Origin of the sequence: Labrys sedimenti (assembly GCF_034424805.1) — a bacterium.
GTDB classification, from domain to species: domain Bacteria; phylum Pseudomonadota; class Alphaproteobacteria; order Rhizobiales; family Labraceae; genus Labrys; species Labrys sedimenti.
Genome location: NZ_JAXOUF010000010.1, coordinates 1 through 57,671, shown reverse-complemented (window position 1 = coordinate 57,671; position 57,671 = coordinate 1). Strand labels below are relative to the sequence as shown.

Annotated in this window: 39 protein-coding genes and 1 pseudogene (1 of these 40 running past the window's edge); 19 read left to right on the top strand and 21 right to left on the bottom strand. The window is 65.6% G+C overall.

The annotated features are described in order from the left end of the window. The 5 genes from U1R88_RS23940 to U1R88_RS23920 form a co-directional block, all read left to right on the top strand. Window positions 1-114 carry the 3' end of a YcaO-like family protein gene (locus U1R88_RS23940; protein ID WP_322433514.1) on the top strand. Its footprint begins 1,065 nt before the window's first position, so only the last 114 of its 1,179 coding nucleotides appear in the window; its start codon lies beyond the left edge, outside the window; its stop codon occupies window positions 112-114. Window positions 115-694: 580 nt separating this feature from the next. Continuing rightward, window positions 695-2,644 carry a BTAD domain-containing putative transcriptional regulator gene (locus U1R88_RS23935; RefSeq protein ID WP_322433513.1) on the top strand — a complete coding sequence of 650 codons (1,950 nt, stop codon included), beginning with the start codon at window positions 695-697 and terminating at the stop codon, window positions 2,642-2,644. Between the two features lie 171 nt (window positions 2,645-2,815). After that, the gene (locus U1R88_RS23930; RefSeq protein WP_068284067.1) at window positions 2,816-3,469 is read left to right on the top strand and encodes a hypothetical protein; all 654 of its coding nucleotides are present in this window, start codon (window positions 2,816-2,818) and stop codon (window positions 3,467-3,469) included. After that, window positions 3,469-4,740 carry a YcaO-like family protein gene (locus U1R88_RS23925; protein WP_322433512.1) on the top strand — a complete coding sequence of 424 codons (1,272 nt, stop codon included), beginning with the start codon at window positions 3,469-3,471 and terminating at the stop codon, window positions 4,738-4,740. Before U1R88_RS23930 ends, U1R88_RS23925 begins: the two co-directional genes overlap by 1 nt. Beyond that, the gene (locus U1R88_RS23920; protein WP_322433511.1) at window positions 4,737-5,474 is read left to right on the top strand and encodes a TfuA-like protein; all 738 of its coding nucleotides are present in this window, start codon (window positions 4,737-4,739) and stop codon (window positions 5,472-5,474) included. Before U1R88_RS23925 ends, U1R88_RS23920 begins: the two co-directional genes overlap by 4 nt. Here U1R88_RS23920 and U1R88_RS23915 read toward each other — a convergent pair. After that, entirely contained in the window at window positions 5,471-6,082 is a 612-nt protein-coding gene (locus U1R88_RS23915; RefSeq protein WP_322433510.1) for a hypothetical protein, read from the bottom strand. The two genes, U1R88_RS23920 and U1R88_RS23915, sit on opposite strands and share 4 nt — an antisense overlap. Beyond that, window positions 6,079-8,898 carry a preprotein translocase subunit SecA gene (gene secA / locus U1R88_RS23910; RefSeq protein ID WP_322433509.1) on the bottom strand — a complete coding sequence of 940 codons (2,820 nt, stop codon included), beginning with the start codon at window positions 8,896-8,898 and terminating at the stop codon, window positions 6,079-6,081. Before secA ends, U1R88_RS23915 begins: the two co-directional genes overlap by 4 nt. A 649-nt stretch (window positions 8,899-9,547) precedes the next feature. Here secA and U1R88_RS23905 point away from each other — a divergent pair. The 3 genes from U1R88_RS23905 (at window position 9,548) to mutT (ending at window position 12,304) form a co-directional block, all read left to right on the top strand. After that, on the top strand, window positions 9,548-10,543 hold the full coding sequence (locus U1R88_RS23905) for a peptidylprolyl isomerase (protein ID WP_068284057.1): 996 nt from the start codon (window positions 9,548-9,550) through the stop codon (window positions 10,541-10,543). A gap of 112 nt (window positions 10,544-10,655) precedes the next feature. Then, window positions 10,656-11,894 carry a bifunctional glutamate N-acetyltransferase/amino-acid acetyltransferase ArgJ gene (gene argJ / locus U1R88_RS23900; RefSeq protein WP_322433508.1) on the top strand — a complete coding sequence of 413 codons (1,239 nt, stop codon included), beginning with the start codon at window positions 10,656-10,658 and terminating at the stop codon, window positions 11,892-11,894. Next, window positions 11,891-12,304, top strand: coding sequence for an 8-oxo-dGTP diphosphatase MutT (mutT, locus tag U1R88_RS23895; RefSeq protein WP_068284052.1), 414 nt, complete (start codon window positions 11,891-11,893; stop codon window positions 12,302-12,304). The genes argJ and mutT overlap by 4 nt, the downstream gene beginning before the upstream one ends. A gap of 15 nt (window positions 12,305-12,319) precedes the next feature. On the opposite strand, the gene U1R88_RS23890 is transcribed toward mutT, so the two are convergent. Beyond that, window positions 12,320-12,889 carry a hypothetical protein gene (locus U1R88_RS23890; RefSeq protein WP_322433507.1) on the bottom strand — a complete coding sequence of 190 codons (570 nt, stop codon included), beginning with the start codon at window positions 12,887-12,889 and terminating at the stop codon, window positions 12,320-12,322. Window positions 12,890-12,971: 82 nt separating this feature from the next. Next, window positions 12,972-13,823, bottom strand: coding sequence for a methyltransferase domain-containing protein (locus U1R88_RS23885; RefSeq protein WP_322433506.1), 852 nt, complete (start codon window positions 13,821-13,823; stop codon window positions 12,972-12,974). 169 nt (window positions 13,824-13,992) lie between these two features. On the opposite strand from U1R88_RS23885, the gene U1R88_RS23880 reads away from it, so the two are divergent. Next, window positions 13,993-14,784: a TrmH family RNA methyltransferase gene (locus U1R88_RS23880; RefSeq protein WP_322433505.1), complete on the top strand. Its 792-nt coding sequence runs from the start codon at window positions 13,993-13,995 to the stop codon at window positions 14,782-14,784. A gap of 14 nt (window positions 14,785-14,798) precedes the next feature. Here the strand turns inward: U1R88_RS23880 and U1R88_RS23875 are convergent, their stop codons facing one another. Then, window positions 14,799-16,073, bottom strand: coding sequence for an arsenic transporter (locus U1R88_RS23875; protein ID WP_322433504.1), 1,275 nt, complete (start codon window positions 16,071-16,073; stop codon window positions 14,799-14,801). A gap of 168 nt (window positions 16,074-16,241) precedes the next feature. On the opposite strand from U1R88_RS23875, the gene U1R88_RS23870 reads away from it, so the two are divergent. Then, window positions 16,242-17,507, top strand: a complete 1,266-nt coding sequence (locus tag U1R88_RS23870) for an MFS transporter (RefSeq protein WP_322433503.1) — start codon at window positions 16,242-16,244, stop codon at window positions 17,505-17,507. Window positions 17,508-17,601: 94 nt separating this feature from the next. Here U1R88_RS23870 and U1R88_RS23865 read toward each other — a convergent pair whose 3' ends face one another. After that, window positions 17,602-22,422, bottom strand: coding sequence for an NAD-glutamate dehydrogenase (locus tag U1R88_RS23865; protein ID WP_425545479.1), 4,821 nt, complete (start codon window positions 22,420-22,422; stop codon window positions 17,602-17,604). A 456-nt stretch (window positions 22,423-22,878) separates the two neighbouring features. Here U1R88_RS23865 and ubiG point away from each other — a divergent pair, with 456 nt between their 5' ends. Continuing rightward, window positions 22,879-23,628 carry a bifunctional 2-polyprenyl-6-hydroxyphenol methylase/3-demethylubiquinol 3-O-methyltransferase UbiG gene (ubiG, locus tag U1R88_RS23860; RefSeq protein WP_322433501.1) on the top strand — a complete coding sequence of 250 codons (750 nt, stop codon included), beginning with the start codon at window positions 22,879-22,881 and terminating at the stop codon, window positions 23,626-23,628. A 6-nt stretch (window positions 23,629-23,634) separates the two neighbouring features. Here ubiG and U1R88_RS23855 read toward each other — a convergent pair whose 3' ends face one another. The 12 genes from U1R88_RS23855 to U1R88_RS23800 all read right to left on the bottom strand — a co-directional run bounded on the left by U1R88_RS23855 (window position 23,635) and on the right by U1R88_RS23800 (window position 36,318). Beyond that, complete coding sequence (locus U1R88_RS23855) at window positions 23,635-24,663, bottom strand: LacI family DNA-binding transcriptional regulator (RefSeq protein ID WP_322433500.1); 1,029 nt, start codon at window positions 24,661-24,663, stop codon at window positions 23,635-23,637. A gap of 274 nt (window positions 24,664-24,937) precedes the next feature. Next, window positions 24,938-25,606, bottom strand: a complete 669-nt coding sequence (locus U1R88_RS23850) for a TerC family protein (RefSeq protein WP_425545475.1) — start codon at window positions 25,604-25,606, stop codon at window positions 24,938-24,940. Between the two features lie 240 nt (window positions 25,607-25,846). Beyond that, complete coding sequence (locus U1R88_RS23845; RefSeq protein WP_322433499.1) at window positions 25,847-27,361, bottom strand: tripartite tricarboxylate transporter permease; 1,515 nt, start codon at window positions 27,359-27,361, stop codon at window positions 25,847-25,849. A gap of 303 nt (window positions 27,362-27,664) precedes the next feature. Continuing rightward, window positions 27,665-28,180: a tripartite tricarboxylate transporter TctB family protein gene (locus U1R88_RS23840; RefSeq protein ID WP_322433498.1), complete on the bottom strand. Its 516-nt coding sequence runs from the start codon at window positions 28,178-28,180 to the stop codon at window positions 27,665-27,667. Continuing rightward, on the bottom strand, window positions 28,177-29,136 hold the full coding sequence (locus U1R88_RS23835) for a Bug family tripartite tricarboxylate transporter substrate binding protein (protein ID WP_322433642.1): 960 nt from the start codon (window positions 29,134-29,136) through the stop codon (window positions 28,177-28,179). The genes U1R88_RS23840 and U1R88_RS23835 overlap by 4 nt, the downstream gene beginning before the upstream one ends. A 187-nt stretch (window positions 29,137-29,323) precedes the next feature. Beyond that, window positions 29,324-31,867: a sensor histidine kinase gene (locus U1R88_RS23830; RefSeq protein ID WP_322433497.1), complete on the bottom strand. Its 2,544-nt coding sequence runs from the start codon at window positions 31,865-31,867 to the stop codon at window positions 29,324-29,326. After that, window positions 31,854-32,528 carry a response regulator transcription factor gene (locus U1R88_RS23825; RefSeq protein ID WP_322433496.1) on the bottom strand — a complete coding sequence of 225 codons (675 nt, stop codon included), beginning with the start codon at window positions 32,526-32,528 and terminating at the stop codon, window positions 31,854-31,856. The genes U1R88_RS23830 and U1R88_RS23825 overlap by 14 nt, the downstream gene beginning before the upstream one ends. 180 nt (window positions 32,529-32,708) lie before the next feature. After that, window positions 32,709-33,179 carry a DUF1178 family protein gene (locus U1R88_RS23820; RefSeq protein ID WP_322433495.1) on the bottom strand — a complete coding sequence of 157 codons (471 nt, stop codon included), beginning with the start codon at window positions 33,177-33,179 and terminating at the stop codon, window positions 32,709-32,711. Then, entirely contained in the window at window positions 33,176-34,018 is an 843-nt protein-coding gene (locus U1R88_RS23815) for a carbon-nitrogen hydrolase family protein (protein WP_322433494.1), read from the bottom strand. The genes U1R88_RS23820 and U1R88_RS23815 overlap by 4 nt, the downstream gene beginning before the upstream one ends. Window positions 34,019-34,040: 22 nt before the next feature. Next, window positions 34,041-34,298, bottom strand: a complete 258-nt coding sequence (gene grxC, locus U1R88_RS23810; protein ID WP_322433493.1) for a glutaredoxin 3 — start codon at window positions 34,296-34,298, stop codon at window positions 34,041-34,043. Window positions 34,299-34,424: 126 nt separating this feature from the next. Beyond that, window positions 34,425-35,528 carry a DUF1963 domain-containing protein gene (locus U1R88_RS23805; RefSeq protein WP_322433492.1) on the bottom strand — a complete coding sequence of 368 codons (1,104 nt, stop codon included), beginning with the start codon at window positions 35,526-35,528 and terminating at the stop codon, window positions 34,425-34,427. Window positions 35,529-35,547: 19 nt separating this feature from the next. Continuing rightward, window positions 35,548-36,318 carry a ComF family protein gene (locus U1R88_RS23800; RefSeq protein WP_322433491.1) on the bottom strand — a complete coding sequence of 257 codons (771 nt, stop codon included), beginning with the start codon at window positions 36,316-36,318 and terminating at the stop codon, window positions 35,548-35,550. A 159-nt stretch (window positions 36,319-36,477) separates the two neighbouring features. Between U1R88_RS23800 and U1R88_RS23795 the strand changes: the two genes are divergently transcribed. The 4 genes from U1R88_RS23795 (at window position 36,478) to U1R88_RS23780 (ending at window position 51,367) form a co-directional block, all read left to right on the top strand. After that, window positions 36,478-37,221 carry a Crp/Fnr family transcriptional regulator gene (locus tag U1R88_RS23795; protein WP_322433490.1) on the top strand — a complete coding sequence of 248 codons (744 nt, stop codon included), beginning with the start codon at window positions 36,478-36,480 and terminating at the stop codon, window positions 37,219-37,221. After that, complete coding sequence (locus tag U1R88_RS23790) at window positions 37,214-39,307, top strand: CHASE2 domain-containing protein (protein ID WP_322433489.1); 2,094 nt, start codon at window positions 37,214-37,216, stop codon at window positions 39,305-39,307. The genes U1R88_RS23795 and U1R88_RS23790 overlap by 8 nt, the downstream gene beginning before the upstream one ends. Window positions 39,308-39,903: 596 nt before the next feature. After that, window positions 39,904-50,793: a hypothetical protein gene (locus U1R88_RS23785; RefSeq protein ID WP_322433488.1), complete on the top strand. Its 10,890-nt coding sequence runs from the start codon at window positions 39,904-39,906 to the stop codon at window positions 50,791-50,793. Between the two features lie 22 nt (window positions 50,794-50,815). Next, entirely contained in the window at window positions 50,816-51,367 is a 552-nt protein-coding gene (locus U1R88_RS23780; RefSeq protein ID WP_322433487.1) for an invasion associated locus B family protein, read from the top strand. A 9-nt stretch (window positions 51,368-51,376) separates the two neighbouring features. Here U1R88_RS23780 and htpX read toward each other — a convergent pair whose 3' ends face one another. From htpX to leuD, 3 genes are all read right to left on the bottom strand, one after another. Beyond that, complete coding sequence (gene htpX, locus U1R88_RS23775; RefSeq protein ID WP_425545478.1) at window positions 51,377-52,312, bottom strand: zinc metalloprotease HtpX; 936 nt, start codon at window positions 52,310-52,312, stop codon at window positions 51,377-51,379. Between the two features lie 217 nt (window positions 52,313-52,529). Continuing rightward, the gene (locus tag U1R88_RS23770; protein WP_322433486.1) at window positions 52,530-53,240 is read right to left on the bottom strand and encodes a L,D-transpeptidase; all 711 of its coding nucleotides are present in this window, start codon (window positions 53,238-53,240) and stop codon (window positions 52,530-52,532) included. A gap of 257 nt (window positions 53,241-53,497) precedes the next feature. Next, the gene (gene leuD / locus U1R88_RS23765) at window positions 53,498-54,103 is read right to left on the bottom strand and encodes a 3-isopropylmalate dehydratase small subunit (RefSeq protein ID WP_068299794.1); all 606 of its coding nucleotides are present in this window, start codon (window positions 54,101-54,103) and stop codon (window positions 53,498-53,500) included. 122 nt (window positions 54,104-54,225) lie between these two features. On the opposite strand from leuD, the gene U1R88_RS23760 reads away from it, so the two are divergent. The 4 genes and pseudogenes from U1R88_RS23760 to U1R88_RS23745 form a co-directional block, all read left to right on the top strand. Continuing rightward, complete coding sequence (locus U1R88_RS23760; RefSeq protein ID WP_322433485.1) at window positions 54,226-54,813, top strand: hypothetical protein; 588 nt, start codon at window positions 54,226-54,228, stop codon at window positions 54,811-54,813. Window positions 54,814-55,263: 450 nt separating this feature from the next. After that, entirely contained in the window at window positions 55,264-56,799 is a 1,536-nt protein-coding gene (locus U1R88_RS23755) for a trimethylamine methyltransferase family protein (RefSeq protein ID WP_322433484.1), read from the top strand. Window positions 56,800-56,898: 99 nt separating this feature from the next. Beyond that, window positions 56,899-57,186: an aa3-type cytochrome c oxidase subunit IV gene (locus tag U1R88_RS23750; RefSeq protein ID WP_082980274.1), complete on the top strand. Its 288-nt coding sequence runs from the start codon at window positions 56,899-56,901 to the stop codon at window positions 57,184-57,186. Between the two features lie 253 nt (window positions 57,187-57,439). After that, window positions 57,440-57,671 (top strand): annotated as a pseudogene (locus tag U1R88_RS23745) (NAD(P)(+) transhydrogenase (Re/Si-specific) subunit alpha); the annotation flags it as partial.

The following is a 57,671-nucleotide window of genomic DNA, read 5'->3' as shown; positions in this document are numbered from 1 at the left end:
GGGCCGGTCGAGGGCGTGCATGTGGTACGCGCCCTGGTGCCGGGCCTCAAGACTTTCGTGGAGGACGGCGTCTCCGATATCGGCCTGGAGGACCTGGTCGGAACGGTGGTGTGATCGTGCCGGCCGGAGAGCAATGACGGAAGTGGCAATGTAGAAGCAGGGTAAGCGCGTCTTTCCGGGAGTCCCGCTCATGGGGGTGAGGGAGATCCAAAAACCGAGAATCCCCGCTATTCTCTGGGAGATTGGCAGTATATTTTCGGAGAACCTCAACGCAGATTTGCCTTTTCCGTGTAAATTTTATGTATTAATATTATTTGTTTATGTTTATTTTTTGTATTATTTATCTGACAATGGTAATTGTTTCGATTTTGCGAGGGTGATTTTCAATATAATTACAGATTACCTAAAGATTTTTGAAAAAAATTCTTATTTTATGCTTTTATAATTTGATAGCTGGTGTGACGCCGGTGTGACTTGAGGCGAGGATTCCCGGTCAATTCATTGACTTGAATAGATTTTGTAACACAGTGTCGCCTCGGTTCACGAACTTGGCGGTGCTCGCGCGAGTTTCCCACGAGCGCGAGCCGGCGTTGTTCGGATCGATAGTGCCAGGCCTTATGGGGGAGCGGGCGCGGTTTTCGTCCGTCAACCATGCGAAGGGAGCTGGGATCGACGAATGAATGCTGAGCGGGACATGATCGTTCATCTGGTCGGCGTGCCTCACATGGCCAAGCCGACCGAGGGAGTATTTCCGGCCAAGGGTTACATTCTCATCGCCATGCTGCTGCTCGCCGGCAGCGGCCGGATGAGCCGTCAAGCGGTGGCGGCCTTGCTCTGGGATGATGCGCCCGAGGAGAAGGCGCTGACCAATCTGCGTCAGCTGCTGGTGCGCATTCACAGGTGCTGGCCTTATGAGGAGCCCCTGATCGAGACCAGCGGTTCCCATCTGATGGCTGGCTCCAGTGCGCATCGCTCCGATCTGGCGTGCATCCTTGCCCTGCAGAAATCGGCGGTGCTCGCCGAGCGGGTGGAGGCGGTGCTGCTGGCGCGAGGCGATCTCCTCGATACCGTCGACACCGGCGGCGGCGAACTGGCGCAGTGGTTCCGCGGTGAGCGCGAACGCTTCCGCCGTCTCGTGCTCGGCTTGGCCGCCGATGTGCTGTTGGAAATGACCCGCTTTGGGCGTGCGCCCGAGCGTGAGATCGATATCATCGGCGAACGCATGCTGGCCCTGGAGCCGGAGCGCGAGGAAAGCTATCGAGCTTTGCTCGAGGCCTATGGGCGAAACGGCAATTTCGATGCGGTGAACCGCACCTATGCCACGCTCGTTTCCGTTCTGAAGCAGGAATTGGACAGCGAGCCGCGTCCCGAGACGATGGCGGCGATGCGGCGCATCCTGGCGAACGCGCCGAGAGCGCGGCTGCATGTGGTGTCGGACCGGTCCAGCGAGATGCAGGGCGACGCCGACCGGGAGGTTTCGGCAACGCGCAGCCTAGTCGGCCTGCCGAGGGTTGCCTTGTTCCCTCCCAAGGCGTTGGCGGGCGACAATCTCCATTATCTGCATCGTGCTCTCATCGAGGACGTGGCCAATGATCTGTCGCGCCATCGAACCTTCGCGGTGATTGCACCCCATAGCAGCTTCGAGGTCGCCGATTCGCCGGACGCCGAACGGCTGGCCGCGCTGAGAAGCGGCTATCTCATTTCAGGCTTCATGCTCCCGGACGGCGAGCATATGGCTCTGAGACTGACGCGGCAGCCCGGCGCCGAGATCATCTGGGCGGCGGAATATCCGATCGGCCTGGACAAATTGCCTTCCACCTTCAGGCGCATTACCCGGCAGATCTCGTCGACGCTCGCGAGCGAGATCGAGCGCGACCAGCTTGACCGGATGCGAGCCGACCCGAAGCCGAACGCCTACCGGCACTATCTGGAAGGTCAGACCCGCCTGAAGAATTGCGACCTGCCGAAACTGCGTCGGGCCCGGGCGGAGTTCAAGCAGGCCATTGGCGAAGACCGGTACTTTGCGCCGGCCCATGCCCGCATCGCCCAGACCCTGCAGCTCGAATGGCTGATGCTCGGGGGGAATGATCCCTATCTCCTGCACCAGGCCCGCCATGAGGCCGAAACGGCGCTCGCCATCGATGGCGGCATCGGCGAGGGCCACTGGATGGCTGCGGTCGTTGCCCTCTATCAGCGTGACTTCGACTATGCGGCCGAGAAATTCCTGGTCGCAGAGGCGCTGAATCCGCATTCGGCTGACCTCTTGTCCCACCATGCCGATGCCTTGTCGCATCTCGGCTTCGCCGACACCGGCTGGGAGCGCTTCCAGCGGGCGCTGGAGCTCAATCCGTTCCCGCCGGACTATTACTGGTGGTTCGGCTGCACCATCGCGATCCGGCGCAGGGATTTCGCCACGGGAATTGAGCTTTGCAAGAACATGAGCAGCGAAGACGCGGTGCTGCGTGTCCTGGCCATGTGCCACGGCCTCATGGGCAATGTGGACGTGGCGCGCCAATATGGCAGGAAGCTCGCCGAAATGTATCCCGGCGCAACGGCGCTCGAGATGGCTCGTCTCGCACCGGATCGGCGCAGCGAAGACATCAATCTATGTGCGGAAGGATTAAGAATAGCCGGCTTGGATTGATTTTGTAATCTCCAAAAACTATCGAATTTGACTTTAAATATAGAGATTAAAGTCTTTCACTCGTGTATTGGGGTGGTGTTGGATAGCAATTATCGATTTGCGCGAAATAAAATTCCATAAGCTGGCGTGCATTCGAGGGTTGCTGTCTTTTTGAAAGGAGCAGGAGGGGATATGTCCACCGAGCGGATGTTCGTCATCGGAAACCGGGGCGCCGGGGTTGTACTCATCAAGATGAGTCCGTTGCGCGTTGTCGAAATCAGTCACGATGAGATCGTGAAATATAGCCAGGCAACCTCGAGTGACGGCTACGCGAAAGTCGTTGCGGCCCTGTGGCGGCTGATGGCGGACTGCCGTGCGCCGACCGCCTCGGGAAGCGGCATAGACCCCAGCAGTGCCCAGGGTATCGAAGCGCTCGTGGCTGCCGGCGTGCGGCTGTCCGAGGTCGATTTTGCGTTCGGAACCGATATTTTCACGGATGCCAACGGCCAGTTGCATGCGGGGATCCAGAGCCAGGCCGGCGTCCAAAGTCAAGCTGGCGTGCAGTCCCAGGCAGGGGTGCAGTCCCAAGCCGGCGTACAGTCCCAGGCCGGCGTTCAATCCCAGGCCGGCGTTCAATCCCAGGCCGGTATCACTAATCAAGCCGGCATCACCAATCAGGCTGGGATTACCAATCAGGCCGGTATCCAACCCCATGCCGGCATCCAGACGACCATTCAATCGAATGCGGGCATCTATTCTCCGGTCGAGGCCGCGCTGCGGCAGCTGATCGGTTCGGACGGTGATACGCTGCAAAATGCGGTCCTGTCGGATGATGCCGGCAAATAATGCCTGATCAACTGCACCATCCTCTCGAAAAAGGGGAGTTGCTCCCGGCGGATCCAGGGAAGACGGCGGATTGCGATTCGCCGTTTTCTCCACAGTCATTGGCGCCGTTCCGCATCACACGCTGCGGTGACATCACTGGGCTTGATATCATCGGCATTCCCGTCTGGTTTGCGACGCGGCCCAATTCCCGGGCCTTGTCGGTCAGCCAGGGCAAGGGCCTGACGCATGAGCAGGCGCGGATCGGTGCCATCATGGAATCGATCGAGGGAGCGGTTGCCGAGCAGACGAAAGAACTGGTCTGCGAATTCGCGACGGCGACGGAGATGGCAGCTCGCGGACGCAGGCTCGTGCCTCTCGAGAGATTGTCGCGCTGCAAATACGCTCTCTTCGATCCCCTGCGCCAGCGGGCCTGGGTCCGCGGGATCCATCAGCTGTCCGGGGCGGAGGTCTATGCGCCCTATGAGCTGATCGGGCTCGATACGCGCGTGGGATTCCCCTGGGACTACAGGGCCTTTACCGTGGCGTCCACCGGCCTTGCCGCCGGGCGGACATTCGAGTTCGCCGCCACCCGGGCCTTGTTCGAAGCCATTGAACGGGATGCCACACTGCCGGTGGAACTCTTCGGGCTTTCTAGCGCTTTCGCACGGCAGTTGCTGTGGCAGCCGGGCTTGCATGCCGGACTCGACGAAGCCATCGGGAAGGTGTCCGCCGCAGGCCTGGTTCCCCATTTCTACCATGTCAGGGGCAAGACGGACCTTCCCGTTGTCGGGGCTGTGATAAGCCGGCCCGTCTTGGACGAGCAAGGAGCCGGGGAGCGACTATCCGGGGGCTATGCCTGCCGTCTCGATGCAGGGGAGGCCATGCTGGCTGCGCTGCTGGAAGCGGTGCAGTCGCGCCTGACCAATATAGCCGGCGCTCGGGACGACATGGACCCTTCCCAATATTGCGTCGCGAGCAGCATCGTGCCCTTGCCAAGGGAAGAGGCGGTGACGCTGTCGTTCCTGGCCGAGCGCTATCCCAGCCGAAGCAGTCTTTCGGACGCCGAGCGCCTGGGTGTGACGCTGCAGGCGCTGGCCAATGCCGGCTGCGAGGATGTCTTCCTGTTCGACCTCGCCTCTCCCTCACCCCTTGCCCATGTGGTGAGGATCCTGACACCGGGGCTGGGCGCCTATATGGAAGGCGACGTCGCCTCCGTCGGCGTCAATGACCTCATTCCCAGACAGACGACGGTTGGTGGACCGGCCGGAGCCGCCAGAGAAACCTGCCCATGACCACTATCCTTTTCACCGGTCCCAGCCTTCACGGCATCGACCCGACTTTGCTCCAGGGTTTTGCGGTGCGCCCGCCCGCGGGGTGCGGCGATGTGCTGGCGGCGGCGATGACGGGGGCCGAAGCCATCGGCCTGATCGATGGTGTCTTCGATCACGCCCCCTCGGTCTGGCACAAGGAGATCCTCTACGCGCTCAGCGAAGGCATTCCGGTCTATGGCGCCGCCTCGATGGGAGCGCTGCGCGGCGCCGAATGCGCCGCCTTCGGCATGATCGGTGTCGGCCGGATCTTCGAGGACTATGCGAGCGGGCGCCGGGTGGCGGATGCCGATGTCGGCGTGGCGCATGCGCCGGCCGAGTTCGGCTATGCGCCGCTCAGCCTGGCCCTGGTGGATGTCGAGGCAACGCTGGAGGCCGTCGCCGAGGCCGGAGCGCTGCCGGCCGCGAACTGCGAGGCCTTGCTGGCGGCAGCGCGGCGCATGCATTTCAAGGAACGCACCTGGTCGGACGTCGTGGCCCTGTCCGGGCTTGCCGATGCCGTCCCGGTGGAAGCGGTGCTGGAGCGTCACGCCGTCAGCCAGAAGCAGGCAGACGCCCTGGCGCTGCTCGCCCGCATGCGGGCCGATGCCGGCAAGCCGTTCGCCAGGCCGAATTTCACTCTGTCGCAATCGGGCTTCTTCGCCGTGCTGCGACAGCGGGTGGAGGACAGGCTGGAAGAGCAGGGGGACGAACTCTAATCGCGGCCCGATATCGCGGCCGGTGAATTCGTTCCTGCCTCAGGTCGCTTGGAAGCGATGCCGGTGGCGAACTGCCGTCGCGCCGCCTCGTCCTCGAAGGCGCGATGGGGAATGGCGAGCGAGGAATCGAGTTCGTCCATCCACAGCACGACCAGACCCTTCAGATCGGAGACGTGACCGATGGTGCTGCGGGCGAAGGTCAGGCTGAGATCGGGAATGTTCGCACTGATCGAGTGCGTATCCCAGGCAATGCGATAGTCGCCTTCGAAAAAGCGACGTCGCGCGCCATGGCGAAGTGCCTTGCGAGCGTGCCATTTCGACAGGCTGAAGTCGCAGAGACGGGTGATGAGATAGCCTGCGAGCCCGAAGGCAAGTGCCAATTGCAGGTGCTCGATGCCGATGGCGCCGATCAGAGCCAGAAGGATGACAACGCCGGCGAGAAGCAGGACGGGCAGGTAATAATAGCTGCTCTGGTCCATGGGCTCCTGCCGCAGGGCGTTGCGACGCCCGGCGGCCAGTTCCCTCCAGAGCAACACTTCCTCGTGTGCGAGGCGATAGGTCAGCACCGTCGACCGGCCTTCGGCTGAATGCGACGGTGCGTCGCTCAAGCCAGCTGCCCGTGGCAGTGCTTGTACTTCTTGCCCGAGCCGCAGGGGCAGACCTCGTTGCGGCCGACACGGCCCCAGGTCGAAGGATCGTCGGGGTTGCGGTCTTCCGGCGCGACGATGCGCTGGGTCGGGCTGTCGGCCGCGGGGAAGGGCGAGCTCAGCTGGGCCGGTGGGAAGCCGGAGCCCATCTGGGCGAACTCATCCTCGCCGGTGAGCGGATCGATATGCTGGCCGAACATCTGCGGCAGAGAGGGTTCTTCCGGCTGCTGCATCACCTGCAGGCGGAACATGGTGCGGGTGACGTCCTCGCGCCAGCGGTTCATCAGGTCGGAGAAGAGCTGGTAGCCTTCCGACTTGTACTCGATCAGCGGATCGCGTTGGGCCATGGCGCGGAAGCCGATGACCTGGCGCAGATGGTCGAGCGTGACGATGTGGTCGCGCCACAGATTGTCGAGCGTCTGCAGGAGGACGGCCTTCTCGACCTGGCGCGTCACCTCGTCGCCGAAGCCGGCGGCGCGCTCGGCGGCGTGCTTGTCGGCTGCCTCGGTGATGCGGTGGGTCAACTCCTCGTCGGCGATGCCTTCTTCCTTGGCCCAGTCGGTGATCGGCAGGTCGAGGCTGAGCACGTCGTTCACCGACTTGTGCAGGCCTTCTGTATCCCACTGCTCAGGATAGGCATTCTCGGGCACATGGGCGCGCACCGTGTCGTCGATGACGAGATGGCGGAAATCGGTGATGGTCTCTCCGACGGAGTCCTGCGCCATCAGTTCGCGGCGATGCTCGAAGATCTCCTTGCGCTGGTCGTTCAGCACATTGTCGTATTTCAGGATGTTCTTGCGGATGTCGAAATTGCGCGCCTCGACCTTCTGCTGCGCCTTTTCGAGCGCGCGGTTGATCCAGGGATGCACGATCGCCTCGTCCTCCTTGAGGCCGAGCTTCTGCAGCATGCCGTCCATGCGCTCCGAGCCGAAGATGCGCATCAGATCGTCCTGCAGCGACAGGAAGAAGCGCGAATGGCCGGGATCGCCCTGGCGGCCGGAGCGTCCGCGCAGCTGGTTGTCGATGCGCCGGCTCTCATGGCGCTCGGTGCCGATGATGTAGAGGCCGCCGGCGGCGAGCGCCTTCTCCTTCAGCGTGGCGACCTGATCCTTGATGCGGGTCTCCGCCGCCTGGCGCTCATCCCCCTCGGGCAGGTCGGCGAGCTCGACCTTGATGCGCATGTCGGCATTGCCGCCGAGCTGGATGTCGGTGCCGCGGCCGGCCATGTTGGTGGCGATGGTGATGGCGCCGGGTACCCCGGCCTGGCTGACGATGAAGGCTTCCTGCTCGTGGTAGCGGGCGTTCAGCACGGCGAAAACCTTCTCCTCGGCCGTGCCCTGGTCGCCGTCATAGAGCGAGGCGAAAGCGTTCGGGTCGGAGAAGTCGCGCTGCTTGTAGCCCTGATTGGCGAGATAGGCGGCCAGCGTCTCGGATTTTTCGATCGAGGTGGTGCCGACCAGGAGCGGCTGGCCGCGCTGGCGGCAGTCCTCGATCAGGCGCACGATCGCCTTGTATTTCTCGTCGACCGTCCGATAGACCTCGTCGTCGTCGTCGATGCGCTGCACCGGCCGGTTGGTCGGGATCTCGATCACTTCGAGATTGTAGATGTCCATGAACTCGTCCGCCTCGGTGGCGGCGGTGCCGGTCATGCCGGCGAGCTTGCCGTAGAGGCGGAAATAGTTCTGGAAGGTGATCGAGGCCAGCGTCTGGTTCTCGGGCTGGATCTGCACCCGCTCCTTGGCTTCGAGCGCCTGGTGCAGACCTTCCGAATAGCGCCGGCCCGGCATCATGCGGCCGGTGAATTCGTCGATGATCACCACTTCATTGTTGCGGACGATGTAGTCCTTGTCGCGGGTGAACAGCTTGTGGGCGCGCAGGGCCTGGTTGACGTGGTGGACGATGGTGACGTTGGCCGCGTCATACATCGAGCCGTCACGCAGCATGCCGGAGCCCGCCAGCATCTGCTCGACGCGCTCATTGCCCTTCTCGGTGAGGCTGACGGTGCGCTGCTTCTCGTCAAGCTCATAGTCGTCCTTGTCGAGCTGCGGCATCAGCGCGTCGATGGTCTGGTAGAGCTCGGGGCGATCCTCCAGCGGGCCGGAGATGATCAGCGGCGTGCGGGCCTCGTCCACCAGGATGGAGTCCACTTCGTCGACGATGGCGAAGGCATGGCCGCGCTGCACCATCTGCGCCATGTCGTATTTCATGTTGTCGCGCAGATAGTCGAAGCCGAACTCGTTGTTGGTGCCGTAGGTGATGTCGCAGGCATAGGCCGCGTGGCGTTCCTCATCGGTGAGGCCGTGCACGATCACGCCGGTGGTGAGACCCAGGAAGGCATAGACGCGGCCCATCCATTCGGAGTCGCGGCTGGCGAGGTAGTCGTTGACGGTGACGACATGCACGCCCTTGCCGGCCAGGGCATTGAGGTAGACCGGGGCGGTCGCCACCAGGGTCTTGCCTTCGCCCGTCTTCATTTCGGCGATGGCGCCCTCATGCAACACCATGCCGCCGAGGAGCTGAGTGTCGAAATGGCGCTGGCCGAGCACGCGCTTGGCCGCCTCGCGCACGGTGGCGAAGGCCGGTACCAGGATGTCGTCGAGGGTCTTGCCGGCGGCGAGCTGGGCCTTGAACTCGTCGGTGCGGGCCCGCAGAGCCTCGTCGGACAGTGCCGCCACTTCCGGTTCGAGCGCCGCGATGGCGGCGATTTTGGGTTTGTAGGCTTTCAGCCGGCGATCATTGGAGGAGCCGAACAGTTTCTTGGCGAGCGAGCCGAACATAGAAGGCCTTCAAATCTTCGCGCCTCGCGGCGGCGTGATACCTGACCGGAGAGGGGCTCCGGTCATCGTGTCAACCCCGGCCGTGAAAGCCGGGGAACGGAAACCGGACATCGCCCGGGCGCTGTCCGATGTGAGGCAACCCGCTTCCAATCACCGTGCGCTATGGCACCAGCATGGCGGCATGCTCCCGATACGGCAAGTTGGGGGCATTCCGATGCAGCGGGAATCAGGCTGCCTTTGAAATTGTGTGAACCGACGGCCGTAATGCCGGCGCCCCGGTTCGAAGGACTTGCCGGCCGGACTCACTTAAGTATTGGGGTTTGGGGTGTCAATCGACCTTAGGGTCTACCACGCCGGTTGACCGGGGCATTTGGCTGAAAAATCCGTAATTTTTTGCCGTCACGTCGCCATGGCTCGATCATTCGTCGCAAAGCGCCGGCCTCGTCACAGTTTTGACGACAGGCCTTCCTAAAAGGCGGGCGAAGCGCTGGCCATTCGGCGACATTGACCTTGCTTTTCTCCTGTCCTATCAGCGCTGCGTAGGCGTTCGTCCCGGGATCAGGAGCAATGCGGGCCTGTTGCCGAAACAGCGTCCGTCCGGATGCCCCAATCGCTTCCGGGTCCGCCCCCGCTCTCGAGGAACCTGCCCATGATGTCACTTCGCCGCGCGCGTCCAGCCGCGACCCTGCTCGCCAGCGTTGCCTTCCTGGCCTTCGCTGCCGCGCCTTCCAACGCTGAAGACGCGGCGAAGCCTGCCGCTACCCCGGCTCCGGCAGCCCAGCCCGCTCCTGCGGCGCCCGCATCGCAGGCGACCCCGACCATCAGCGTGGACGGACAGCCCATCACCCAGGACGATCTCAATGCCGTGGAGCAGGAGATCGGGCCGAGCCTGTCGCCCCAGCTTTCGCCGGCCAAGCGGCAGGACATCATCATCAACGCCGCCATCAATCTGCGCGTGGCCGCCAATGCGGCCGAGCAGCAGAAGGTGCTTGATGAAGCCGAGGTGCAGAAGAAGCTCGCCTTCTACCGCCAGCGCATCCTGATCGATGCCCTGGTCGCCAAGTCCGTCAAGGAAGCCGTGACCGAGGACGCCATCAAGAAGGCCTATGACGACCAGGTCAAGCTGATCCCGGCCCAGGACGAGGTGCATGCCCGCCACATCCTGGTGGCGAGCGAGGACGACGCCAAGAAGGTCGAGGCCCGGTTGAAGGCGGGCGAGGATTTCGCCAAGGTCGCCAAGGAAGTTTCCAAGGATCCCGGCTCCGCCGAGCAGGGCGGGGACCTCGGCTGGTTCACCAAGGATCGCATGGTCAAGGAATTCGCCGAGGCCGCCTTCGGCATGAAGCCTGGCGAAGTCTCTCAGCCGGTGAAGAGCCAGTTCGGCTATCACATCATCAAGCTTGAAGAGCGCCGCCCGCAGGCTCCGCCGGCCCTCGACCGCGTCAAGCAGCAGATCTCGGACTATCTGACCCAGAAGACGCAGCAGGAAGTCTTCGCCAAGCTGCGTGCCGCCGCCAAGATCGTGCAGCCGCCGGCGGCGCCGGCCGATCCTGCGGATGGAAGCATGCAGCTTCCCGGCGGCGATGATCAGGCCCCGGCCACCCCGGCCCCTGTCACGCCGGCTCCGGCCGCTCCCGCCCAGTAAGATCGGGTGTGCCGGTCTTCGGACCGGCACTTTCTTCACCGACCGTGCCGATCCCATTCCATCGATAGGTCAATGGAACTGAGGAGATCGGCACACCCTATCGAGGAATACCATGGCCAAGGCCGCGCCGCTGTCCCCGCTCGCTCCCGCCCGCTTTCCCGATCTGCCGCCGGTGGCCGGCGTGCGGATGGCGACGGCCGAAGCCGGTATCCGCTACAAGGGCCGCACCGACGTGCTGCTCGTCCTGATGGACGAGGGCACGCAGGCGGCCGGCGTGTTCACCCGCTCCAAATGTCCCTCGGCACCGGTCGACTGGTGCCGCGCGGCGCTCGCCGACGGCAGCGCACGGGCCCTGGTGGTCAATTCCGGCAATGCCAATGCCTTCACCGGCAAGAAGGGCGCCGAGGCGGTGGCCCTGACGGCGGAACTCGCCGCCGAAGCCGCCGGCTGCCGGCCGAGCGAGGTCTACCTCGCCTCCACTGGCGTGATCGGCGAACCGCTCGATGCCGGCAAGTTCCGGGGCGTCCTGGTGGAGACCGCCGGCCGCGTCTCGCCGGGAGCTTTCGAGGATGCCGGCCGCGCCATCATGACCACCGACACCTTCCCCAAGGGGGCGACCGCCAGCGTTGATTTCGGCGGCACCACGGTGACGATCAACGGTATCGCCAAGGGAGCCGGCATGATCGCGCCCGACATGGCGACCATGCTCTCCTTCGTCTTCACCGATGCACCGATCGCCAAGGATGTGCTGCAGGGCCTGCTTTCCAGGGGCGTCGTCGACAGCTTCAACGCGGTCACCGTCGATAGCGACACCTCCACCTCCGACACGCTCCTGCTGTTCGCCACCGGCAAGGCAGGGGGCTCTCCGGTGACCGATGCCGCCGATCCGCGCCTGGCTGGTTTTGCCAAGGCGCTCGACGCTGTGCTGCTCGATCTCGCCCAGCAGGTGGCGCGGGATGGCGAGGGCGCCCGCAAATTCGTGACGGTCGAGGTGCGCGGCGCCACCTCCAAGCAGGCGGCCCGGCGCATCGGCCTATCGATCGCCAATTCGCCTCTGGTCAAGACGGCGGTGGCCGGCGAAGATGCGAATTGGGGCCGCGTGGTGATGGCCGTCGGCAAGGCCGGAGAGGAAGCCGACCGTGACCGGCTCGCCATCTGGTTCGGCGACATCCGTGTCGCCGTCGATGGCGAGCGGGATCCTTCCTATGACGAGGAAGCGGTCTCTACCTACATGAAGGGGCAGGCGATCACCATTGCCGTCGACATCGGCCTCGGCGAGGCAGGCGACCGGGTCTATACCTGCGACCTCACCAAGGAATATGTCGCCATCAACGGTGATTACCGCTCGTGACCAAACGCCTGCTTCTCGTCGCCGCCTGCGCCCTCGTCGATGCCGACGGGCGCGTGCTGATCTCCCAGCGTCCCGAGGGCAAGGCCCTGGCCGGCCTGTGGGAGTTTCCGGGGGGCAAGCTCGAGCCCGGCGAGCGGCCCGAGGAGACGCTCATCCGCGAACTGCACGAGGAACTCGGCATCGAGGTGGAGGAGCCCTGCCTGGCCCCGCTCACCTTCGCCAGCCATAGCTATGAGGATTTCACCCTGCTGATGCCGCTGTGGATCTGCCGGCGCTGGAAGGGCACGCCGCATGGGCGCGAGGGCCAGGCGGTGAAATGGGTGCTGCCCAGGAAGCTGCGCGACTATCCGATGCCGCCTGCGGACGAGCCGCTGATCCCGATGCTGATCGACATGATCCCGGCGCGGTAGGCAGGGAATGCAGGCTCAATTCCTGGAAGCAGCCAGGGACGCAGGGTCGGGCAGGCCGGGAAAGTCGGGATAGTCCCCATTGAAGGTGAAACAGCTCAGCAGGGTTGCCTTGCCGTCTTCGAGGGTAGCAACGCGTACCTGCCGCCATCGCCCGCCCTTGTAGGCGCCGAGGCCGGTTGACCAGCCATTGGCCTCGGCACGCAGGCCGAGCCCTTCGCTGGTGGCGCGAATCTTTCTCAGATAGGGATCGATGGCATAGGCGACCGCGCGAGGTTTCGCCTCGATCACCAGCCCCCACTGCCAGGCCCTGGAGGTGGGCTTGGAGTCCAGCGTCGACTGCAATTGCCGATAGGCCCTGATATCGAATCCATGTGCCCGAACCGGCTTGGCGAGAACGAGTTCGTCCCATGTGCCGGCTTTGGTGACGACGGAGTCGCGGGTTGCCGGTCCATTGTGCGCGATATAATCGCGCAGAGCCTCGAAGAATTCAGGCTCGCACCGAGCAAAGTGCTGCGCCATCGAGGGGGCAGCCTGCGCCTGTGTCGCGGCAGCCAGGAAGGCCATGAGGGCCACGATCGATCGCATGGTATGTCCCTTCTTCATGGGCGTTGCCGAACATGGCGGCTGGGCGCCTGGGATTGCGCGACCGCCCCGGGACGAGGCCTCGTCACTCCTGCCTGTATTCCTTCACGCCCAGGGCGTCGGCGAGACGGGTCTTGGCCGACCCAGGCTTCAGAGGCTTCTGCTGGCCGGCATGGGGCGCCCAGCCGGAGATCCAGACGATCTCGAAGGTGGCGCGGATGCGCCCGTCCGGATCGGAGAAGCGCTCGCCATAGATCTGCGCCATGCGAAGCATCGTCGCCCGGCGCGTGAAGGCCTTGCGACGCTGGACCAGCATGTTGGCGGCCCCCATCGCCCTGAGATCGGCCATCAGGGCAAAGGCATTGTCGTAGCGCACGGTGAGGACATCGCTGTCGGTGACGGGCAGGGCGAAGCCGGCCCGCTGCAGCAAGCCGCCCATGTCGCGCACATCGGCGAAAGGCGCCACTCGGGGCGAGACGCCGCCTTCCATTTCCAGCTCGGCCTCGGAAAAGGCGGCTCGCAGTTCGGTGAGCGTGGAACCGCCGATCAGCGCAGCCAGCAGCAATCCGTCCGGCCTGAGGGCGCGACGGATCTGGCTCAGCATGCCCGGCAGGTCGTTGACGAACTGCAAGGCGAGGGCGGACAGAGCAAGATCGATGCTTTCGGGCTGAAGAGGCAGCACCTCGTCGCCGATGGCGACTTCCAGCCAGTCTGCGGCGAGGCGAGGGCGCACCGCCTGCGCCAGCACGGGCGAAAGCGGGCCGATCTCTGCCGCCCGCTCGAACGGACGCAGTATCACGGCGAGGCGGTCGGCCATGTCCTCGGCGACGTGGCGCAGCAGGAAGTCGGCGGGAGCGGCCGCAGCACGCCGGCGGTGCAGGGCGAGCGCCTGAGGATCGAACAGGAAGGGCGTGGTCATGCGCGCTATGTAGGACATTCGGGCTTGCTTTTCATCAGCAGGATGCGCCTATCCGACTATGACGCCATGGCTGGGACCGCGGACGTCCCGTCCGCTCTGTTTTTCCTGCGAGCGTGATGGTTCCAAGAGCGGACGGGACGTCCGCGGTCCCAGCCGCGATGTTTCCTCGGCTCGATTTGAGATTTCCATGCTTCTGCCCATCGATGACCCCTTCGATCCACGCATCGAGCCGTATCGCGACATCCGCGAGCGTGACCTCAAGGGCCGGGGCGGGCGCTTCGTCATCGAGGGGGAGGTGGTGCTGCGCACGGCGCTGCTATCAGGGCGTTTCGCCATCGAATCACTCCTGATCGCCGAGAACAGGGTGGAGCCGCTTGCGGACTTTATCGGTACGGTGCCGGCCGGGATCCCCATCCATGTTGCCTCACGCGGCGTCCTGGACGGGATTGCCGGCTTTCCCATGCATCGCGGCATCCTGGCGATGGGGCTGAGGGGCGAGGGCCTCGCGGTGGAGAGGCTGTTGGCCGAGGCGCCGCAGAATGCCCTGTTCGTCGGCCTATCGGCCATCGCCAATCATGACAATATGGGCGGCATCTTCCGCAATGCCACCGCCTTCGGCCTCGACGGCGTGCTGATCGACGGTGCTTCCTGCGATCCGCTCTACCGCAAGGCGATCAGGGTTTCGGCCGGCGCGGTCCTGATGACGCCCTTTGCCCAAAGCGGAGATATCGGCGATCTCTGCGACGCCTTGCTCGCCGCCGGTTTCGAGGTGCTGGCCACCAGCCCCGCCGGCAAGGAGCGCCTCGCCGATATCGAGCCTGTGGGCCGGCAGGCCGTCTTGTTCGGTGCCGAGGGCCCTGGCCTGCCCGAACGCATCCTGAGGCGGCTGCGGACCATCCGAATCGACATGAGAGGCGGCTTCGATTCCCTCAATGTCGCCACGACGAGCGGCATCGTGCTGCATCATCTGGCGCGGTAACGCTTCCGGGCGGCTCAAGAATTCAGGATTGCGAGGCTGGCGATCGCGGCCAGGAGTGCAGGGAACATGACGACGGTCCCGATCTTGAGGAACTGCCAGAAACCAACCTTTATGCCCTCGCGCCGCAACGCGTTCAGCCAGAGGATCGTGGCCAGTGATCCGGTGATCGACAGGTTGGGGCCAAGGTCGATTCCAATCAGGATCGAGCCGGAGAGAGCGGGCGATGCGTGGATCGACTGAACGATGCTTCCCGCGACGAGCCCGGCCGGAAGGTTGTTGACGAGGTTGGCGACGATGGCGGTGAGGATGCCGGCGGCAGGTGCGCCGAGCTGGGGATGCATTGCCGTCAGGCGGCTGACGGACTCGGCCAGCATTTCGAGGACACCGCTCGTCCCGAGTGCTTCCACCACCACGAACAAGCCCGCCACCAGTGGAATGACGCTCCACGAAATGTCTTCGAGCGCCTGCGATGGGAATTGGCGCTTGATGATCGATACGATCGACAGGGTGACAATCCCGCCGGCAAAAGTGGGCCAGCCCAGGTCGACGTGGAGGGCCGAGGCGGTGATCAGGCCGATGGCTGTCACCGTCAGCCCCAGTCCCGCCACCTTTCCGGTAGGGGAAAGGCTTGTGCCCGGCACGCGAGCAGCCAGTGTTTCAGCTGCCAACGCCGCGCGCTGATTCCACAAAAGCGCGGCAAAGGTGATTGCGATGGCAAGCGCGGAGGGGAGTGCGAAGGTCGACAGCCAATCGACGAGGGCAGGCATATGACCGCCGTTGAATATCACCAGATTGGCAGGATTGGAGATCGGCAGCACGAAACTCGCTGCGTTCGCTGTAAACGCGCAGATCAGAAGATAGGGCAGAGGGTCCTTCACCCTGGCCGCTCGGCAGGCTGCATAGACGGCCGGGGTCAGAACGACGGCGGTCGCGTCGTTCGACATGAAGACCGTCACCAGAATGCCGACGAGATAGGTCAGGGTGAACAGCTTGAACGGGGAGCCTTTCGCATGGTTGGTGGCTATCAGGGCCAGCCAATCGAACAGGCCTTCCTGTCGTGCCAATTCGGCGATCAGCATCATGCCGATCAAGAACAGATAAACGTCCAGGCCCTTGGCGATGCCTGCCCAAGCGTCCAGCAGGGGGATGGCGCCCGCACCCGTCAGCAACGCCGCCGCGAGGACGGCCCAGACCGCCTCTGGCCACTTGAAGGGGCGGATCAGCAAAGTCAGCGCCGTGAGGGCTGCAACGGAAAGGCTGAGAATCGGGGCGGAAACTTGAAAGACCATGGGGACTGTATGGGGGCTCCGGGGAGCGCTCGAAAGCGATTGTATTTCGCGCGCCTCTCCGATCGTATATGTGCTGAACATCGAGGGGGCTAGCGGAAATCCCTGCGTCATTCCTGCCGGGTGCTCGGCATGGCGTGTCGTTGAAAAGACCTGATCGCGGGAGTAGTCGTGACGTCCTCTCCACCCTCCGAGTTTCGTCGCTCCCTCATCGCACTGTCGATCTTGAACTTCTTCCTTGCCGATGCCCGCGATGGTTTGGGGCCCTTTCTCGACGGTTTCCTTGCAACCCGCGGCTGGGAGCCGTTCACACTCGGCGTGATCGCGACGATCGGAGGGGTGTTGGGCATGCTGACCACGCCTGTGTTCGGCGCGCTCGTCGATGCCTCGCCCTACAAGCGGACACTGATCATCCTGCCCGTCACCTTTGTGACGATGATGGCTCTGTGGACGCTGGCGACCCCCAATGGCCTTTCCGTCTTCGGGGGACAGTCCGCGACGGCCATCGTCGGCGCCGTCATCGGTCCCGCGCTCATGGGCCTGACGCTTGGGCTCGTCGGCGAAGAGCGCTTTTCCCGCCAGGTATCCCGAAACGAATTCTGGAACCACACGGGGAACGTCGCCTCCCTGGCGGCGATCTATGCGGCAACGCTCCTGTTCGGCCTCCACGGTGTCGTCGGGCTCATGCTGTTTGCCGCCTTTGCCACGATTGCGGCGACGCTCGCCATCGAGCCGAAATTGATCGACCATCAAGTTGCACGCGGGCTGGCGCATCACGAGGGAGCGGAGGCCCCTTCCGGATTTTCAGTGTTGGCCGGCAGCAAGGGGCTGGTCTTGCTCAGCCTGGTGCTGATGATATTTCATTTTGGCAACGCTCCCATCAGCCGCCTGATCGCCCAGGCTTTCTCCATTCAGCTCGGCACTCCTTTCAGGACCACCGCGATCACGACGGGCGTTTCCCAGCTTTCGATGATCGGCATGGCGTTGATGGCGCCCTGGCTGATCAGACGGTTCGGCCTGGCCGCCATATTCATCGTTGCACTGGCAGCCTTGCCGATCCGCGGCGCGATCGCGGGGACCTTCACATCCTTTGCCTTCATCTTCCCCGTGCAATTTCTGGATGGTGTCGGAGCCGGCCTGATCGGTATCGTCACGCCCATCGCCGCCGAGCGCATTCTCTCGGGTACCGGCCGCTTCAATGTCGGGCTCGCCGCCGTCATGACCGTGCAAGGTATCGGAGCCTCGTTGAGCAATGTCGTCGCCGGCTGGCTCACCGATTTGGGCGGCTATGGTTTAGCCTATTGGGTTCACGGCAGCGTGGCGTTGGTGGCGCTGGCGCTGTTCGTGTGGGGACGCCACGACATCGCGCCACGCATGCCTTCCTCGGCTGCGGCGGCCGACCGGCAGCCGCAAAACGCCGAGGAAACGCCTGCCTGATACCGCTTGCCTCAAGCAGGAACTGAACTGGAGCCTTGCGAACAGGCCAGTCGGCAACATCGAGGTGCCAGCTGGCCGGCCATCCGCGACCTCGTCACTCCCTGACGAGATCGCCCAGCATGTTGGCCGCCACGGTGAGCTTGGCCAGGGTCAGGCCGCTGGCCGCGATTTCCTCCACCGAGCGGCGGATGCGCGCGGCTTCGGGATGGGCCTCGAGCCAGGCTTCCGTCGCTGCCTGGCCGGACGAACCGGTCGCCAGCATGTCGGCGACCAGGCGCCGCTCGGCAGCCGCGATCTGTTCGATCGCCCGGTCGATGGCAAGGCGTTCGAAATAGTCGCTGGCGGGCACGGAGCGGGCAGCCGTGACGATGCGGTCGAGCTGGAAATTGGCTTCCGCCGCGTAGAAGGTGGCCGCGGTGTCGCCAATGGCCCTGCCGGTGCGGCCCGCTACCAGCACGATGTCGGGCGCCGACACCAGCGGATCGAGGTTGCCCATCCTGCCGGCGAGGTCTTCAGGCACGCCGCCCTCGACCAGCTCGCGGGTGCGCTTGAGGCGTGCCGCCTGCATCGCCTCAGGCAAGGTGGCGTCGAGCCCGATGGCGATTTCATGGACGCCGGCGCCGAAGCGGGCGATCACCGCTTCCAACCCGGGCGAGAAGTCGACATTGCGCACGAACCACACGACGCGCGAGAGCAGGAGATCCTGCAGGAAGCCGTAAAGGCTGAGCTGGAGCTGTCCGTCGATGCGATTGTCGAGGGCGTCGATGGCATCGTAGAGGTAGCGTAGGCCATAGGATTCATCCACGGCGGCGAAGGCCATGGCGATGGTGGTGACATCGGCGTCGGTCTCGTCGCTGAGGCGCACTACGCAGGCGGGCCCGCCGCGGTTGATGATGCCGTTGGCCAGATTGGTAGCGATGATCTCGCGCCGCAGCCGATGGTTCTCGACGGCATCGGGGAAGCGGTTCTGGATCTCGGGCGGGAAATACACCGACAACTCGCGGGCCAGATAGGGATCGTCCGGCACGCTGGTGACCAGCAGGTCGTCATAGAGCGTCAGCTTGGCATAGGCGAGCAGCACGGCGAGTTCCGGCCGCGTCAGGGCCTGGCCGCGGCGGGTGCGCTCGGCGATGGCGACATCGTCGGGCAGGAATTCCACGCCGCGGTCGAGCAGGCCGCGCTGTTCGAGCGACTGCATCAGGCGGGTGAGGAAGCCGGTCTCGGCGACGCCCTTGCGCTCGGAGAGCGAGAGCGCCAGCGTCTGCAGGTAGTTGTTGCGCAGCACCAGCGAACCGACCTCGTCGGTCATAACAGCCAGCAGGATGTTGCGATCGGCCTGCGTCAGGCGCTGGTCACGCTCGGGCCGGGCCAGGGCGATCTTGATGTTCACCTCGACGTCGGAGGTGTTGACGCCGGCGGAGTTGTCGATGGCGTCGGTATTGAGCTTGATGCCCTTCTGTGCCGCCTCGATGCGGCCGCGCTGGGTGGCGCCGAGATTGGCACCCTCGCCGATCACCCGGGCCCTGACATCGGCGCCGGTGATGCGGATGGGGTCGTTGGCGCGGTCGCCGACCTGATCGTCGGTCTCGCTGGCGGCGCGGATATAGGTGCCGATGCCGCCGAACCACAGGAGATCGGCGCGGGCCTTGAGGATCGCCGTCATCACCTCGGTGGGCGTTGCCTCGGCCTTGTCGAGATCGAGCAGTGCGCGCATTTCGGCGGAAAGCGGGATGGCCTTGAGCGAACGCGAGAACACGCCGCCGCCCTTGGAGATCAGCGACTTGTCGTAATCCTGCCAACTGGATCGCGGCAGGTTGAACATGCGCAGGCGCTCGGCATGGCTGATGGCGGGATCGGGCGAAGGATCGATAAAGATGTCGCGATGGTCGAAGGCCGCGACCACCTTGGTCGCCGGCGACAGCAGCATGCCGTTGCCGAAGACGTCGCCCGACATGTCGCCGACGCCGACGGCGGTGAAGGGCTCGACCTGGATGTCGGTGCCGAGTTCGCGGAAATGTCGCTTCACCGCCTCCCAGGCGCCGCGGGCGGTGATACCCATCTTCTTGTGGTCGTAACCCTGGCTGCCGCCCGATGCGAAGGCGTCACCCAGCCAGTGATGCTTCTCGATGGAGATGGCATTGGCCGTGTCGGAGAAGGTGGCGGTGCCCTTGTCGGCCGCGACCACCAGATAAGGGTCGTCGCCGTCATGACGCACGGTGTTGTCGGGCGGCACGATGTTGTCGCCGTCGATATTGTCGGTGAGTTCGAGCAGCGAGCGGATGAAGATGCGGTAGGCTTCCGTTCCCTCGGCCAGCCAGGCATCGCGGTTGGACGGCGGCGGCAGGCGCTTGGGCACGAAGCCGCCCTTGGCGCCGACGGGCACGATCACCGCATTCTTGACCTGTTGCGCTTTGACAAGACCCAGGATCTCGGTGCGGAAATCCTGGGGGCGGTCGGACCAGCGCAGGCCGCCGCGCGCCACCTTGCCGAAGCGCAGGTGGATGCCCTCCACTCGCGGCGAATAGACGAAGATCTCGTAGAGCGGCTTGGGGGCGGGTAGGCCCTCGACCTTACGGCATTCGAACTTGAAGCTGATCACCGGCCGGGGCTGGCCGTCCGGGCCGACCTGCCAGAGATTGGTGCGCATGATCGCCTGCACCAGATTGGTGAAACGACGCAGGATGCGGTCCTCATCGAGCGAGGAGACCGATTGCAATTGCTCCTCGATCTCGGCCACGATCTCGGCTTCATGCGCGGCCCGCTCGGCATCGGTGGCCGTCAGCCTTGGGTCGTGGCGGGCGCGGAACAGGGCCACGATGCTGGCGGTGATCTGCGGATTCTTGCGCGCCGTTTCCCACATATAGTCCTGGCTGAAGGGCGCGCGGATCTGGCGCAGATAGCGCGACAAAGCCCGGATGGCGGAGATCTCGCGCCAGCCCAGCGAGGTGCGCAGGACGAGGGCGTTGTAGCCGTCGGATTCGGCATAGTCGCCAACCACAGCCATGATCGAGGCTTCGAGGCGATGCTGGAAGTCGATGCCGGGCGGGATGGGCTGGCCGTCGCTGGTCTCAACCGTCATGTCGTGCAGCCAGACAGGGGCCGGCGCCGGCTTGGCGGTGGGGGTGATCTCGTAGGTGCGCTCGTCGACCACGCGCAAGCCGTGATTCTCGATCACCGGCACACGATAGGACAGCGACATCGGCGCGCCTTGCGAGAAGACCTTGAGGCCGCAGCGCGAAGGCGTGTCGTCCTCCTCCAGGCGATAGACCAGGATCGCCACGGGGCGGGCGGGCGTCAGCTTCTCGATCACGCCGATGTCGGCGATGGCCTGGGCGGTGGAGAAGGTTTCGGGATAGCCGCCGGTGAAGGCATTGGCGTAGCGGTTGCCGAGCAGGCGCGCACGCATGCCGTCGGTGGTGCCGGTCAGGGCGGCCCGCAGTTTGTCGCCCCAATTGGTGGCGATGGCAGTGATGCCGGCTTCCAGCACCGAACGCTCGATGAAGGGCGTATCCCCCTCATAGCGGCCGATGATGTAGTGCACGCGTGCCAGCGGCCCTTCGGGGAAGGCCGCATAGGAGGCCGAAAGGCGGCCCTTATAGGCATTGGCCAGATAATTGCCGATGCCGATGCGCACGTCGGTGTCGTATTTCTCGCGCGGAATGAAGACGAGGATGGAGACGAAGCGGTCGAACTTGTCGGCCCTCACCAGCGCACGCAGGCGCGGGCGCTCATAGAGAAGCAGGATTTCCATGGCGAAGTTGTAGAGCGTCTCGGAATCGACCTGCACGAGTTCGTCGCGCGGATATTCTTCGAGGATGTGCAGGATCGCCTTGCCCGAATGGCTCTGCGGATCGAGCCCGGCGCGCTGCAGCACCTGGGCGACCTTGTGGCGGACATAGGGAATCTGGCGCACCGAGCGCGTATAGGCTGCCGAGGTGAACAGGCCGACGACGCGCAATTCGCCCTCGACCTGGCCATCGGGCGTGTAGAGCTTGACGCCGATATAGTCCATGCGCACGCGGCGATGGACGCGGCTGTTCACATTCGCCTTGGTGACGATCAGGATCGTCGGCTCGCGCATGAATTCGCGGATTTCCGGCGTCATCACCACCAATTCGGTGCCGCGGCGCAGGATCTTGACCTCGGGATCCCTGAGAATGCCGAGGCCCTCGCCCTCGTTGACCTCGTCGGAGGCGTCGCTGTCGGTAGAGAAGCGATATTCGCGCAGGCCCAGGAAGGTGAAATTGTCGGAGCAGATCCATTGCAGGAGCTGGTTGGCCTCGGCGATCTCGTCGACCGGCAATGGCGGTGGATTGGTACGGAAGGACTCGATCGCCTGCTCGACCCGGTCACGCATGGCGCGCCAATCCGTCACGCAGGCCCTGACGTCGTTGAAGACCAGCGTCAGCCCGTCGATCAGGCTCTGCCGGTCGGCGTCCGAATCGATGCGGGCGATATGGATGTGGATGAGGCTCTCGCGCACGCCCTTGCTGCCTTCCGGCACGGCATCGCCGAAGAATTGCACGAGCTTGCCCTGGGCGTCGCGCTCCAGTGCGATGATGGGGTGGGCGACCAATTGTGCCTCGATCCCGCGTTCCGACAGCTCGGCCATGGTGGAATCGAACAGGAAGGGCATGTTGTCGTTGAGGATCTCGATGACCGAGATCTCGCGGCCGTCGGGCATGTCGGGATTGACGACGCGGATATCGGCATGGCCGGGCGTGCGGCGCTGCACATGGTCCCAGGCCTGCTCGGCCAGGAAGGCGAGCGAAGCGGCGTCGTGGGTGGCGAGGTCTTCGAGGGTGGTTCGGCCGAAGAGTACTTCGGCGAAGGTGGGAGGGGTCTTGCCTGGCTGGAGGCTCCTTGCCGCCTTGTGGATCAGGGCCGCCCGGGCTTCGTCGTCGCGCCACGCCATCTCGTTCATCCCTTCTTGCTACGCCGCCTTGTGGCGGCGCTCTGTGGAATTTCCGAACCCGCCCAGCGACGGGCTCGGAAATTCCACATTGGCCGAATACCGTGCAGTCCTACCCGGGACGAGGATTCCTCGCCTTGGGAAGGCCGGCATTGCCCGGTCGATGCGGCTCGGGTGACCATAGCTGAAATTAAGGCCGCTCAAAGTCCAGGCGCGACGGAAATTGCCAAATTGCGATGACAATATCGAGAAAGAGAGCGGGGCATTGTTAATGAGGTTGCCTTAGGGGTAGATCGGGGCCACACAGGCGGCTGAAAACGGTAATTTTCTGCTCCGTACCACGCGATTTTTGCGTTTTGCGATTTGACGGAATCGGCAAGAATCGCAAGAGGCACCGAAACAGGGAGCTGGGGCAAGCAAGCGTTTCCGTCGGAACGCGCCTTTCTCCAGGACGCAGGCATGAGCGCAGCAGGCAAGGGTTCGTCGGTCGATCCCAAGGAGATCGAACGCTTCGAGGCGATGGCGGCCGATTGGTGGAACCCGCGCGGCACCATGCGGGCGCTGCACCGGCTGAACCCGGTGCGACTGCGCTATGTCAGGGACCAGATCGCCGGGCATTTCGGCCGCTCCTCCGTCGCCCTCGACGGGCTGAAGGGCCTCAGGCTCGCCGATATCGGCTGCGGCGCCGGCCTGCTCAGCGAGCCGCTGGCCAAGCTCGGAGGCGAGGTCGTCGGCATCGACATGGCCGCGACCAATGTCGAGATGGCCAAGGCCCATGCTGCCCGTTCGGGCCTCGCCATCGACTATCGCGTCCTGCCTGCCGAGGATCTCGAAACGGCCGGCGAGCGCTTCGACGTGGTGCTGGCGATGGAGATCGTCGAGCATGTCACCGATCCCGCCGCTTTCCTGAAGACATGCGCTGATATGGTGAAGCCCGGCGGCCTCCTCTTCGTCGCCACCCTCAACCGTACCATGAAGGCCTATGCGCTGGCGATCGTGGCGGCCGAGAAGGTGCTGGGCTGGGTGCCACGTGGCACGCATGACTGGAACAAGTTCGTCACGCCGGCGGAGATCGAGGAGGCGGTGACGCCGCAAGGCTTGGCCGAGCTCGACCGCTGTGGCGTGATCTACAATCCTCTGCTGGACGAATGGCGTCTCAGCCGCGATACCGACGTCAATTACATGATGGTGTTTTCGCGGGCGGCGTGAGGAGCCTCAGGGCAGATTGTCCCTGAGATAGATGTCGATGCGGATGCGTTCCTGGCCATGGTCGATCGGCTGGCCGTCGGTGAGGGCACGCAGCACGCGCATGGCGCTGCGGGCTTCATGGCCGGGGTCCTGGTTGAGGATGGCATCGAAGGTGCCGTCGACCAGGGCTTCGCGGCAATGGGTGGTCAACTCATGCGCGATCACGCAGATACGGGCGCCGGCTTGGCGCTTGTTCAAGGCGGCGATCACGCCGCGATTGCCGCCGCCGAGGCTGTAGAGGCCGATGATATCGGGATGATTGTCGAGCAGGGCGCCGAGCACTTCCTCGACGACGGCGCCATTGTCGCGGCCTTCGATCACCGGCAGGGTGACGAGATCGGGATATTCGGTGCGCAGCACGCGTTCGAAGCCGAAATGACGCTCGACATGGTCGCGCAGCAGCATCGAGCCGGCGAGCACGGCAATGCGGCCGGAACGCCCGCGCAGGAAGCGCCCCATCAGCGAACCGGCGGTGCGGCCGGCCGCGCTGTTGTCGATGCCGACGAAATGAGCGCGGCGTGAAGCCGGCACATCGGACACCAGCGTCACCACCGGGATGCCCCGCTCGGCCAGCCGGTCGATGGCCTGGCGTATCTGGGCGTTCTCGGTCGCGACCACAGCCACGCCCGAGATATCGGCGCTGTCGAGCCCGTTGAGGATCCCGGCGAGTTTGTCGTCGTCGAAGGGCGGGATCTCCACGACACGGATGCTGATCCGGTCGGCGGCGTTGAGATCGGACAACCGCGTGGCTTCGTTCGCCAGGTTGCGCATGAAGGTGTTCACGCCGACCGGAACGAGAAAGACGAAGCGATATTCCTGCTGCTTGGCCAGCATGGCGGCCGCCATGTCGCGGCGATAGTTCAGCCGGGCCATGGCCTGCTCGACCTTCTCGATCGTCGCCGGCCGCACGCCGCCGCGGCGATTGAGCACGCGGTCGATGGTAGCGAGGCTCACGCCTGCCGCACGCGCCAGATCGTGCACCGTTGCCCGCGCCATGGTTCCACCTGTCCCGATCTTTCGGGAACGTACCTCAGAAGATTCGACGAGGCAAACGGCAATGGGCGATCGGCCTTTTCCTCGAAAACGTTGCTATCTCGTTCATATCAGGCGGCTATTGCCAGCGTCTCCCAGCCACTGTGCGACAGGGAAGAGCGCCTTGAAACAGGGAGCGATTCCTGAGGGACGCTCATCATCCGTGAGCAACATGGATGCCGATCCAGAAAAAAGGCCGGCATTGCTGCCGGCCTGGATGATGCTCAGGTCAACCGTGTTAGAACATCAGCGGCCAGACTTCCTTGGCGCCGCGATAGATCATGTCGCCGGCGACATAGAGGATGGCGATGAGGCCGACATAGGCAATCCAGCGATAGCGGTTGAGCAGGCGGGCGATCAGGCTCGCCGCGATACCCATCAGTGCGATCGAGACGACCAGGCCGAAGATCAACACCCACAGATGGTCGCGCGCCGCGCCGGCGACGGCGAGGACGTTGTCGAGCGACATCGAGACGTCGGCGACCACGATCTGCCAGGCGGCCTGGGCGAAAGTCTTGCGCGGGGTGCCGTTGCTCGAGCCGTTGCCGTTTTCCCCGTCGCCGTCGAGGGCGTGCTGGGCGGCGGCTTCCTCACTATGGCTGGTGCTCAGCTCGCGCCACATCTTCCAGCACACCCACAAGAGCAGGATGCCGCCGGCGAGCAGAAGCCCGACAATGGCGAGAAGCTGGGTGGTGATGGCGGCGAAGAAGATGCGCAAGACGGTGGCGGCGGCGATGCCGATCAGGATGGCGCGGGTCCGCTGCTCCTTGGGAAGGCCGGCGGCGGCGAGGCCGATGACGATGGCGTTGTCGCCGGCCAGGACCAGGTCGATCAGGATGACCTGGCCGAGCGCGACCAGGGAGGAGACAGAAATGGCTTCCGACAGGGTGGCAAGGATATCGGGCATGGAGGTAGGCTCTCTCGTTCCGGTGCGGGAGAGCGGTGCCGATTCGAGCCAGGAAGGAAGCCTGGGGCGCTAGGGGACGCCGACGCGCCGGGACCGCTCTGTTTGCTCCAGTCCGACATCACAGGTCCCGGAACGCTACGCATCGGGAACTGCCAGAGGGGCCCGGCCTGGTGCGGGTGGTGTACTGCAAGTCGAGATGAAAGAAAAGTAACGTTCCGGCATGGCTGCCGGAACGTTGCATCAATCCTCGGAAGCGGCGAGCTGGGTGAGAACCTTGCCGCGTCCGCGCCAGCGCATATAGGCCGGAACGACGAGAGCCAGGGCGGCGATGCTGAAGAGGATCACCGCGGGTACCGAGCTGAAGAAGCCCTGGTGCAGCTGGAGCGCCTTGCGAAGTTGCTCTTCGGCGAGCGGCCCCAGGATCAGCCCCACCACCACCGGCGCGATCGGATAGTCGTAGAGCCTGAGGCCGTAGCCCATCAGGCCGAAGGCGAGCAGCATGGCGAGCTGGGCCGGCGAGGGATTGGACGCCAGCGTGCCGAGCGTGGCGAACAGCAGGATGCCGGCATAGAGCCAGGGACGCGGAATGGTGAGCAGCTTCACCCACAGGCCGACCAGCGGTAGGTTCAACGCCAGCAGCATGAAATTGGCGACCAGCAGGCTGGCGATCAGGCCCCAGACCAGCTCGGGATTGGAGGTGAAGAGCTGGGCGCCGGGCTGCAGGCCGAATTGCTGGAAGCCGGCAAGCATGACGGCGGCGGTCGCCGAGGTCGGCAGGCCGAGCGTGAGCAGCGGCACCAGCGTGCCGGCGGCCGAGGCGTTGTTGGCCGCTTCCGGCCCGGCGACCCCTTCGATGGCACCGTGGCCGAACTCTTCGGGTTTTTCGGCCAGGCGCTTCTCCGCGGCATAGGAGAGGAAGGTGCCGATCTCCGCACCGCCCGCCGGCATCGCCCCGATCGGGAAGCCGAACAAAGTGCCGCGCAGCCAAGGCTTCCAGGAACGCCGCCAGTCCTCTCGGCCCATCCAGATCGAGCCCTTGATCGCCTCCACCGTGCCGGTGCTGAGCTGATGGGTGGCCGCGACGGCCAGCGCTTCGCCGATGGCGAACAGGGCGACGGCGAGGATGGTGACCTCGATGCCGCCGCGCAGATCGACAAGGCCCATGGTCAGGCGCCCGTTCTGGCCGCTGACGATGTCCTTGCCGATCAGGCCGATGACGAGGCCGATGAACAGCGAGGTCAGGCCCCTGAGGGCCGAGTTGCCGAAAGCCGCCGACACCGTGACGAAGGCGAGCACCATCAGCGCGAATTTATCGATGAACTTGAAGGACAGCGCAAACTTGACCACCCAGGGCGCGATGAAGGCCAGGGCCAGCGTCGCCAAGAGGCCGGCAACGAAGGAGCCGATGGCCGCCGTCGCCAAAGCGGGGCCGCCTCGCCCGGCCTTGGCCATCTTGTTGCCCTCGACGGCCGTGACCATCGAGGAGCTCTCGCCCGGCGTATTGAGCAGGATCGAGGTGGTCGAGCCGCCATACATGCCGCCATAATAGATGCCGGCGAACATGATGAGTGCGCCGGTGCCCGAAGGGTCGAGCTGGAAGGTCACCGGCAGGAGCAGGGCGATGGTCAGCGCCGGGCCGATGCCGGGCAGCACGCCGATCAGCGTGCCCAGCGTGACGCCGATGAAGGCGCAGATGAGGTTGAACGGTTGCAGGGCGACCGCCAATCCGTCGACCAGATGACCGAATGTCTGCATCGAAGGGTCCTATGAGCGTTTTTCAGAAAAACCGGTAGGGAGTTGCTTAACCCGCCTATCGCAAGGTGCCGCTGCCCCTCACCCTTACCCTCTCCCCGTAAGGACGGGGGGAGGGAGGCTTCTGCCGCGCGCTTCATACGAAATGGCCCTATCTCGTCCAACCGTCGGGCGAGAGGAGAGGCTGGAGGATTCGTGCAACGCCTGCGCCTCCCTCGCCCCGTCCTTACGGGGAGAGGGTAAGGGTGAGGGGCGGCTGGACTTCAACAAGAATCAAAGGATGCGCGACTGCAGCCGATGAGCGTCTCAATCGCTCAGGAGCGCGGAGACGGCATGTTCCAGCGGTCCCTGCGGCAGCGACAATTGCAGGAGCTGCGAGAAGGCCAGCCAGGTCAGGAAGGAGAGCACCACGCCGATCAGGCAGGCCAGCCAGAGCGGCTTGCCGAAGCCGCGGGCGGCCAGTCCGAACAGCAGACCGCTGGCGAGCGAAAAGCCGGCATTGACGGCGATGAGCAGGATCTGCGCCAGCAGGCCGGCGATCACCCAGCCGACCGCCGTGAAATCCTGGCTCTCTTCCGGCGTCGGCGTCTTGCCGCGCAGGGCGGATATCACAGTGGCGACCGCGAGGACGAGCAGTCCCGCCGCAACGGCATAGGGGAAGGCGGCCGGCCCGAGCGGATCGCTGGCAACCTTGGTGTTGAGCATGGCCGCATCGATGCCGATGACGACGGCGAGGATCACCAGGCCGGCTGCGATCACCAGCCCGGCGACGGTGGAGCCGGGCGGACGCCCGGGCTCCGTCTTGCCCCCCACGCTGCTCATTTGACCAGGCCGATGTCTTTGAGCACCGTGCCGGTGGCTGCGATGTCGCTCTTCAAGGCGGCATCGAAGGCGTCACCGGACAGATAGGTATCGGTCCAGCCGCGCTTCTTGAGTGTGTCCTGCCAGGTCTTCGACTTCACCATCTTCTCGATGTCGGCGGTGATGGCAGCCTTCTGTTCGGGCGTGATGCCGGGCGCGGCGGCGACCATGCGCCAATTCTCCAGGGCAACGTCGACGCCGGCTTCCTTGAAGGTGGGGGCATCGACGCCTTCGATGCGCTTGGCGCCGGACACCGCCAGAAGGCGCAGCGCGCCGCCCTTGATCTGGCTCTCGAACTCACCATAGCCGGAAATGCCGGCCGTCACCTGCTCGCTGAGCACGGCCGCAACGGCCTCGCCGCCGCCGGCGAAGGCGACATAGTTGATCTTGGAGGGATCGACACCCACGGCCTTGGCGAACAGGCCCGCGGTGATGTGGTCGGTGCCGCCGGCCGAGCCGCCGGCCCAGGAGACCGCGCCCGGATCCTTCTTGAGGGCTTCGACCAGGTCGCCGAGTGTCTTGATCGGCGAGGAGGCCGGCACGACGATGGCTTCGCTCTCGCCGGTGAGGCGGGCGATCGGCGTGACGTCAGCAAGGCTGACAGCGGAGTTGTTGGTGAGGATGGCGCCGACCATGACATAGCCGCCGACGATCAGTGCGGAGGGGCTGCCTTTGGCCTGGTTGACGAACTGGGCGAGGCCGATGGTGCCGCCGGCACCGGCGACATTGTTGACCTGCACGTTGCGGGCGATCTTTTCGGTGCGCAGTGCCGTCTGCATGGTGCGGGCAGTCTGGTCCCAGCCGCCGCCCGGCGCGGCCGGGGCCATGATCTCGTAGCCCGCCGTCTGGGCGAGGGCAGCGAGGCTGGAAAAAGCCAGGGCGCCCGCGGTGGCGCAGGCAAGCAAGAGTTTCTTCATCATTTCCTCCCTGAGCAAAGCGTTCATGACCAAACGCCTGCGATCGTGCGGGTAGGGAAAGGAGGAAGGGACATGCACCTTTGAGGCTGCTCCACGGCAGCCGCTCCTCCCAGCACCCTACGTCTTGTTCCGGACCTTGCTAGGTCCGGTTGCAGGCACGATAGCAACTATTCCTGTCAGCGACCTGTCAGCGCGAGCCGTCGGTGACGAGTTGGCGCCAGGTCGCCAGGAAGCGGGCCTTGCGCTCCTGGTCGAGCGCGACAAGCAAAGCGGGGCCGAGCGTGATCGGCTGCAGCACACCGCGTGAGGCGGCGCTGATGCGCTCGGCTGTCCAGCCGCCCGGCGTGCCTGGCACGATCGAGCCCAGCGCCGCCTGGCCCGCCACAACCGCCTGGCCTCGGCGGGAGAGGGCATAGTCGATGAAGCTGCGGCCGAGATCGGGCTGGTTGGCCCAGCGCGGCACCAGCATCACGCGGGTTAGGATGAGGGCATAATCGTCGGGAATGACGATGCCGATGCGCTTGTCGAGGCGCTGGCGGGCATAGGCGTAGGAGCCGAGCACATTGTAGCCCAGCGCCAGGGAACCGGAGGCGATACCCTCCAGGATGGCCGGGCTGGAGCTGGAAAGCTTGACGTCGGCCCGACCGAGAGCGCGGGTCAGGCGCCAGAAGTTCGAGGAGATCTGCGCATCCTGCGCCGCCAGCAGATGGCCGACCCCGCTCTTGCCGATATCGTAGGTCGCCACCTTGCCGCGGAAGCGATCGGTTTCCTGCTCCAGGAGTTCGGTGAGAGCGAGGTGGGAATGCGGGGCCTGTGTGTCGGGTACAAGCGCGCGGTTATAGACGATGACGATCGGCTCGAAGGTGAAGCCGAAAATCTCCGAGCGCCAGCTCGCCCAGGCAGGAAGGGCCGGCAGCAAAGGCGAAGCATGGGCGAGGGCGTGGCCGTCATTGGCGAGCTTGACCTGCAGGTCGGCGGCCGAGGAAACCAGGAGATCGACGTCGGCATCTAGCCGCTTGTCCTGCGTGCGCTGATAGAGCGGCAGCGTATCGGTTTCCTCATAGGCGACATTGACGTCGGGGTGCAGTTCCTGGAAGTCGTGGACCAACAATTCGAATTGCGGTGTGTCGGTGGTGCCGAGGATCGAGAGCGTCGGTCCGCCCGCTACCGGTGCCGGATAGAGCTTGGGGGCGGCCTGGGCCGTCTCGTTCCAACCGCCGCTGATGGCGATGCTGAGGGCCAGAGCGAGCGCCACCATGCCGCGTCTGAGGACGGCGCGCCCTCTCGCCTGTACCGGTACCAGCGGCAATTCGAGATGGACCTCCAGCCCGCCGCCGGGCCGGTCGTGCAATGACAGGCTGCCGCCATGGGCCTGCACCACGGTGCGGGCGATCGGCAGACCGAGCCCCGAGCCCACGGTGCCGGCACCGCTCTTCCCTCGCTGAAAACGCTGGAGCACGATGTCCTTCTCGGTATCGGGAATGCCCGGGCCGTGGTCGCGGACCATGATGAGCAAGCGTTCGCCCGGCGCCGTATCAGCCACGATCTCCACCACGCTATCAGGGGCATAGAGCAGGGCATTGCCGGCGAGGTTGCGCAGCATTTCCTGCAAGGCGAGGCGGTCGCCCATGAGACGGGCGCCGGCCAGGGTGGGGGCGACGGTCACGGTGAGGCGCCCGGCCTCATCGGGGTCGAAACGGCGTGCGACATCCTCGACGAGGTCGGTGATGGCAATGAGGGCGGATTCGCGGCTCTCGAGCCGATGGGTCAGAGTCGCTTCCATCAGGAGCTGGCTCACCAGTTCGCTGGCATGCATGGCATTGCGGTGGATCTTGGCCACGCGCTCGTGCAGGGCCTGGTAGTCGCGTTCGTCCAGGGCCACTTCGGCCTGGGCGCGCAGGGAGGCGAGCGGGGTGCGCACTTGGTGGGCTGCATCGGCGACCACGCCCGACAGCGCGTTCATCACGCTGGCGAGGCGGCGCATGAAATCGTTGAGGGCGGCGACGAGCTGGCTGACTTCTATCGGTACCGGCACGGTGAGAGGGGAAAGATCCTGCGGCGCGCGATCGCGCAGCGCCGCCTCCACCGTGGTGAGCGGGGCGAAGGCCCGCTGCACGCCGAACCAGACCAGGGCCAAGGCGAGCACAAGGATGCCGATCAGCGGCAGCACCGCCCGCGAGACGATTTCGGAGGCGAGAGCGGTACGTGCCCCGCGGGTTTCGGCGACCCGGATGGTCACCCAGCCGGCGGCGCTGCTGGCCGAGATCAGGCGGCCGATGCTGGCGACGCGCACGGGCTCGCCGTGATAGCGCGCATCGGCGAAGGCGGTTTCAGCCGAGCGCACGGCCGGCAATTTCTCGGCGAGATCGCCATAGCCGGTGACCAGGGCGCCATCGGGAGCCTCGACCTGGTAATAGATGCGGTCGCCTCCCGAGCCGAGCATGGCGAGGGCCGCATAGGGCAGTTCGACGGTGACACGGCCTTCTTCGACCAACACGGCCCCGGCGATGGTGAGCGCGGAGGCGGTGAGGAGGCGGTCATAGGCCTGGTCGGCGGCACGGCGGGCATAGGAATGGATGAAGACGATGAAGGCGAGCGCGGCGATGGCGAGCACCAGCAGGGCTGCCGCCAGGACGCGGCGGCGGATCGAAGCGGTAGCGCGCGCTGCGGTCGTCAGGGAGACGGTCGCGGATGCGACGGTCACGGGCGTGACGGGATCAGGGACCGTCATGCCGCCGCGCCATATAGCCTGCGCCGCGCATCGTCACGATCTCGATGCCGGCACCCTGCAGCTTGCGGCGCAGCCGCGAGACCAGCAGTTCCAGGGCGTTGACCGTGACCTCGTCGTCCAGGCTGAACACCTGGTCCATCAGCCGTTCCTTCGGCGCCACCTGGCCGAGCTTGGCGACGAGAATTTCGAGCAGGCGGAATTCGCGTCGCCCGCAATCGATGGGCCTGCCCTGGATCGCGACCGTGCGCGTCGCGAGGTCGATCGTCAGGGCCTCGACCTCGATGGTGCTGGCGCGCATGCCGGCCGGCCGCCGCATCACCGCACGGAGCCTCGCCTCGAACTCGCGCAGATCGAAGGGTTTGACCAGATAGTCGTCGGCGCCGAGGTCGAGCAGGCTGATCTTGTCGTCGACCTCCGAGCGGGCGGTGACTACCAGCACCGGGGTGCCGTGGCCGGCCCGGCGCAGATCGGACAGGATGGCGAAGCCATCGCGGCCCGGAAGCATCACGTCGAGCACCACGGCGTCGAAGGTTTCATCGCGCAGGCGCTCGGAGGCGAGTGCGCCATCGCGCAGCCACTCCACCGCATGGCCGGAGCTGCGCAACCTGGCCACCATGGCATCGCCCAGATCCTCGGCGTCCTCGACCAGCAGGATACGCAATCGACCTCCCTTTTCGTTGGGGAGACTGTAGGGCCGAGCGGGCGGATAGGGAAGGCGGGATTGGGCGGCGGACCCAAGGAACGCCGGACCCACGATGATTGAGGCGCTACCTGCCTTCCCCACTGTCTGGAGAAGGCTTGCCGTGCTTGATTGAGAGCAGTCCGGTGCTGCGATCCGCGTCTAGTTCCGATCGTCCGGCAGCATGGGCAGAGGCAGGATGTCGATGCCATCCTCGAGCAGGCTGCGGACATCCTCGCCGGTCGCCTCGCCATGGATGGTGCGATGCTCGCTCTCGCCGTCATGCATCTTGCGCGCTTCGGCGGCGAACTTGTCGCCGACATAGTCGGATTTCGCCGTCAGCATGGCATGCAATTCGCGCACCTTGGCGCGCAAGGCCTGTTCCTCCGGAGAGGTCAGGGCCACCGGCTGTGGCAAGACCGGCAGGTTTTCGCGAATTTTGGTGTCGGGATTTCCGCTTTCGCGGTCCTTGCGAGCCACCTGCGGTGCCATGATGGCCTTGCCAACCTCGGTGGAGGCGCAATGGGCACAGCTCAGCAGTCCGTGCTCGGCCTGGTCGTCATAGGCGGCACTGTCGCGAAACCAGCTTTCGAACTCGTGACCCTGGTCGCAGACGAGCGAAAAACGAATCACTCTGCAGCCCTCAGCGCCGGTTCCGTCTTCACCGTGAAGGAGCGCGCATTCTTGAGATTGGGGATCTTGCCGCGCGTCGCCGCCACGGCGTGCACGTCGATCTCGCCATAAACAAGCCCGAGCGTGTCGCCGGCATCGGCGACCACGCGTCCCCAGGGATCGATGATGACGGAATGGCCATAGGTGTCGCGGCCGTCGTCATGATGGCCGACCTGGGCGGCCGAGATCATCCACGCGCCGTTTTCGATGGCGCGGGCGCGCTGCAGCACATGCCAATGGGCTTCGCCCGTCTGCTTGGTGAAGCAGGCCGGTGCGCTGATCACGTCGGCGCTGGCATCGCCATAGGCGCGGAAGAGCTGGGGAAAGCGGACGTCGTAGCAGATGCCCAGGCCCAGCCGCGCGAAGGGCAGGTCGACCGTAACCGCATGATCGCCGCCGACATAGGCATTGGATTCACGCCAGGATTCGCCGCCGGCAAGATCGACGTCGAACAGATGGATCTTGTCGTAGGAGGCGAGCACTTCGCCCTTGGGATCGATGACGAAGGCGCGGTTGGCAGCCTTGTCGCCGACACGCACGGCCATGGAGCCGATATGGAGATGCAGGCCGTTATCGCGCGCGATCGCACGAAAGGCGTCGAGCTCGGGATTGCTCTGCTCGTCGCCGATGGCGGCCATCATGGCCGCCCGGTCGCGGTTGACCACGGTGGTCATCTCGGGTGTCTGCAGATATTCGGCTCCGGCGGCCTTGGCCTCGCGGGCGGCGGCGGCGACGGTTGCGACATTGTCCGATGGCACCAAGCCCGAGCGCATCTGCAGAACGGCGGCTTTGAAACGCATGGATCCGTCTCCCTGGATAGCTTCAGGCTGCAATGAGTTTGTCGAGGCCGCCGGCAGCGTCGAGATCGTGGAGATCGTCGCTGCCGCCGACATGGGTGTCCCCGATGAAGATCTGCGGCACCGTGCGCCGTCCGTTGGCACGCAGGCTCATGGCCTCCTGCAGGTCGGGCTTGCCGTCGACGTCGATCTCCTCGAAGGGAATGCCCTTGCGGGTGAGCAGCGCCTTGGCCGCCTTGCAATAGGGGCACCAGGATTTCGAATACACGACGACGGGCGGCATTGCCTTCATTCCATCCACAAACGACCTTGCCCACAGATGGGAAGGCGAAGAACCAAAATCAATCGGTATTATAGGCAGTTGCCGCAGGCCGACAAGAAGGGGCGTCCCGGAGCCGCAGGCGGCGGCTCACGGCTTCTGGAAGACCATCCAGGCCCGGTCGAAGGCGCGGATGCGCATGTCGTGCTCGCGCATGAGGATGTAGAGAGCGCCGGTGGGCAGCAGGCCGAGGGCGTCGTCCCGGCCGATCTGCAGCAGCAGGCGCCAGCGATCCGCCGAGCGCAGCAGCCTGCGAGCCTCCGCGATGGCATAGGCCTCGCCCGTGCCGCAGAAAATGCCGTGCGATGCCAGTTGAGCCTGGGCCTGCATGCCGTTCTGCAACGGGCGCGGCCAGCCGCCGAGCTGGTGGTTGGCGCCGCCTTTACCGTCCGGCGTGCCGTAGCGGCCGAGCCAGGTCTCGTAGTGGATCTCCTCGCTGTCCTCGTCCCAGAAGGTGGACGCCTCCTCGCCATGCGGGAAGGCGTCGAATCCCTTGTCGCTCGGCGGGATGGCGGTGACGACGGGGCGCGCCGTCACGGCGGCCGGCTTGAAGCGGCTGCTCCAGCGTTCCTGCGCCAGGGCCGCCAGCGCGGCGGGTTCGGCCTTGCGTTCCAGGCGCTCGACCGGGGTCTTGTCCCAGATCAGGCGCAGCCCGGTCGCGGCATGCGGATCGTAGGATTTCGGCTTCACCCAATAGTCGCAGAACAGCAACAGGCGGCCGTGATGGGGCAGTGCCGCGGGAAAGCCCGGGGTCAGCGACAGCGAAGCCAGATCGAGCTGGGCGATGAAGGCGAGAGGAAACACCGCTGTCACCGCCCTGGCGAGGTCGCTCTGCTCGCGGCTGGCCTCCCGGGCGTGCTCCGGCGTCAGCCATGAGCCTGGCCGCGTGGCTTCGCTGGCCAGGCGATCGGCCTCGGTGAGATGGGTCTGGGTGCGTTCGGCCGCATCGCCATAGGGCGGGCGTTCCGGCCAGGTCATGGTGTCGGGCAGGTCGGGCAGGCCGCCGATCTTGCTGGCGCCGAGCGGAATCCGGCTTTCCTCGCAAGGCGTGGTTTCCAGCACCAGCGCCGGCCGGGCCTGCTCGACGAGCCGGGCGACGCTTTCGGGCGCGAGGCCGGCTTCGGTCAGGGAACTCTGCAGGGCCTCGCGGCTGTCGGGCCAGGCGAGAGGGGGCGATTGGTCTATCGGATCCAAGTTAGGTAGTCCCGTTCGGTTACTCGATCGGCGTCGCCACCCGGGCGAACACCAGCATGTCGACATTGGCGGCGCCGGCCCGCAGCAGGGCGCGCGCCGCCGCTTCGCCCGTGGCGCCGGAGGTCAGCACATCATCGATCAGCACGATGCGCTTGCCCTTGATCGCCGGCCTGGCGCCTGGCGGAACCACGAAGGCACCTTGCACGTTGCGGGCCCGTTCCTTGCGGCTGAGGCCGACCTGATGGGCCGTGCGCCTGGAGCGGCCGAGCAGCAGCGGCTCATGGATCACCCCGCTGCGATTGCCGATCTCGCGCGCCAGCAAGGCGGCCTGGTTGAAGCGCCGCCGCCACAGCCGCAGGCGATGCAGCGGTATCGGCACCAGCATGTCGGCGTCGGCCAGCACGTCCTGTCCGGCCTGGGTCATCAGCCGGCCCATGAAGGGCGCGATCTCGACGCGGTCGCCATATTTGAGCCGATGCACCAGCTCGATGGCGGCGCCTTCATAGCGGGCCGCAGCCCTGGCGCGGCCATAGGCGGGCGGATCGGCGATCGCCTGGGCCGAAACCATGCCCTCGCCATGGTCGTAGACGAAGGGAATGCCCAGTCTCTCGCAATAGGGCCGCTCGATCAGGGACAGTTGCTGCCAGCAGGCCACGCACAGATTGGCGTGGCTGGCCGTGGTTTCCCGGCAACTCAGGCAGCGCGGCGGCAGGATGATATCCGCCAGCCGGCTTCCCGCCTGCAGGAGCAGTCGCGGCAGCGAAGAGGGGGCTATGGCGGGGACGGACATGGCGGCAAAGTGGCAAAGATTACCGAGCCTGTCATCAGGACATTGCAGTGGAAGTTCCACCGGTAATATGAGAAGGCATTGGGGCTTAATTTGCCGAGCGAGCCCGACATCGCCATTATACCCGCCATATTTACGTTTGAGACTGGAATATTTGCGTCAATGTCCGTCCCGCTTCGCACTGCCATTGCCCGCCTCGATCTGTTTGCCGGCGCAAGCCCGGAGGATATCGACGCGGTTGCGAATCTTGCCATCGAACAACGTTTTCGCGACGGCGAATCGATCTTCTCGCGGGGAGCGCCGGGCGAGGGCATGCTGATCGTGCTCCAGGGTACGATCCGCCTTTCCATCGTTTCCGTCGAGGGGCGCGAGCTGATTCTGCGTGAAGCCGGGCCGGGAGACGTGATCGGCGAGATCGCGGTGCTGGATAGCGGCCGGCGCACCGCGGATGCCACCGCGGTCGGCCCGGTGGTTGCCGGGTTCATCGCGCAAGCCTCCTTCGTACGGCTGCTCGCCACCCGCCCGGCGCTGCAGATGCCGATCCTGCAGGTACTGTGCGCCCGGCTGCGCGACACCACCGACCAGCTCGAATCGATCGCGCTCTATCCGCTCGAGGCCAGGCTGGCCCGCTTCCTTCTCTGGCATGTCAAGCGGTACGGGCGCACCCGCGCCGACGGCGCCCGCAGTGCGCCGCTGACGATCTCGCAAAGCGCCATCGCCAGCTTCGTCGGCGCCAGCCGGCCCAAGGTCAACCGGCTGCTCGCCGCTTTCGAGGAACGGGGTGCGATCGAACGGCGCGGCGCCATCGTGCACTGCCATGTTGCCGCGCTCTCCCAACTGGCGCAGGCGGAGACGGTCCCCGGCGAGGCGCATGCCGGCGCCGGCCAGGACGCGGCGCGTGGCTGATCTTGCCTTCAAGCCCGCAATTGCCACCGGGCTGACGGCCTTCATCCTCGGTCTTTATTTTCTCGTCTACAATCCGGGTGGGGCCGCCAACACGCTACGCGAAGAGGCCTTCGACTTTCTCGAGAGCGTGATTCCGCCCAAGCGCCTGCCCGACGGCGTGGTGGTGGTGGATATCGATCGCCGGACCTTGTCGGCCAAGGGTGGTGGCTGGCCCTGGAGCCGGGAATGGCACGCCGATCTCATCGCGAAGCTGAAACAGTCCAATCCTGAAGTGATTGGGATTGATATTCTGTTCTCCGGTCCGGATCGTCGCTCACCCGCTTTGATCCTGAGCGAACTCGCCAGGACAACGGGGCGAACGGATCTCGAAAAGACTGCTGAGGGATTACCCGACGGTACCAAGCGCCTTGCCGAGGTTATTGATGGTTCCGAGGTGGTACTGGGGTTGCTGCTCGATGAGGCCGGCAAGGACACCGTGCCTTTTCCAAGCCCGATCCTCCAGATGGGATCCGCACGGCAACAATTGCGGCCGGTCCAGGTGGCCAGCGGTTTGGATGCACCCTTCGCCGGACTGAGCGATGGTGCCGCGGCGGTGGGAGCGTTGTCTTTTTCGGCCGGCACGGGCACGAAAGTACGCCAAGCCCCCGCTTTTGTTCTCGGCGGCGGAGAGATCTTCGCCGGCTTTGCAATGGAGGTGTTTCGCAATTCTCAGCAAGCCTCCGCCTTTGTCCTCGAGGAAAACGGTACCGGCGTCTCTGTCGGTGATCGTCGTATTCCTCTCGACGAGGGGGCTGCCATGCGATTGCATCTGTCTTCGCCTGCAACCTGGGGCGCGCGTACTGTCTCTGCCATCGATGTGTTCGAGGGCAAGGTGCCGGCCGAACGCCTTGCCGGTCGCATCGTGCTGGTGGGTACCAGTGCGCCCGAAGGTGGAGCATTCCTTGCTACATCGGTGGGGCCGATCACGCCGACCGTGCAGGTCCAGGCCGAGGCCATCGAAGGCCTGCGTTCAGGGGACATTCCCCGCCGCATCCGCAACCCTCGGGTGCTTGAACCCCTCGCCGCTTCCGCCCTCGGCCTCGTGGCGCTGGCGGCCGCGCTATGGCTCGGCCCTCTGGCGGCGAGCTCGGTGCTGGCGATGCTGATGCTGGGCTGGATCGGCTTCAGTGCTGGCCTGTTCGCCAGCACGCGGCTGCTGATCGACCCCGCCGGCCCGCTGATCCCGGCCATCGCCGCCGCCAATTCGGCCCTGGTGGTGATGTTTGCCCACACCCGCAAGCTGCGTGGGGCGATCGAGCGCAAGTTCGGACGCTATCTCTCTCCGGAGATCGTGCGCCGGCTCACCGCCGCCCCGGAGGAATTGAAGATCGAGGGCGAACTGCGCGAAGTCTCGGCGCTGTTCTCGGATATCGAAGGCTTTACCACCATGTCCGAGAACGCCGAGCCGCGTACGCTGGTCGGCGCGCTCGACGCCTATTTCGACGGGGTCTGTGCCATCGTCATCCGCCATGGCGGCATGGTCGACAAGATCGTCGGCGATGCCGTGCATGGCCTGTTCAATGCGCCGCTGACGGTCGAGGGACATGCCAAGGCAGCGCTGGACTGCGCCATCGAGATCGGCCGCTTCACCACGGAGTTCCGCCAGCGCGAGGATGCCAGGCGCCTCGGCTTCGGCCGCACCCGTATCGGGCTCGATACCGGGCCGGTGATCGTGGGCGATGTCGGCGGTCTCGGTCATCTCGACTATACCGCCCATGGCGACGCGGTGAACTCGGCGGCGCGCCTGGAGGCGCTGAACAAGCAGTTCGGCACCACCGTTTGTCTGGGCGCCCGCGCGGCCGCCGCCATCGGCGAGCCGGAGAGGCTGCGGCCCCTCGGCAATGTCGTGCTGCGCGGCCGTACGGCGCAGACGGCCGTCTTCAGCCCCTGGCCCGACGATGCCACTCCCGAGCGCCGCCAGGCCTATATGGCGGCTTTCGACAGGATGGCCTCGGATCCGGCCGAGGCGCGGAGCCTGTTCCAGGCTCTTGCCACGACCTGGCCCGGGGATCCGGCAGTGGCCTACTGGGTCAAGACGCTCGCCTGAGATCGGGTGAAGCGCCGCCGCTGGTCCGGTCGGTGAGGAGTAATAAAATACCATCACGTGTGTTTTTCGAGATGAGCGGAATCTACTTTCCCCGATGTCTATTATTTGTTTTGTTTGAATTTAAAAACGAGGCATGAAAGGCAATCTTGTTTCGATTTATATCAAATAATCCTGTTGTATTATTTCAGTGCATTGGAGTGCGATGTATAGATGATTTTGATATCATTGTTTTAGAAAGATCATTCATTTTGGTAAGTATATATCTATACAATATAAAATCTAAATTATCTAATCGTGACTTGATCGTGAAACGTCAAGTAAAAACCAAAAAATACGGCAAGCGTCGTATGGAATGGTAAGGTTTGTTGAGATAGCTTTCGGCTGCGGGGACTACAAATCCAAGCCTGCGTCGATTCGGCCTTACCGGGGGGTAAGACGTGCCGGGTTTGGCGTGGGGTGGAGGCAGTATCCCCGCGGCGGGGTCCGTTGTCTCAACTTGTTGGAACCATCAGCCGGCATCGACGTCCTGCGTCGCTGCCAGGCGGTATCAGCATGCCGCAGATCCCTGCCGATGCCTGAGCGGGTGGGGATTCCAGATGACGTGCCATCGTCGTGACCAGAGTTGCGTTGCCAAGCAGAACCTTGTTTCCCGCCCGGCACTTTCGCGATTGAGCGCCAATCTCGGAGGCGGCTTGCTCGGCGCCTCCTTGCTGTCGATCGCCATGGCGGTCCCAGCCTTGGCCGATTGCTCGACGAGCGGGTCGATCCAGACCTGCACGGGCAGCCTGCCCACCGGTGTGCAGCTTAATGCCGGTCCCACCACGCTGAACGTCAACAGCCTGAGCGGTCCCGTGAACGGGCAGGTCCTGCTTCAGCAGAACGGCGGGGATGGCGGCAACGGCCACGACGGTGCCCTGTTCGTGCCGCCGGCGTCGGGCGGCGGCGGCGGTTCGGGCGGCGGCAGTGCGCCGACCGTCACGGGCCAGAGCTTCAACCAGACCACGGGCGTTGCCGTCATCAACTACAGCGACGGTTCCATCATCACGCTGACGCCGAAGGCGGGATCGAGCACGCTCTATACCAAGCAGACCCAGACCCCCAAAAGCGGCGGCGGCTACGATACGACCAGCGTCGATATTCCCGCCACCATCACGCCCAACGAGGCTGATGGCTCCATCACTATCTCCCTCGGCACCAATGGCGATGCCGGAACCATGACCATCAAGCCGGGCGCCGCTGGCGGCAGCCTTACGGGTGGCGGCCTCAACTTGAACTATGCCGGCACCGGCCAGACGCTGACAACCTCCGGACAGCCCGGAGTCATCGCCATCAGCCGGGGCGGCGACGGTGGCGATGGCGGCGACTATTACCTCGGCGGCGGTGGAGCGCGCGGCGGCAGCGGCGGTGCCGGTGGCAGCGCCACCGTGACCAGCAAGGGCGATATCACGGTCACCAACGGCTATGGCGTGGTGGCGCAGTCGATCGGCGGCAGCGGCGGCCATGGTGGCGGTTCCTATACGGTGGTCGGCAGCGGCGGCGAAGGTGGCAAGGGCGGCGCCGCCGGCGCGGCGAGCGTGACGGCGGGCGAAGGTACGATCACCACCTATGGCGACAATTCCGGTGGCCTGGCGGCCATCAGCCAAGGCGGCAAGGGCGGCGCCGGCGGCAGCGCCGGTGGCATCGTCGCCTCCAGCGGCGATGCATCGGGTGCAGGCCGGGGCGGCTCGGCCTCCGTCACGGCGCTGGAAGATCTGACCATCGTCACCAATGGCGCCAATTCCCATGGCCTGCTCGCGCAATCCATCGGCGGCAGCGGCGGCAGCAGCGGCAGCGCCGGCGGTCTCGGCGCGATTGGCGGCCAGGGCGGCACGGGCGGCGACGCCGGTACCGTCGATGCCCGCAATTTCGGCGATGTCACCACCAACGGCACCCACTCTTTCGGCATCCTGGCCCAGTCGATCGGCGGCGGTGGCGGTTCGGGTTCCGGCGGCGGCGGCCTGGTCGTGCTTGGGGCGGATGGCGCAGCCGGCGGCGCCGGCGGCAACGTCACCGCGGTCAATGGCGGCAGCATCACCACCAAGGGCTTCAATTCCACCGGCATCTTCGCCCAGTCGATCGGCGGCGGCGGTGGCGATGGCGGTTCCTCCGGCGGGCTCGTGGCGATCGGCGGCAAGGGCTCGACCACCAGCAATGCCGGAACGGTCAGCGTCACCAACGCGGCAGGCGGCTCGATCACCACCTACCAGTCCTTCTCGCAGGGCATCTTCGCGCAATCGGTTGGCGGCGGCGGCGGCAATGGCGGCTCCTCGGGCGGTCTCTTCACCGTAGGCGGCCAGGGCGGTTCGGGCGGCAATGGCGGAGCCGTCACGGTCACCAGCGCCGGATCCATCGAAACCGGCGTCAATGCCAAGAACAATCCCAGCGCCGTGACGGATTCCGCGGCCATCTTTGCCCAGTCGGTCGGCGGCGGCGGCGGCAATGGCGGCAATGCGCTTGCCGTGGGCACCGGCATTACGGTGGCCCTGGGTGGCAAGGGCGGTGTCGGCGGCACGGGCGCGAATGTCAGCGTTCTGCGTGACAATGTCGATCCTGCCCAGGCCAGCAGCGCCTCGATCGTCACCTGGGGTGATCGCTCGGCCGGCATCTTCGCCCAGTCCGTGGGCGGCGGCGGCGGCAATGGCGGTTTCGGTATCAGTGCCAATGGCGGGGTGATCAGCGCCAGCGTCGCCTTGGGCGGCAGTGGCGGCGATGGCGGCGGCGCCGGCAACGTCCAGGTCGATACCAAGGGCAGCATCCAGACGCATGGCAGCGGCTCGACGGGCATCTTCGCCCAGTCGGTGGGCGGCGGTGGCGGCAATGGCGGCCTGGCGGTGGCCGGCTCGGCAGGGCTCGTCCAGGCTTCGATCGCGCTCGGCGGGGGTGGCGGCAAGGGCGGTGATGCCGGCACGGTCAATGTCTCCAATCTCTCGGTGATCACTACGGCGGGCGACAATGCCAGCGGCATCCTGGCCCAGTCGGTTGGCGGCGGCGGCGGCAATGGCGGCGTGTCGGTTGCCGCCGGCCTCGGCCTGGCCAGCGCCAATGTCGGCCTCGGCGGTACTGGCGAGAAGGGCGGCTCGGGCAAGAGCGTCACTGTCGACAGCACCGGCGACATCGCCACCGGCGGCAAGAACTCATCCGCCATCCTGGCGCAGTCGATCGGCGGCGGTGGCGGCAATGGCGGCCTCGCTGTCGGTGCGGGGATCAGCGGCGTCGGCGCTTCGGTCACGCTCGGCGGCAGCGGTGCGCAGGCCGGGCATGGCGATATCGTATCGGTGACCTCGACCGGCAACCTCTTCACCAAGGAGGACAATTCGGCCGCCATCCTGGCGCAATCGGTCGGCGGCGGCGGCGGCAATGGCGGCTCCACCGTGGCAGGCCAGCTCTCGGTGGCCGGCAACGTCAATGTCGGCCTCGGCGGTACGGCCGGTGGTGGCGGCAATGGCGGCGCCGTAACGGTCAAGGCCTACAAGCCGGCGGGCGCCACGGGCAACACGGCAACGCTCGAGACCGACGGGAACAATTCAGCCGGCATCCTGGCCCAGTCGATCGGCGGCGGCGGCGGTAATGGCGGCTTTGCCGGCGCGCTCGCGCTTTCGGGCGGGGTTTCCGCGGGGATTTCCCTCGGCGGTGGCGGCGGCAGCGGCGGCAGCGGCGGGGGCGTCCTGGTCGACCAGAACCACAACATCCTGACCAAGGGCGACAATTCGGCCGGTGTGCTCGCGCAGTCGATCGGCGGCGGCGGCGGCAATGGCGGCTTTGCCGCCACCCTGAGCGGCAGTGCCCCCCTCGTCGGTGTTTCCGGTTCGGCGGCGGTGTCGCTGGGCGGCAAGGGCGGTGCGGGCAACAATGCCGGCACGGTTTCCGTCACCAGCAATGGCGCGATCCAGACCGAGGGTGACCGCTCCGACGCCGTGCTGGCGCAATCGATCGGCGGCGGTGGCGGCAATGGCGGCTTCGGCCTCTCCGGTTCCTTCAATGTCGGCGGCGTCGGGGCGGCTTCCGTCGCCATCGGCGGCAGTGGCGGCGCGGGGGCCGATGCCGCCCTCGTGACGGTGAAGAGCACTGGTCCTGTCGTCACCAAGGGCGACGCATCCAATGGCCTCGTCGCGCAGTCGATCGGCGGCGGCGGCGGCAATGGCGGCTTCTCGGGGTCGGCTTCGCTCTCCAGCAGCATTTCGATCGGTGTTGCCGTGGGCGGCACCGGCGGTGATGGCGGCAATGGCGGCGGCGTCGATCTGACCAACCAGGGGGCCGTCCAGGTCACAGGTGCCAATGCGGCCGGTGTGCTCGCCCAGTCGATCGGCGGTGGCGGTGGCAATGGCGGCTCCAGCATTGCCGCGAGCCTCGGCGGATCGGCCGGCCTGTCGGTCGCGGTCGGCCGTAGCGGCGGCAGCGGCGGTACCGCGTCGGCGGTCAGCGTCACCAGCAATGGCGACATCCTCAACGGTGCCGGTACGGGCAATGTCGCCGACGGCAGCTACAAGGCCACCACCGCCAATGGCGGCGGTATCCTCGCCCAGTCGATCGGTGGCGGCGGCGGCAATGGCGGCTTCAGCGGTTCCCTGGGCCTTGGCGGCGTCGGCGCCCTGTCGCTTTCGCTTGGCGGCAGCGGCGGCGATGGCGGTTCGGCCGGCACGGTGAATGTCCAGAACGGCACGCTGCAGGCCAGCAACATCACCACGCTCGGCGACCTCTCCGCCGGCATCACCGCACAGTCGATCGGCGGTGGCGGTGGCAATGGCGGCTTCGGCATCGGCGTGTCCGGTTCGGGCGTGGTTTCCCTCTCGGCGGCCGTCGGCGGCAAGGGCGGTTCGGGCAATACCGCCGGCGCGGTCACCGTGGGTAGCACCGGCGATATCGTCACATTCGGCAATTTCTCCGCCGGTATCGCCGCCCAGTCGATCGGTGGCGGTGGCGGCAATGGCGGCTTCGCCGTGTCCGGCAGCATCGCCCTGGCGCCCGAGGGAGGCGGCAGCGCGGCAGTCGCGGTTGGCGGTTCGGCGGGCGATGGTGCCACCGCCGGCAATGTCGGCGTGACCAACAAGGGCGTCGTGGCGACTTTCGGCACCTCGTCCACCGGCATCCTGGCGCAATCGCTGGGCGGCGGCGGCGGCAATGGCGGCTTTGCGGCTGCTGGCGCCATCACGGTGTCGCCCGAAGGCGGTGGCAGCATCGCGGTCGCAGTCGGCGGCGCCGGCGGCAATGGCGGCACGGCCGGCAAGGTCACGGTGTCCCAGACCGGGGCGGTGGCAACCGAGGGTGACCAGTCGACCGGCGTTTTGGCCCAGTCCATCGGTGGTGGCGGCGGTAATGGCGGCTTTGCCGGCACGCTTTCGGCCAATATCGGTAATGGCGTCGCTCTGGGCGCCAGCGTCGGCGGTTCGGGCGGCGACGGCGCCAAGGCCGATGCGGTCGAGGTCACCGTCAACGGCGATGTCTCGACCGACGGCACCCTGTCCAGTGGCGTCGTCGGCCAGTCGATCGGCGGCAGCGGTGGCAATGGCGGCTTCTCGGTGGCCGGTACCCTGCAGATCGGGCAGGGCGGCAGCCTGAATGCCAGCGTCGGCGGCTTCGGCGGCGATGGCGGCAAGGCCGGCAGCGTGGATGTCAGCCATACCGGCAATCTCCAGACCAAGGGTGACCTGTCGCTCGGCCTGCTGGCGCAGTCGATCGGCGGCGGCGGCGGCAATGGCGGTTTTGCCGGCAGCCTCGGCGCGACCATCGGCGAGGGCGTCGCTCTTGGCGTTTCGGTTGGCGGCTTCGGCGGTGGCGGTGCAACGGCCGGCAACGTCAAGGCCAGCAATATCGGTAATGTCGCAACCTTCGGCGCCGGCTCGACGGCAATCCTGGCCCAGTCGATCGGCGGCAATGGCGGTAATGGCGGCGCCAGCGTGGCGGGCGCCGTCGGTGTCGGCGAGCAGAATGTCAGTCTGGCGGTCTCCGTTGGCGGTTTCGGTGGCGATGGCGCCAAGGCCGGGTCGGCCGAGGTTGACAGCACCGGTCTGATCTACACCAAGGGGGCTCTCGCCCATGGCCTCGCCGCCCAGTCCATCGGCGGCGGTGGCGGCAATGGCGGCTTTTCGGTCGCCGGCAATCTCAATGTCAGCACCGGCACGGGCGGCAGCGCCTCGGTCAGCGTCGGCGGCGGCGGTGGTTCGGGCAGTACCGGCGGCGACGTCACCATCAAGTCGAATGTCGGCAAGGTCCTGCCGACCGACAACAGCGCCACCATCGAGACGGATGGGGATGGCTCCAATGCCATCTATGCCCAGTCGATCGGTGGCGGCGGCGGCTCGGGCGGCTTTTCCGGCGCCCTGTCGCTGACCTTCAGCGAAGGCGCGACCGCCGGCTTCGGCCTCTCCGTCGGTGGCTTCGGCGGCACGGGCAACAATGCCGGCACGGTCAACGTAACCAGCGTCGACAATATCCTGACCAAGGGCGAAGGTTCCAACGGCATCCTGGCCCAGTCGATCGGCGGTGGCGGCGGCGATGGCGGCTTTAGTGGTGCTGCGACCATCACCGGTGGCGCTTCCGAAAGCACGCAGGCCGGCGTTTCCGCTTCGCTTGGTGGCTTTGGCGGTGCCGCGGGCAATGCCGGTGCCGTCATCATCGACTCCACGGGTCTGATCACCACATTGGGTGACCATGCCGACGGCGTGCTGGCCCAATCGATCGGCGGCGGTGGCGGCAATGGCGGCATGAGCTTTGCCGGCGCGGTCGGCGTCAGCCAGAATGCGGTCGACGTCTCGCTGAGCATGGGTGGCTTTGGCGGTGCGGCGGGCACCGGTGGCAATGTCAGCGTCACGCGCAACGGCACGATCACCACGGCGGGCGACTATTCGGTCGGCCTGGCTGGCCAGTCGATCGGTGGCGGCGGTGGCAATGGCGGCCTGTCGATCACCGGCGCCTTCGGTGGCACCAATTCCAAGAACATCAGTGCCTCTCTCGGCGGCTTCGGCGGTGCCGGTACCGGTTCTGGCCTGGTCACCATCGGCAATACCGGGGACATCGGCACCAAGGGTGTGGGCTCGCAGGCGATCCTTGCCCAGTCGATCGGTGGCGGCGGCGGCAATGGCGGGCTTGCGGGCTCGGCCGTGTTCGGCGTCGGTGGAGAGAACACCAATCTGAACCTTGGGGCGGCGGTTGGCGGCAAGGGCGGCAGCGGCGGTACCGGCGGTGACGTCAAGGTCACCAGCAACGGCAATCTGCAGACGCAGGGCGATGCGGCGCAGGGCATCCTCGCCCAGTCGATCGGCGGCGGCGGCGGCAATGGCGGCTCGAGCCTCTCGGGTGTGCTCGGCGTCGGCGGCGCCAGCGAGGGCCGCACCATCAATGTCAGCTTCGCCGTGGGCGGCCTCGGCGGCGACGGCAACACCGCCGGCAATGTCACCGTCGACCAGTCGGGTTCGATCCAGACGGATGGCAGCGGCTCGCACGGCGTCCAGGCCCAGTCGATCGGCGGTGGCGGCGGCAATGGCGGCCAGGCCAACTCCCTCTCGCTGGTGCTGACCAAGGCCTGCACCCTGCCGGTGGTCTGCACGGCACCGGAAGAGACCAAGAAGAACTTCTCCTTCCAGGCGACGGTGGGCGGCTTCGGCGGCACCGGCAACGATGCCGGCACCGTCACCATCGGCAATGACGGCGTGATCATCACCAAGGGCGATGCCTCCAGCGGCATCTTCGCCCAGTCGATCGGCGGCGGCGGCGGCCAGGGCGGCAGCGGCATCATCGGCCTGCAGGACGTGGTGCCCAGTCCCTACAACTATGCCACACTGGCGGCCATGCCCTTCGGTGCCGTCGGCATCGCCAAGAACTATGTGGTTGCCGTCGGCGGCTATGGCGGCTCGGCCGGCAACGGCAACACGGTCTCGATCGACAATCAGGGGCAAATCCTCACCGAAGGCATCTATTCCTGGGGCATCTTCGCCCAGTCGGTCGGCGGCGGCGGCGGCAATAGCGGCAATGCCGTTGCGGGCCTGACCGGCACGATCGGCCTCGGCGGCGGCGCGCTCGCCAATCTCCTCGGCGTCGACAGCGGCTCGGCCGGTGACGGCGGCACCGTTACCGTGACCAACGGCAAATTGGGCGATGTCGAGATCGGCGCCATCCAGACCAACGGCACCATCTCCTCCGGCGCGATCCTGGCCCAGTCGATCGGCGGCGGCGGCGGCCAGGGCGGGGCGGGCTCCGGCTTGATCGACATCGGCGGCGATGGCGGGGCGGCCGGCAATGGCGGCGCCGTCACGGTCACCAATTTTGCCTATCTCGGCACCAAGGGCCTGTTCTCCACCGGCATCACCGCGCAATCGGTCGGCGGCGGTGGCGGCACTGGCGGCGGCGGTTCGCTCAGTGCCCTCGCCATTGGCGGCGCCGGCGGCGCCGCAGGCAATGGCGGTACGGTTTCTGTCGCCAATGCCGGCGAGATCTTCACGGAGGGTCGCGAGTCCAATGGCGTCACCGCTCAGTCGATCGGTGGCGGCGGCGGCACCGGCGGCGGCTTCCTCTATGACAAGCAGAGCATCGGCAGCCTGGTCGGCAGCGTCAATCTCGTGCAGGTCGGCGGCAGCGGCGGCGCTTCGGGCGACGGCGGCAGCGTCGGCATCGCCAATAGCGGCTTCGTGCAGACCGAGGGAGACTTCTCCAACGGCCTGTTCGCGCAGTCGGTCGGCGGTGGCGGCGGCATCGGCGGCGGCGGCCTCGGCGCGGTGGCGATCGGCGGCAAGTCCGGCGCCGGCGGCAAGGGCGGCGACGTGACTGTCACCAACGCCGCGGGCGGCAAGCAGGTCAAGCTTTCCAACGATCCCGATGCCAAGCCGATCACCGTCAGCATCATCACCTCCGGCGACCAGTCCAATGCCATCATGGCCCAGTCGGTCGGCGGCGGTGGCGGCTCGTCCGGCGAGACCTACGGCCTCGTCTCCTTCGAGCGCGGGGCCGCGGCCGGCAGCGACGGCGGCGTGGTCAAGGTCACCAATGCCGGCTCGCTGCTGACCTTCGGCCAGAACTCCACCGCCATCTTCGCCCAATCGGTCGGCGGCGGCGGCGGCTATGCCGCTGCGGCGACCGGGCTCGGTGCCTGGGGTGCCGATGCGGGCGGTGGCGGCAATGGCGGCGCTGTCACCGTCATCAACACGGCCGAACTGATCGCGACCAACGGCACCAATGCGCACGGCATCTTTGCCCAGTCGATCGGCGGCGGCGGTGGTGTGGTCAACTCGCTGGGCGGCCTCACCGTGCCCAAGCCCTTCATCGATGCCTTGCCGGAAACCGCGCAGGGCGTGGTCACCAATCTCCTCGACGACAAGAGCGTCGGCATCGGCTTTGCCGGTTCCGCCGGCGGCGACGGCAAGGCCGGTGACGTCACCATCAACCAGACTGGCGATATCATCACGGCCGGCTCCGGCTCCTTCGCCATCCTGGCCCAGAGCGCCGGCAAGACCAATGGCAATATCGCTATCACCGTCAACGCTAACAGCACCATCATCGGCGGCACCGGCATGGGCGCCGGCGTCGGCTTCCTCGACGGAGCGACCAATACGCTCGCCAATGCCGGCCTGATCACCGATTACGGCAAGACCGTCGGCCTTGCCCTCGACAAGGACAAGAAGCTGATCGGCACCGGTTGGATCGATGGCCTCGCCGTCTATGGCTCGGCCGGCAACGAGGCGGTGACCAACACCAACCTCGTCACCGGTTCGGTCAAGCTCGGCGCCGGCCTCAACAGCTTCGACAACCAGAACGGCGCCTGGTTCGTTACCGGCGACACCATCCAGCTCGGCGATACCGCGGCGCATCTGTTCAGCAATTCCGGCTTCATGGCGGTGGGCGGCATCAACCGGGTCTTCACCACCAACGAGACCGGCTATTTCGACCAGAAGGCCGACGGCACCTACATGCTGGACTTCGACCTCGACCGGAACGCCGATTGGAGCGCGCCAACCACGTCGGCAACGATGCTGGCGGCGGCGCTGCCTGATCTGAGCAATCCCGGCTTCACCGACCTGCTCAACGTCTCGGGCGCGGCCGATCTGGCGGGCAAGGTCTCGATCAACCTGCTCAATCCCGGCAAGGCGACGCCGGGCACCACCGATCATGTCATCGTGCACACCGAAAAGGGCGTGACCGACAAGGGCCTGACCATCGACGCCATCCCAACCGCGGTGGCGAATTACAGCCTGGTCTTCACCGACTATGACGCGATCCTGCGCACCAAGATCGACTTCTCGGCCGATGGCCTGACCGAGAACGGACATGCCGTTGGCAATGCCATCAACGCGATCCAGACCGACCAGACCTCGCCGAAATTCGTGCCGCTGGCGGCTGCGATCTTCTTCCAGCCGAACGTTGCCGCCTTGCAGAAGACCTATGATTCCATCGACGGCGAAGGCACGGCCGGTGTGCAGCAGACGCTGTTCTCCGACAGTGGCGCGTTCATGCGCTCGGTGATGCAGCAGGCCGACTTCTGGCGCAACGGCAATGCCGTCGATCTCACCGGCAAGGCCGTCGGCGGCTGCAGCGCCGATGTCGGCGGCAAGACCGAGAAGGGCTCTTCCTTCTGCGATACCCGCCTGTGGCGCGCCTGGATCACCGGTTATGGCGGCGGCTCCTCCTTCGACGGCAACACCGTCGTCGGCTCGGGCAATCTGAAGACCCACAACCAGGGCCTCGCGGCCGGCCTCGACTACCAGTTCGATCCGAACTATCTGATCGGTCTGTCGGTGGGAGGCGGACATTCCGCCTTCGGGGTGGAGCAGCGGGCCACCACGGGCAAGGTGGATGCCGGCCATATCGCGCTGTACGGGGCGGCCAAATACGGCAATTTCTATGCCAACGGCCTGCTCGGCTTCGACTTCCTGCACGCCACCACCCAGCGCTACGCCATGATCCAGGGCACGGATTCCCCGGTCAATCCGGTGGCGGGTGCCTATGACGCGCTCGGCAACAGCTTCGACGGCCGCGCGATCAGCGGGCGCCTGGAGGGAGGCTACAAGGCCAATTTCTCCGGGGTGAACGTCACGCCCTTCGCGGCACTGCAATTCTCCTCGCTACACCTGGACGGCTCGACCGAGCATGCCCAGGGCACCACTGGCGGCCTTGCCCTCAATTATGCCGGTCGGACCATCAACTCGTTCCCATCCTTCCTAGGGGCGCAGATCGATACCCGGTTCTATTTCGGCGAGACGACCTATCTCGAACCCTTCCTGCGTGCCTCCTGGGTGCATGAGTTCGCGAACCGGCGCTCGGTCGAAGCCGGCTTCACCGCGGCGCCCGGCTATAATTTCGTGGTCTACGGCGCTTCGGCGCCGCGGGACTCGGCCTTGGTGGAAGCGGGCGTGAACCTGGTCTCGGCCTCGGGCCTGTCGATCTACGGCAAGTTCAGCGGCAATTTCTCCAAATCCTCGCACGACCTCACCGGGTCGGGCGGGCTTCGCTACAGCTGGTAAATTGAAGGACGGATAGGCGACGATGCATCGTATGGTTGAATTGACGGCGGCGGCGGGCCTGGCTTGCCTGCTGGTGGGCAGTGCGCAGGCGCAGGCCAAGAAGCCGGCCGCCCCCGAGGCTCCCAAGGCGGCGGCCCCGGCACCTGCCGCGGCCCCGGCTCCCGCGGCTCCCGGCTGGGTGACGCGCTGCACCACGGACGCCCGGCAGGGACCGCTCGACTGCGTGGTCGAGGAAAACGCGGTGATGAACAATACCGGTCAGCTCGTGGTCGGCTTCTCGGTTCGCGTTCCCAGCGACACCCGGGCGCCCGTGGTACTGGTGCGCCTGCCGCTCGGGCTCTATCTGCCGGCCGGCCTCAAGCTGCAGGTCGATGACGGCCAGGTGGCGAGCTATCCCCTGCAGACCTGCGACGGCGCCGGCTGCTATGTCGGCACGCCGCTCGATGCCGGGTTGCTGGCCCGGATGAAGACCGGCAAGCAGCTCAAGACCACCTTCCAGAACCTTCAGCGCAACGATGTCAGCGTGCAGCTGCCGCTCGCGGGCTTTGCGGAAAGCTACGCCAAGATCCAGTGAGATTTCGTCTTACCCCCACGGCCCCTTTGGACCGCGTGGGCCGAGATCGTCGAGGTTGACGCCCTCGACGAAACCGCCCTGCCGGGGCGGCTGCCGGCTTGCGCCCATGCGGCGGGCCAGCTCCTCCAGCGCCGCAATGCGGTTCTGGGTGTCGGGATGGGTCGAGAACAGATTGTCCATCGGCCGGCCCGACAGCGGATTGATGATGAACATATGCGCCGTGGCGGGATGAGCCTCGGCCTGCTCGTTAGGAATGGCGTGGGCGGCATTGTGGATGCGCGCCAGGGCGGAAGCGAGTGCCAGCGGATTGCCGCTGATCTCGGCGCCCAGGCGGTCGGCTTCATATTCGCGCGAGCGCGAGATCGCCATCTGCACCACCATGGCGGCAAGCGGCGCCAGCACGGCGAGCAGGATGCTGCCGATGGGGCCGAGCGAGTTGCGCTCGCGATTGCCGGAGAAGAACATGCCGAAATTGGCCACCATCGAGATGGCGCCGGCCAGGGTGGCGGTGATGGTCATCAACAGCGTGTCGCGATGCTTGATATGGGCAAGCTCATGGGCGATCACGCCCGCAACCTCGTCGCGCGACAGCGATTGCAGCAGGCCGGTATTGATGGCGACGGCGGCATTGGCCGGATCGCGCCCGGTGGCGAAGGCATTGGGCTGCGCATCGTCGATGAGATAGAGCTTGGGCATCGGCAGGCCGGCATTGCGGGCAAGGCCGGCCGTGAGCTTGTAGAGCCCCGGCTCGCTGGCGGGGCTGACCTCGCGGGCCCCGTACATCGACAGCACCATGTCGCCCGAACGCCAATAGGCGAACAGATTGGTGCCGATGGCCACCAGGAGGGCGATCATCATGCCGCCCTTGCCGCCCAGCATCAGCCCGATCACCATGAACAGGGCCGTCATGCCGGCAAGGAGCAAGGCAGTGCGCGCGTAATGCATCGGAAGGAACCCGTTCGTCATGGCCTGAAAATCGGGTCTGCCATGGTTCATGCGCAAGAGGGTTGCGCATGAAAATTTCGTCACGTGGAGGCTGCAGCGCCAATCAACAGGGGATCGACTGAGGACAGCACGGTTGCGGGCGCGCCAAGGCCGTCCCCGCAATCGCTATATTCCGCACTATACTGGACGGCCTCCGGGCGTTCGCCGGACGCGGCTATCACATCGCCGCTTCCTGGTCGTCGTAGCTACCGTCGCCGCCGTCGCCGCCATTGCCCAGTACCACAACGCGCGTGCCGACGGGCGTGTTGTTGTAGAGGTGGATGATGTCCTGGTTGAGCAGGCGGATGCAGCCCGACGACATCGACTTGCCGATCGAGGAGGGGTCGATGGTGCCGTGCAGGCGGTAGAGCGTGTCGCGGTCGCCCTGGAACAGATACATGGCGCGGGCGCCCAGCGGGTTGCCGGGGCCGCCGGGCATGCCGCCCGCCCATTTGGCCGCTTCGCTGTCGCGCTTCACCATGTCGGAGGGCGGGGTCCAGCGCGGCCACACCGCCTTGCGCTTGATCGTGGCCCGGCCGTTCCAGGCAAAGCCCTCGCGGCCGACGCCGACGCCGTAACGCGTGGCGTTGCCGCCCTCATGCACGTGATAGAGATAGTGGTTGGGCGGGTCGACGACGATGGTGCCGGGCGCCTCGCCGGTCGGGTCGGAAACCTCCCGGCGCAGGAAGGCACCGTCGATCCGCCTCAGGTCGATCGCCGGGACCGGATTGCCGTTGTCGTCGAAGCCCGCATAGATTTCGCCGTAGTCGTAATCGCTGCCACCCCAGCCGTCGAAGATCGAGTCCGCGGAAAGCCGCTTCGACGAGGCGCAGCCGGCCAAAAGGAGGGGAGCGCCGAGCACGAAGAGGCGGCGGGACAGTTGAGGCATCACAGACCTTCCAAACCGGGAATCAGAATGAGCATGCGAATCGCGCGCATACTACAAGCTGATCATCGTTAATTCTTCATTATCCGGTACAATAAGGGCGTTCAGAATTCCGACCTCAAAGGCGGTTTCCCAACGTCATCCGTGGTAATCGGCAAGAGTTCGTGGTGCCACAGGAAGTTGCATGCACGTCTCGCCATCGAGCGGGGCGCGCATTTGAAGTATCCTTGGGGGCGGTTGCCCGGCCGTCTGCGCTACGCTCAGATCCAGGGCCGCGCCGCGGCCGTCTTCTGCTCGAAGGACGCGATGGAGGGGGTCTTCTCCATGGTCACGCCGATATCGTCGAGGCCCTTGAGCAGCTTGTTCTTGCGGGCCGGATCGATGTCGAACTTGACGCTGCCGCCATCCGGGCCGTGGATTTCCTGGGCTTCCAGGTCCACCGTCAGCGTGGCATTGGCGCCGCGCCGGGCATCGTCGAACAATTTTTCGAGATCGGACTCGGAGACGACGATCGGCAGGATGCCGTTGTTGAAGCAGTTGTTGTAGAAGATGTCGGCGAAGGAGGTGGAGATCACGCAACGGATGCCGAAATCGAGCAGGGCCCAGGGGGCGTGCTCACGCGAGGAGCCGCAGCCGAAATTGTCGCCGGCGACCAGGATCTTGGCCTGGCGATAGGCGGGCTTGTTCAGCACGAAATCCGGATTCTCGCTGCCGTCATCGTTGAAGCGCATCTCGGAAAACAGGCCCGCGCCGAGGCCCGTGCGCTTGATGGTCTTGAGATATTGCTTGGGGATGATCATGTCCGTGTCTACGTTCATGATTTCCAGCGGCGCAGCGACGCCGGTGAGCGTGGTGAACTTGTCCATTGTGTTCAAACCGTGTGAGATGGGGCCCTGTTGCCCGGTCTTTTATGGCCAGATGGCCCAAGTGACAAGCTAATTGGATGACAAGCTAATTGGGTGGCAGGTAAATTGGACCGGAACGAACCATGTCTGGCTTGTTGAGCCTGAGCGAGGCGGCGCGACGCGCGGCCGTGAAGGCATTGGCGCCTGCCGAGCCGATTGTCTACGTCACTGCGCCTGACCCGCGCGAGGCCGCGCGCAATGCCTTGCCCACACTCGGGGCCGGGGTCCTGCTCGCCGTGCTCAGCCTGCCGATCGCCTGGGCCTGTCTCTCCGCCGTCTGGCAGGCCATCCACAATGGCGGCTCGCTGATCCTGCCGGCCTTGTTCAGCCTGCTGGCCGTGCCGGCCTTCCTGTTCGGTCTCTACCTCGTCTGCGCCCCCTGGGCGGCCTATCGGCGGGCCAAGGACCGTGTGGTGCTGATCACCGACCGGCGCCTGGTGCTGATCTCCATCCGCAGCGGCGTCGAGGAGGCCCTTTCCGGCAGGGCCATTCTGGGAGTCGAGCGCAAGAGCATCGAACGCGGCTTCGGCACCCTGGAAATCCGCCATGAGGCGAAGGGCGACGAAGCCGAGACGACCCTGACCGGTCTCGACAATGTCATGGCCGCCGAACTCGCCATCCGGCGGCTTTCGCTCGATCATTCCGTCACCATCATCTCCCCCGTGCACTGACTGCTGGAGCAAAGCGCGTTCACACGTGAACGCTTGCTTGCTCCAATTCTTCGGTTCGACGCGTCTTTGCGATTCCCGGTGATTCCGAGAAATCACAAAACGCTTTGGAAACTGTCGCCTGCAGAACAGGGAATGTCCGGTTTCAGTCTTTGACCTCCCGCCATCTCGCTAGCATCGACCTTGTCCAGTCAGGGCATGCACATGGCGAGACCATGCCGGAGAGGGCGCCACCGTCCCTCCCCGACTTCGGGGAGGGTGGGCCGGCAAAGCCGGCTCGGGTGGGGTAGGGTGACGCGACATCGCGGTTTTGCCGGCCCGTTCGGCGTCACTCTCCCCCTTCCGTCATTTCTGCGAAATGACACCTTCCCCGCAGTCGGGGAAGGATATCGGTGCTCCATCCGGAAACTTCGAGACGTGAGCATGCCCTGATATCAAGCAGGGAGCGGGGCTATGGTGGTGGAAGCAACAGTGGAAGCTCGGCGTCCTCGTTCCGGCCGGCGCGGCGCGCGCAGCGGGCCGACGGCGCCCGCTTACATCACGCGCCGGATTCCGCCCTATGAGATCCTGTCGGAGGAAGCCCTCGTTCGCATCGAGGAGCATGCCGACCGCATCCTCGAGGAAGTCGGCTTCGAGATCCGCGGTGACCAGGAAGCCGTCGACCTCTTCCGCGAGGCGGGCGCAGAGACCGATGGCTGGCGCATCCGCCCGCCGCGCGGCCTGATCCGTTCGATCATCCAGGCGAGCTGCCCGGCGAGTTTCGTCCAGCACGCCCGCAATCCCGAGCGTTCGGTGGTGATCGGTGGGCCCAATACGGTGTTCTCGCCGGCCTATGGCTCGCCCTTCGTTTCCGATGCCGATCGCGGCCGGCGCTACGGCACGCTGGAGGATTTCGGCAATTTCGTGCGGCTGGCCTATCTGACGCCCTGGCTGCACCATTCCGGCGGAACGGTGTGCGAGCCGGTCGACGTGCCCGTCAACAAGCGGCATTTCGACATGGTGCTCGCCCATATGACCCTGTCGGACAAGGCGTTCATGGGTTCGGTGACCACGGCGCCGCGGGCCGCCGATTCCATCGAGATGTGCCGGGTGCTGTTCGGGGCCGAGTTCGTCGACGCCAACTGCGTCATCCTCGGCAACGTCAACACCAATTCACCTTTGGTGCTGGACGGCGAGGCCTCCCGCGTCATCCGCACCTATGCCAGGGCCAATCAGGCGGCCGTGTGCGTGCCCTTCATCCTCGGGGGAGCCATGGGGCCGGTGACCACGGCGGGCGCCCTGGCGCAGTGCTTTGCCGAAGCCATGATGTGCGTGGCGCTCACCCAGCTGGAGCGGCCCGGCGCGCCGGCCATCCTCGGCAATTTCCTGTCCTCGATGTCGCTGAAATCCGGCGCTCCCACTTTCGGCACCCCGGAGCCGGCGCTCGGCTATCTCGGCATCGGCGCGCTGGCGCGCCGGCTCGGCGTGCCACTGCGATGCGGCGGCAATCTGTGCGCCTCCAAGATCCCCGACGCCCAGGCCGCTTATGAGAGCGCCAATTCGATGTGGCCGGCCTTTCTGGCCGGCGCCCATTTCATCCTGCATGCGGCGGGCTGGGCCGAGGGCGCGCTGGCGATGTCCTACGAGAAATTCGTGATCGACGCCGACCAGCTCGGCGCCTTCCACACCTTCGCCCAGGGCATGCCCGTCGACGAGAACGCCTTCGCGCTCGACGGCTTTCACGAGGTCGGCCCGGGCAAGCATTTCCTCGGCAGTGCCCACACCATGCGCAATTACGAGACCGCCTTCTATGACTTCCCGCTTTCGGACAACAATTCCTTCGAGCAGTGGAGCGAAGAGGGCAGCCACGACATCGTCCAGCGCGCCAATCGCAAATGGAAGGCGATGCTGGAGACCTATGAACAGCCGGTCCTCGACGCGGATAAGCGCGAGGCCCTGGAGGCTTTCGTGGCCGAGCGCAAGGCCGCCATGCCCGATGCCTGGTATTGACGCGGGTGCGGTCTGCGGCCGGGCCCCGCCACCAAATCGCCGCATTGCATAAAGCGGCTCTTCGGGTTAAAGCCCCTTTATCCAATTCTGGGGATGAAAATGGCCGAAGCACATCACGACACGATGACCGCGCACGACTTTTCTGATCACAAGAACACCTATGAGGGGTTCCTGCGTTTTTCCGCGATCGGAATGGCCTGGACTCTGGGCATCGTGGTTGCGCTGGCCATCGGCGGCACCAGCGGCCGTTGGGGCATCTGCTCGATCATCGCAATCCTGTCGACCATCGCCACCGTATTCGGCATGGCGGTGAAGAGCTGGAGCTGGAAGCCCGGTGCCCTCGTGCTGATCCTGGGCCTGCTGATCCTGCTGCTTCTCTCCCACTGAAGCGGCTGCTCCGAATAGGGGACGTCACTGGACCTGAGAGTGTCCCGTGAAGGCGGGAATCTGCTGCCGCCGCGTCCCCTGGAGCAAAGCGCGATTTCTCCGAATCGCACTTTTTACCTAGCTATTTGTTTTTACGCGTTTTCTTGAACGAGAAGTCTATCGGCTTTTCTGGAAAATGCTCTCTGCGAACGATCCCGGCGTAGACCGGAGCGACCTCTCTGCATATCCCTGCAGCCCTGTGCGAGGAGCGATCATGATCGGCATAGCTGTCCCGGCAGAAGTTGAATCCGGCGAGCCCCGTGTCGGCGCCTCGCCGGACACGGTTAAGAAGCTGATAGCGCTGGGCGCGACGGTGACGGTCGCGAGTGGTGCGGGCCTGGCGTCCGGGATCACGGATGAGGATTATGCGCAGGCCGGCGCGACGATCGCGCCCTCCAATGCCGAGGCGCTGGCGGGTGCGGCTGTTGTCCTGAAGGTACGCCGCC

What these genes read in the sequence shown, in the direction of transcription:
- U1R88_RS23920 (WP_322433511.1), top strand. Translation starts at nt 4,737, where the DNA reads ATGACCACTATCCTTTTCACCGGTCCCAGCCTTCACGGCATCGACCCG.
- U1R88_RS23865 (WP_425545479.1), bottom strand. Translation starts at nt 22,422, where the DNA reads ATGGCGTGGCGCGACGACGAAGCCCGGGCGGCCCTGATCCACAAGGCG.
- U1R88_RS23750 (WP_082980274.1), top strand. Translation starts at nt 56,899, where the DNA reads ATGGCCGAAGCACATCACGACACGATGACCGCGCACGACTTTTCTGAT.
- grxC (WP_322433493.1), bottom strand. Translation starts at nt 34,298, where the DNA reads ATGCCGCCCGTCGTCGTGTATTCGAAATCCTGGTGCCCCTATTGCAAG.
- U1R88_RS23905 (WP_068284057.1), top strand. Translation starts at nt 9,548, where the DNA reads ATGATGTCACTTCGCCGCGCGCGTCCAGCCGCGACCCTGCTCGCCAGC.
- U1R88_RS23785 (WP_322433488.1), top strand. Translation starts at nt 39,904, where the DNA reads ATGACGTGCCATCGTCGTGACCAGAGTTGCGTTGCCAAGCAGAACCTT.
- U1R88_RS23780 (WP_322433487.1), top strand. Translation starts at nt 50,816, where the DNA reads ATGCATCGTATGGTTGAATTGACGGCGGCGGCGGGCCTGGCTTGCCTG.
- U1R88_RS23885 (WP_322433506.1), bottom strand. Translation starts at nt 13,823, where the DNA reads ATGTCCTACATAGCGCGCATGACCACGCCCTTCCTGTTCGATCCTCAG.
- U1R88_RS23770 (WP_322433486.1), bottom strand. Translation starts at nt 53,240, where the DNA reads ATGCCTCAACTGTCCCGCCGCCTCTTCGTGCTCGGCGCTCCCCTCCTT.
- U1R88_RS23755 (WP_322433484.1), top strand. Translation starts at nt 55,264, where the DNA reads ATGGTGGTGGAAGCAACAGTGGAAGCTCGGCGTCCTCGTTCCGGCCGG.
- U1R88_RS23835 (WP_322433642.1), bottom strand. Translation starts at nt 29,136, where the DNA reads ATGAAGAAACTCTTGCTTGCCTGCGCCACCGCGGGCGCCCTGGCTTTT.
- U1R88_RS23875 (WP_322433504.1), bottom strand. Translation starts at nt 16,073, where the DNA reads ATGGTCTTTCAAGTTTCCGCCCCGATTCTCAGCCTTTCCGTTGCAGCC.
- U1R88_RS23795 (WP_322433490.1), top strand. Translation starts at nt 36,478, where the DNA reads ATGTCCGTCCCGCTTCGCACTGCCATTGCCCGCCTCGATCTGTTTGCC.
- U1R88_RS23845 (WP_322433499.1), bottom strand. Translation starts at nt 27,361, where the DNA reads ATGCAGACATTCGGTCATCTGGTCGACGGATTGGCGGTCGCCCTGCAA.
- U1R88_RS23760 (WP_322433485.1), top strand. Translation starts at nt 54,226, where the DNA reads ATGTCTGGCTTGTTGAGCCTGAGCGAGGCGGCGCGACGCGCGGCCGTG.
- U1R88_RS23925 (WP_322433512.1), top strand. Translation starts at nt 3,469, where the DNA reads ATGCCTGATCAACTGCACCATCCTCTCGAAAAAGGGGAGTTGCTCCCG.
- U1R88_RS23930 (WP_068284067.1), top strand. Translation starts at nt 2,816, where the DNA reads ATGTCCACCGAGCGGATGTTCGTCATCGGAAACCGGGGCGCCGGGGTT.
- U1R88_RS23850 (WP_425545475.1), bottom strand. Translation starts at nt 25,606, where the DNA reads ATGCCCGATATCCTTGCCACCCTGTCGGAAGCCATTTCTGTCTCCTCC.
- U1R88_RS23890 (WP_322433507.1), bottom strand. Translation starts at nt 12,889, where the DNA reads ATGCGATCGATCGTGGCCCTCATGGCCTTCCTGGCTGCCGCGACACAG.
- U1R88_RS23935 (WP_322433513.1), top strand. Translation starts at nt 695, where the DNA reads ATGATCGTTCATCTGGTCGGCGTGCCTCACATGGCCAAGCCGACCGAG.
- htpX (WP_425545478.1), bottom strand. Translation starts at nt 52,312, where the DNA reads ATGCATTACGCGCGCACTGCCTTGCTCCTTGCCGGCATGACGGCCCTG.
- U1R88_RS23840 (WP_322433498.1), bottom strand. Translation starts at nt 28,180, where the DNA reads ATGAGCAGCGTGGGGGGCAAGACGGAGCCCGGGCGTCCGCCCGGCTCC.
- secA (WP_322433509.1), bottom strand. Translation starts at nt 8,898, where the DNA reads ATGTTCGGCTCGCTCGCCAAGAAACTGTTCGGCTCCTCCAATGATCGC.
- argJ (WP_322433508.1), top strand. Translation starts at nt 10,656, where the DNA reads ATGGCCAAGGCCGCGCCGCTGTCCCCGCTCGCTCCCGCCCGCTTTCCC.
- U1R88_RS23830 (WP_322433497.1), bottom strand. Translation starts at nt 31,867, where the DNA reads ATGACGGTCCCTGATCCCGTCACGCCCGTGACCGTCGCATCCGCGACC.
- U1R88_RS23815 (WP_322433494.1), bottom strand. Translation starts at nt 34,018, where the DNA reads ATGCGTTTCAAAGCCGCCGTTCTGCAGATGCGCTCGGGCTTGGTGCCA.
- U1R88_RS23880 (WP_322433505.1), top strand. Translation starts at nt 13,993, where the DNA reads ATGCTTCTGCCCATCGATGACCCCTTCGATCCACGCATCGAGCCGTAT.
- ubiG (WP_322433501.1), top strand. Translation starts at nt 22,879, where the DNA reads ATGAGCGCAGCAGGCAAGGGTTCGTCGGTCGATCCCAAGGAGATCGAA.
- leuD (WP_068299794.1), bottom strand. Translation starts at nt 54,103, where the DNA reads ATGGACAAGTTCACCACGCTCACCGGCGTCGCTGCGCCGCTGGAAATC.
- U1R88_RS23800 (WP_322433491.1), bottom strand. Translation starts at nt 36,318, where the DNA reads ATGTCCGTCCCCGCCATAGCCCCCTCTTCGCTGCCGCGACTGCTCCTG.
- U1R88_RS23855 (WP_322433500.1), bottom strand. Translation starts at nt 24,663, where the DNA reads ATGGCGCGGGCAACGGTGCACGATCTGGCGCGTGCGGCAGGCGTGAGC.